Raw genomic sequence first — 56,686 nt, 5'->3', positions numbered from 1 at the left:
GGCGGCGTCGGCGAGGAGCTCGATGACCTCGTCCTCGATGAGCGTGGAGTCGACGTCGAGGACGGTCAGGAAGCGGGGCACGCGATCACCCTAGTGTCCGGCCGCCGGACGATCGGACGGCGCCGTCACCGTTCGTCACGAGGTGGACGAGGCGACGGCGCCGTGGGCGACGGGACCGGGGCTAGTGGTCGACTCGGACGCCCTTGCCGACCACCGTGATGCCCGAGGGGGTGACCGTGAAGCCCCGCGCTCGGTCAGCCTCGGCGTCGACGCCGACGGAGGCCCCCTCGGCGATGACGACGTCCTTGTCGAGGATGGCTCTGTTCACGGTCGCGTTCGGCCCGATGTGGGCCCGCTCGAAGACGATCGAGTCGACCACGCGCGAGCCGGAGTCGAGCGTGCACCACGGGCCGAGGACGCTGCGCTCGACGTGGGCGCCCGACAGGAGCGAACCGAGCGAGACGACGGAGTCGATGGTCGTGCCGAGGTTGCCCAGCCCGTCGCGGACGAACTTGGCCGGGGGAGAGTTGAGCTGCTGGCTGAAGATCGGCCAGTCGGTGTTGTAGAGGTTGAAGATCGGCAGCGCCGAGATCAGGTCGCGGTGCGCGTCGTAGAACGAGTCGATGGTGCCGACGTCCCGCCAGTAGTAGCGGTCGCGCTCGGTCGAGCCGGGAACCTCGTTGCGGTTCAGGTCGTAGACGGCAGCGTCCCCGCGGGAGACGAAGTCGGGGACGATGTCGCCGCCCATGTCGTGGTCCGAGTCGGCCTTCTCGCCGTCGCGGAGCACCGCGTCGATGAGCACGTCGGCGTCGAAGACGTAGTTGCCCATCGAGGCGAGGATCTCGTCGGGCGAGTCGGGCAGTCCCGTCGCGTCCTTCGGCTTCTCCAGGAACCGGCCGATGCGGGTCGGGTCGTCGGGGTCGACCTCGATCACGCCGAACTGGTCGGCCAGCGAGATGGGCTGACGGATGGCCGCGACGGTGACGCCGGCGCCCGAGGCGATGTGCGCCTCCACCATCTGCTCGAAGTCCATCCGGTAGACGTGGTCGGCGCCGACCACGACGACGATGTCGGGCTTCTCGTCGCGGAGCAGGTTGAGGCTCTGCAGGATCGCGTCGGCACTGCCGGCGAACCAGCGCTTGCCGAGGCGCTGCTGCGCGGGCACGGAGGCGACGTACGCGCCGAGCAGCCCCTCGATCGACCAGGTCTGCGAGACGTGGCGGTCGAGGCTGTGCGACTTGTACTGCGTCAGCACGACGATCTGACGCAGGCCCGAGTTGATGAGGTTCGAGAGCGCGAAGTCGATGAGGCGGTAGTTGCCGCCGAACGGGACGGCGGGCTTCGCCCGGTCGGCGGTCAGGGGCATGAGGCGCTTGCCCTCGCCCCCGGCCAGGACGATGCCGAAGATCTTCTTTGATGCCATGGGGCCAGAATGGCACGTTTCTCCGGCGCACGACTACGGTGATGCTCGTGCGAGTCGATGTCATCACGAAGGAATATCCGCCGAACGTCTACGGAGGCGCCGGCGTCCACGTCGTCGAGCTCGCGAAGGCGCTGAGGCAGTCGATCGAGGTGCAGGTCCGGGCCTTCGGCGATGTGGACCCCGAGCCCGACACGACCGGCTACCCGGACCTGGCCGAGCTCGCCCAGGTCAACGGTGCGCTCCGCACCCTCGGCACCGACGTCCGCATCGCCCAGGACGTCGCGGGCGCCGACATCGTGCACAGCCACACCTGGTACGCGAACGCGGCCGGCCAGCTCGCCCAGATGCTGCACGACGTGCCCCACGTCCTCACGGCGCACAGCCTCGAGCCGCTCCGCCCCTGGAAGGCCGAGCAGCTCGGCGGCGGCTACCGCGTCTCGAGCTGGATCGAGCGCCAGGCCTACGAGACGGCCGACGCCGTGATCGCCGTCAGCGAGGGGATGCGCCGCGACATCCTGCGCTCCTACCCCGGCATCGACGAGCAGAAGGTCAGCGTCGTCTACAACGGCATCGACCTCGACGCCTGGCAGCGTGTCGACGACGCCGACCTCGTGCGCGAGCTCGGGATCGACCCCGACCGCCCCTCGGTCGTCTTCGTCGGCCGCATCACCCGTCAGAAGGGCCTGCCGTACCTGCTGCGCGCGGCCAAGCTGCTGCCCGCGGACGTCCAGCTCGTGCTCTGCGCGGGCGCACCCGACACCCCTGAGATCATGGCCGAGGTGAGCGGCCTGGTCCGCGAGCTGCAGGAGGAGCGGACCGGCGTCGTCTGGATCGAGAAGATCCTGCCCCGTCACCAGCTCAGCGCCGTCCTCAGCGCCGCCACGACCTTCGTCTGCCCGTCCGTCTACGAGCCGCTCGGCATCGTCAACCTCGAGGCGATGGCCTGTGGCGTGCCCGTGGTCGGGTCGGACACCGGCGGGATCCCCGAGGTGGTGGCCGACGGCCTCACCGGCCGCATCGTCCCCCTCGAGCAGGCGCAGGACGGCACGGGGACCCCGCTCGACCCCGACCAGTTCGTCGCCGACCTCGCCCGCATCCTCACCGAGGTCGTCTCCGACCCGGCACTCGCCCGGTTGATGGGGCGGGCGGGCCGGATGCGCGCCGAGAGCGAGTTCTCCTGGACGCGGATCGCTGACCGCACCCTCCAGGTCTACGGCTCCCTGCGTCGATAGGCTGTCGAGCATGCCTACCGTCCTGCAGCTGACCGATGTCTCCCTCGTCCGCGGCGGCGTCCCCGTCGTCGACTCGCTGACCTGGACCGTCGACTCGGACGAGCGGTGGATCGTGCTGGGGCCGAACGGAGCCGGGAAGTCCTCCCTGCTCCAGGTGGCGGCGGCACAGACCCACCCGAGCTCAGGCACCGCCGAGGTGCTCGGCGGCGACCTCGGCTCCGTCGACCTCTTCGACCTCCGCCCGCGCATCGGCTTCGCCTCCACGACGATCGCCCGACGCATCCCGGCGAAGGAGAAGGTCGTCGACGTCGTCCTCACCGCCGCCTACTCGGTCACCGGCCGCTGGAACGAGGAGTACGAGGGCGTCGACGTGCGCCGTGCCCACCGCGTGCTCGACGAGTGGAGCCTCGACCACCTGTCGGAGCGCACCTTCGGCGAGCTGAGCGACGGCGAGCAGAAGCGCGTCCAGATCGCGCGGGCGGTCATGACCGACCCCGAGCTCCTGCTGCTCGACGAGCCGGCCGCGAGCCTCGACCTCGGAGCCCGAGAGGAGCTGCTGCGGATGCTCTCCGGCTACGCGCAGTCCGAGGGCGCCCCGGCCATCGTCATGGTCACCCACCACGTCGAGGAGATCCCGCGCGGCTTCACGCACGCCCTCCTCCTCGACCACGGCTCCGTCGTGGCCGCGGGCCCGATCGACGAGGTCGTGACGGCCGAGACCCTCGGTGCCACCTTCGGCGTCGAGCTCGAGGTCACCTCGGAGGACGGCCGCTACACGGCTCGCGCCGCGCACTGACGGGTCCACGCCGCCGGCCGGTCCGTTCCTCGGATCCGGGCCTCGCGTCTGGTATCGTTGACAGCTGGTCCGGCGCATCCGTGCGCAGCGCCTCCCGAACTTCACACCACCATCCACCGCTAGACCTAGGACTCTCATGAAGACCGACATCCACCCCGAGTACAAGCAGATCGTCTTCCGCGACCTCGCATCGGGCGCCACGTTCCTCACGCGCTCCACGACGACGAGCGACAAGACCATCGAGCTCGACGGGGAGACCTACCCGGTCATCGACGTCGAGATCTCGTCCGAGTCGCACCCGTTCTACACGGGCAAGCAGCGCATCCTCGACTCGGCCGGACGCGTCGAGAAGTTCAACTCGCGCTACAAGAACTTCGGCAAGTAGGCAGCATCTGTCAGGGCACAGCCCCTGGTCACCGTGAGAGGCGGTCCACTTCGGTGGGCCGCCTCTCGCCGTCTGCGCTGGCCGCCTCGGGAGGCGGCCAGGTCGTCTGACTGAGGACGCGGCGACCGCGCACGCCTGAGGCGGCGGGCAGGCCGTCCGGCTCAGGAGGCGGGCAGCGAGCGGTGCGGCCACTCGCCGGACGTCGTGAACGTCGGGTCTTTACGGCGCATGTACTCCTGGAACGACGCCGCCTGGGTCGAGCACCAGCCGACCTGCAGGTCGTGCAGGTCCGTGGTCGGCACGTCGAGCTGGTCGGGGTAGCGCTTGGCCATGGCCTGGGCGACCCGACCCGCGGCCACGGCGTCCGCACCGGCGTCGTGCGCGTCGTCGAGGACCACGCCGTAGACGCCGGCGGCGGCCTCGAGGGTGCGCTTGCCCTTGCGGAAGCGGTCGACGGCCTTGTCGATGACGAGCGGGTCGACGACGCAGCCGATCTCGCCGACCTCGCCTAGGGGCTCGATGCCGTGCCGACGCGCTTCGCGGTCGAGGAGGGTCAGGTCGTAGGGCGCGTTGTAGACGACGAGGGGCACGCCGCGGGCGAAGACGGCCCTGACCGCGGCGACGATCTCGGCCACGACCTCGGCGGCGGGCCGCCCCTCGGCCCGCGCGCGCTCGGTCGAGATGCCGTGCACGGCGCTGGCCTGCTCGGGGATCTCGACGCCGGGGTCGGCCAGCCACTCGCCGTGCGCGACCGTCGCGCCCGTCGCGTCGATGAGGCCGACGTGGGCCGTGACGATGCGGGCCGTCTCGACGTCGATCCCGGTCGTCTCCAGGTCGAACACGCCGAGAGCCTTCCACCACGCCGACGGCAGGTCACCCGCCGCAGCGGGGGAGTCGAGGACGGGAGTGGACGGCACGGTCTCGGCAGGGTCGGTCTGGCTCACCCTCAGAGCCTAGGAGGCGCCGCCGACAGCAGGCGCCGACGCGGCGGGGACGTCGCCGACGTGCAGCCAGAAGAACTGCTGCGTGCCGAGCGTGATCGTGACCTTGCCCTCGTCGTCGAACGACGGGAACTGCGCCCCGCCGAAGAGGTCGAAGAGCGTCCGGCCGGCCAGGTGCGGTGCCGTGACGGTGACGGCGGACGGGTTGTGCGCGAACGAGAACACGCAGAGGACGTCCTCGGCGGAGGCTCCGAACTGGGTGCCCTCGCCCTCGTACGACCGCACGAACGCGAGCACCGACTCCTGGTCCGTCTCGGCCACCTCGAGCGTGCCGAGCCCGAACACCGGGTGCGCCTTGCGGACGTGGATGACGTTCCGCACCCAGTGCAGCAGCGACCGCGACTGGGCCAGCTGGCTCTCGACGTTGACCAGGTTGTAGTTGAAGACGAGCGACTGCACGACGGGCAGGAACAGCTTGCCCGGGTCGGCCGTCGAGAAGCCGGCGTTGCGGTCGGGCGTCCACTGCATCGGCGTGCGCGACGAATCGCGGTCGGGCAGCCAGATGTTGTCGCCCATGCCGATCTCGTCGCCGTAGTACAGGAACGGGCTGCCGGGCAGCGCGAACAGCAGGGCGTGGACGAGCTCGAGCTCTGCCCGCGAGTTGTCGAGCAGGGGAGCGAGGCGGCGGCGGATACCGATGTTCGAGCGCATCCGCGGGTCGTAGGCGTACCAGCCGTACATCGCCTGGCGGTACTCCTCGCTCACCATCTCGAGCGTCAGCTCGTCGTGGTTGCGGAGGAAGACGGCCCACGCGGCGCCCGGCGGCACCTCGGTGGTCTCGGAGAGGATGCGCTTCAGCTCCGAGCCGTTCTGCGCCCGCAGCGAGTAGAAGATGCGGGGCATGACCGGGAAGTCGAAGGCCATGTGGCACTCGGGCTCTTCTTCGGTGCCGAAGAAGGCGGCCGTCTCGGCGGGCCACTGGTTCGCCTCGGCGATGAGCACGCGGCCGGGGAACTCGTCGTCGACCATGCGACGGAGCCGCTTGATGAACTCGTGGGTGGCGGGCTCGCCCTCGCCGTTGCCCTCCTCCGTCTCGAAGAGGTAGGGGATGGCGTCGAGCCGCAGGCCGTCGACGCCCAGGTCGAGCCAGTGCCGGACGACGTCGAAGACGGCCTCCTGCACGGCCGGGTTCTCGAAGTTGAGGTCGGGCTGGTGCGAGAAGAAACGGTGGAAGAAGAACTGTCTGCGCACCGGGTCGAAGGTCCAGTTCGACTCTTCCGTGTCGACGAAGATGACGCGAATGTTCGAGTACTCCTCGTCGGTGTCGCGCCAGACGTAGAAGTCGCCGTAGGGGCCGTCAGGGTCCTCACGGGACTGCTGGAACCACTCGTGCTGGTCCGACGTGTGGTTGAGCACCATGTCGATGACGATGCGCATGTTGCGCTCGTGCGACTTCGTCACGAGGTCGCGGAACTCGTCGAGGGTGCCGAACTCGGGCAGGATCGCCTTGTAGTCGGCGATGTCGTAGCCGCCGTCGCGGAGGGGCGACTGGAAGAACGGCGGGAGCCACAGGGCGTCGACCCCGAGCCACTGCAGGTAGTCGAGCCGCGAGAGCAGCCCCTGGAGGTCGCCGGCGCCGTCGCCGTTGCTGTCGACGAACGAGCGGACCATCACCTCGTAGAACACGGCACGTCGGTGCCATGCGGGATCGAGGGTCAGACCGGGCTGCTGGATGGGGGCAGTGAAGCTCACCCGGCCAACTCTAGGACGGCCGACGGCCGAGCGCGCGCGTTCCGCCAGGACCGCCTCCGTAGACTCGGCCCGTGATCGTCAGAGAGCCCCGTGTCCCGTCGCCGTACCGGCGCCTCCTCGAGTCCGTCGCGGTGCGCGAGGACGTCGTCCGCGTCGCCGGCAGCGACACCGCGTGGTGGACGTACGACACGCCGGGCGCCGACGACGACAGCCCGGTCGTGCTCGCGGTGCACGGCTTCCGCGGCGACCACCACGGCCTCGAGCCGGTCGTCGCGCAGCTCACGGGCGTCCGGGTGGTCATGCCCGACCTGCCGGGCTTCGGCGAGTCGACGCCGCTCGAGGGCGAGCACAGCGTCGCCGCCTACGCCGCCTGGCTGACCGCGTTCGCCGCCGCCGTCGGGCTCGACGAGTCGGTCGTGGTGCTCGGGCACTCGTTCGGGTCGATCGTCACCTCCGCCGCCCTCGCGGACGGGCTCCGCGCCTCCCGGCTCGTGCTCGTCAACCCGATCGCCGCGCCGGCGCTGTCCGGTCCGCGCGGCGTCGTGACCCGCCTCGCCGTCTTCTACTACTGGGCCGGGGCCGCGCTGCCCGAGGCCGCCGGGCTGACCGTGCTGCAGGCCGCTCCCGTGGTGCGCTTCACGAGCCTGGCCATGGTCAAGACGCGCGATCGGGGCCTGCGACGCTGGATCCACGACCAGCACGACTCCTACTTCTCGCGCTTCGCGGACCGGCGCGTCGTGCTCGACGCGTTCCGCGCCTCCGTGTCGAGCGACGTCAGCAGCTACGCGGCGCGCGTCGCCGTGCCGACGCTGCTGATCGCGGCCGACCGCGACGACATCACGGCGCTGCCCGCCCAGCACGAGCTGCGAGCGCTGTTCCCCGACGCGCGCCTCACCGTGATCGACGGCGTGGGCCACCTGATCCACTACGAGAAGCCGAAGGAGGCGGCCGCCGCGATCCAGGGGTTCGTCGCGTGAGGATCGCGGTCGACTGCCGCTACGTCCGCACCGGGCGGCACGACGGCATCAGCCGGTTCACCGCCGGGGTCGTCGGTGCCCTCGCCGAGCTCACCCGCGACGACGACGGGATCGAGCTGACGATGGTCGTCTCCGACCTGCGACAGCTCGACAAGCTGCCCGACCTGCCGCACCTGCTCGTCAGCGACCCGACGAGCCCGCGCGAGCCGCTCGTCGCGCTGCAGGTCGCGGCGGCCCGCCCCGACGTGGTGTGGTCGCCCATGCAGACGATGGGCTCGTGGGGGCGCCGTCACCGGCTCGTGCTGACCCTGCACGACCTCATCTACTACACGAACCGGACGCCGCCGCCCGAGTTCGCCCTGCCGCTGCGCCTGCTCTGGCGGCTCTACCACCTCGCCTGGTGGCCGCAGCGGCTGCTCCTCGACCGGGCCGACGCGGTCGTCACCGTCAGCCGGACGACCCGCGACGAGATGACCCGTCACCGCCTCACGCGGCGCCCCGTCACCGTCGTCTCGAACGCGGCCGACCCGGTCGCCGACGCACGCCCCCGCACGGCCCCCGAACACCGCGACCTGGTCTACATGGGGTCGTTCATGCCGTACAAGAACGTGGCCGCGCTCGCCAGGGCGCTGCCCCTGCTCGACGGGCATCGACTGCACCTGATGAGCCGCGTGTCGGAGCGGGAGCGCGCCTCCCTGACGGCCCTCGCCCCTGCGGGCTCGCTGGTGTTCCACGACGGCGCGAGCGACGAGGAGTACCGCGACGTGCTGCTGGGCGCCACCGCGGTGGTGACGGCGAGCCGGGCAGAGGGCTTCGGCATCCCGCTCGTCGAGGGCATGGCCCTCGGCACCCCGGCCGTCGTCAGCGACATCCCGATCTTCCGCGAGATCGGCGGCGACGCGGCCCTGTACTTCGACCCGGAGTCGCCCTCGTCGATCGCGGCGGCGGTGCGCAGGCTCGAGGGGGAGTGGGCGGCACGGTCGGCCGCGTCGGTGCGACAGGCTGCCCGCTTCAGCTGGGCGGCCTCGGCGGAGGTGCTGCTCGAGCTGCTGCGGGCGACCGGCCGTTCACCCCGCCGCCGGGGCAGGCGCAGCGTCCGCGGCTAGTCGGCGGCGGGGCGCTCGAGCGCGTTCTGCCAGTCGAAGGCGAAGGTGCCCGCGCGCTCGGACTCGACCTCGATCGGGTCGTCGAACTCACGGAGAACCAGGGCGCCGTCGAGCAGCTCGAACGAGTGGATCGAGCCGTTGCGGATGGGCGTCCCGAGGTGCAGGACGTCGTCGCCCGCGACGTGCGTCACCACGGCGCGGATGACGGCGCCGTGCGTCGCGACGACGACGCGGCCGGCAGCCCCACCGTCGTCGACGCCGCCGGCCGAGCGCGCGATCTCGACCAGGGCCGGCAGCACCCGGGCCAGGAGCTCACGACGGCCCTCGCGACCCGGGACGGGCGTGCCGGCGGGGAAGCGCAGTTCGACCTCGCTGCCGGTCAGGCCCTCGGCGTCGCCGTAGCGGCGCTCGGCGACGGCCGGGACGAGCTCCGGGGCGGGCAGCCCGAGACGGGCGGCGATGATCGAGCCGGTCTCGGCGGCGCGCGACAGGGGACTCGCGACGACCCGGTCGAACGACCGGCGGGCGAGCAGGTCTCCCGCCTCGGCGGCCTGGGCCCGGCCGAGGTCGTTCAGCGGGATGTCGGTCGCGCCCTGGATGCGGCGGGCGCGGTTCCAGTCGGTCTCGCCGTGGCGGACGAGGTAGAGCAGGGTCATCGTGCTCCTCCGGCAGGGTCTGTCGCCGCCGCGGTGCGAGCCGCCGGCACGAGGCGCTCGGCGAGGGCTGTCAGGGTCTCGGTCGTCCCGGCGTCGATCTTGACGGCAGCCCGCGAGTCGCCCTTGGTCTCGCCGCGGTTGACGATCACGACGGGGAGCCTGCGGCGCGTGGCCTGGTCGAGCAGCCGGATGCCGGAGTTGACGACGAGCGACGACCCCACGACCAGCAACGCCTCGGCGCCGACGACGAGCGACCGGGCCTCGGCGAAGCGCTCGACGGGCACGAACTCGCCGAAGAACACGACGTCCGGCTTCAGCATGCCGCCGCAGACGGTGCACGCGGGGACGACGAAGGCGTCGATGTCGTCGACCTCGACGTCGCCGTCCGGGGCGAGGCGGACGCTCTCGGGCTCGTCGATCCAGGGGTTGTCACCGGCGAGGCGGGCGGCGACGGTGTCGCGGGCGAACGACTGGCCGCAGGTGAGGCAGAGCACGCGGTCGACGGTGCCGTGCAGGTCGACCACGCGCCGAGACCCCGCGCGCTCGTGCAGCGCGTCGACGTTCTGGGTGACGACGCCGTTGACGACCCCGGCGCGCTCGAGCTCGGCGAGGGCCCGGTGCCCGCCGTTGGGCGCGGACGCCCGGAACGTCTTCCAACCGACGTGGCTCCCCGCCCAGTAGCGCTTGCGGTAGCGCTCGCTCGAGAGGAACTGCTGGAAGGTCATGGGGTTGCGCGGGGGCGCCCCGGCACCCCGGTAGTCGGGGATGCCGGAGTCGGTGCTGATGCCGGCGCCGGTGAGCACGGCGACGCGACGGCCGGCCAGGACCTCGACGGCGGCCTCGAGGGCGTCGCCGTCGGCGGCCGAGGAGGCGCGGGCCGACCCGGCGGGGCCGGCTGCGGCCGGCGGCGTGGCCGGGTCAGTCACGGTGGGGCCTCCTTCGGGGCGGTCGACCTCCGGATCGGGTCGACGTCAGCCTAAACGGCGGGGCCTGGCGATTCGTTCCCCGGACGTTAGCCTGGACCTCGTCCCTGCCCCCTCGTCCTCCCGCGTCGCCTCCCGCCTCGTCGCCGACCGGACGTCCTGCCCTGGAGCGCCGTGCGCATCACCCGCATCACCGACCTCGACCGCCCCGACCTCGCGGACTACGCCCGGCTGACCGACGTGGCGCTGCGCCGCGTCTCGGAGCCCGAGGGCGGGCTCTACATCGCCGAGTCGAGCAAGGTGATCGAGCGCGCGCTCCGAGCCGGGCACGTGCCCCGCTCGGTGCTGATGACCGAGCGCTGGCTGGCCGACGTGGAGCCCCTGGTAGCGCACCTCGACGGCGAGATCTTCGTCGGCGACGCGGCCCTGCTCGAGACGCTCACCGGCTACCACCTCCACCGGGGCGCCCTGGCGGCGATGCACCGTCCCGAGCTGCCCGGCGTCGAGTCGCTCCTCGAGGGCGCGCGACGCGTGGTCGTGCTGGAGGACATCGTCGACCACACGAACGTGGGCGCCATCTTCCGGGCGGTCGCCGGGCTCGGCGCGGACGCCGTGCTCGTCACTCCCCGGTGCGCCGACCCGCTGTACCGGCGCAGCGTGCGCGTCAGCATGGGCACCGTGCTCCAGGTGCCGTGGACGCGCCTCCCGGAGTGGCCCCGGGGCGCCGACCTGCTCCGCGACGCGGGCTTCGAGGTCGCGGCCCTCGCCCTCGCCGACGACGCCGTGCCCCTCGACGAGTACGCCGCCTCCGCCCCCGAGCGCGTCGCCCTGCTGCTCGGCACCGAGGGGGACGGCCTGAGCCGGGACGCCCTCCGCGCCGCCGACCGGGTGGTGACGATCCCGATGCTGCACGGCGTCGACAGCCTCAACGTCGCCGCCGCCTCCGCCGTGGCCCTGTGGGCGCTGCGGGTGCCGTCCGTGGCCGGCGAGGCGACGTCCGACGCCGGGGGAGCGTCGCCCTCGTGACGCGTCGCGCCGTCCTGGGACGTCGTCGGGCCGCCGTGGCCGCCGTCGTGGTGCTCGTGCTCGCCGTGGGCACGTACCTGCCCCTCACCCTGCTCGGCCCGCTGGCGCCTGCGGCGGCAGCCGCGTCGACCTGGGAGGCGCCGGCCCAGCCGGGCGCACAGCTCGCGTTCCCGGCGTACGGGGCCACGGCCGTCGAGGCCCTCGGCTTCGACGAGAGCCTGACGACGAGCGGCGACGCGCAGCCCCGGCCCATCGCGAGCATCAGCAAGGTGGTGACCGCCCTCGTCGTCCTCGACGCGAAGCCCCTGGACGGGGGCGACGGGCCGTCGATCACCCTCTCGGCCGCCGACGCCGCCCTCTACGACACGTACCGCGCCGTCGACGGGAAGGTCGTCCCCATGACGGCCGGCTCCGTCCTCACCGAACGGCAGCTGCTCGAGGTGACCCTGATCGAGTCGGCGAACAACTACGCGACCGCGCTGGCGCGCTGGGCATTCGGGTCGGACGTCGCCTTCGTCTCGGCGGCGGCCGCGTGGCTGGCCGAGAACGACCTCGCCGCGACGACCGTCGTCGAGCCGACGGGGCTCTCGCCGCAGAACACGAGCACGGCGACCGACCTCGTGGCCCTCGGCGCGCTCGCCCTCGCCGACCCCGACGTCGCGGCCATCGTCGGCACCGACGAGACGACGATCCCCGGCGTGGGCGTCATCGACAACTCGAACGAGCTGCTCGGCCTCGACGGCGTCAAGGGGATCAAGACCGGCACGCTCGACGAGGCCGGCGCCTGCCTGCTCTTCGCGGCCGACTTCACGGTGGCCGACCGGACCGTGACGGTGGTCGGCGTCATGCTGGGCGGCGTCGACCACGACGCGCTCGACGCCGACGTGCAGCGCCTGCTGCAGAGCGTGACGGGCAAGTTCCAGACCATCACGCTGACGAGCCGGGACGACGTCTGGGCCCGCTACGACCTGCCGTGGGGTGCGTCGGCCCAGGCGGTGGCGGCCGAGGACGCCGACCTGCTCGTCTGGGGCGACAAGACGGTCACCTCCGCCCTGCAGACCGACGAGGTCGGACCGGACGCCGCCGGGGACGAGGTGGGCACCGTCCGCTTCGACGTCGGCGGCGAGGAGGTCGACGTGCCGCTGGTGCTCGACGCGACGATCCCGGAGCCCGGCGCGTGGTGGCGGCTGACGCACCCGCAGGAGGTCCTCGGCGGACGCGGCTGACGCCTCCTCGTCGGGACCACGCGCCCGGCCGCGACCGCGCCCGCCGCTACGACGGCGGCTGCTCGTCGCGGTAGATGACCGTCACCGCGTCGGGCCGCTTCGCCTGGCGGCCGTCGCCTGAGGACTGGTGCCGGAGGCGGCGGACGACCCAGGGCACCAGGTACTCACGCGCCCAGCCCATGTCCTCCGAGCGCGCCTGGCGCCACGGACGGCGCTCGAGCGGCTCGGGCCGCCAGGGCTCGAGGTCGTTCTCGACGGCGAGGGCGCCGAGCACGGCCCGGGCGATCGTGTGGTGGCCGAGCGGGCTGAAGTGCAGCCGGTCGGGCGCCCACATGCGGGAGTCGGACAGCTGGCGGAGCGCCCACATGTCGGCGACCACGGCGTCGTGCTTCAGCGCGATCGCGTGGACGTGCTCGTTGTAGATGGCGACCTTGCCGCGGAGCCGCCCGAGGACCGGGGTCAGCCCGATGTCCGGGCCGGTGAAGACGACCACCGTCGCGCCCTGGGAGCCCAGCTTCTCGACGAGTGCGTCGAAGCCGGCGGCGACCTGGTCGGGGTCGGTCCCGGGGCGGATGATGTCGTTGCCGCCGGCCGAGACGGAGATCAGGTCGGGCCGGAGCGACAGGGCGGCGTCGGCCTGCTCGTCGGCGATCTGCGCCAGCAGGCGCCCCCGCACCGCCAGGTTGGCGTAGGCGAAGTCGTCCGCCGACGAGCCGAGGACCTCGGCGACGCGGTCGGCCCAGCCGCGGTGGCCGCCGGGAGCGCGCTCCTCCGGGTCGCCGATCCCCTCCGTGAACGAGTCGCCGATCGCGACGTAGCGGGACCAGGGGTGCAGCTGAGTCATGGCCTCCACGTTACCGCCGGGTGCCGACGTGGCTACCCTCGGGGCATGACCGACGGCGCCCGACCAGCCACCGCCTCCTCGTGGTCGCCCTCGGCGCTGCTGCCGGACGACCTGCTCGCGCGGTTCCGCGCCCGTGCCGGCGGTCACGACCGGGACGGCTCGTTCCCGCACGACGACGTCGCCGAGCTCCGCGAGCGGGGCTACCTGACCGTCTTCGTGCCCGAGGACGAAGGAGGCGCGGGCCTGGGACTCGAGCAGGTCGCGGCCCTGCAGTCCCGCCTTGCGGCCGCCGCCCCCGCCACGGCCCTCGCGGTCGGGATGCACCTCGTGTGGACGGGCTGCGCCGCCGTGCTGCGCGCCCGGGGCGACCGGTCGCTCGACCTCGTGCTCGCGGACGCCGCGGCGGGGGAGGTGTTCGCCTTCGGGGTGAGCGAGCCGGGGAACGACCTCGTCCTGTTCGACTCGGTCACCCGCGCCGAGCCGACGGTCGACGGCGGCTGGCGCTTCACCGGCACGAAGACGGCGACCTCGCTCTCGCCGGTCTGGACCCGGCTGGGCGTCTTCGGCCGTGACGACACGGACCCCGCGGCGCCGGTGCTCGTGCACGGGTTCGTGCACCGCGACCAGCCGGGCTGGACCTCGCTCGGCGACTGGGACACCATCGGCATGCGGGCGACCGAGAGCCACAGCACCCGACTCGACGGCGTCGAGGTGCCGGCCTCGCGCATCGTCCGGCAGCTGCCGGTCGGGCCGAGCGCCGACCCGCTCGTGTTCGGGATCTTCGCCGTCTTCGAGACCCTCGTCGCCGCCGTCTACCGCGGGATCGCCCGGCGGGCCGTAGAGCTCGCCGTCGAGTCCGCGTCCGGTCGGACCTCGCGCCGGACGGGCGAGTCGCTCGCCCTCGACCCGATCGTCCGCTGGCGGGTCGCCGACGCCCGCCTGGTGCTCGACGGCCTCGAGCCGCAGGTCGACTCGCTGGCCCGTGACGTCGACCGGCTCGTCGACCACGGCGCCGACTGGTCGCCGCTCCTCGTCGGTCTCAAGACCCGCGTGACCGAGGCGGCGCGGGCCGTCGTCGACCAGGCCGTGGCGGTCGCCGGAGGCGGGTCGTACCGGGCGTCGTCGGAGCTCGGGCGGCTGCAGCGCGACGTGCTCGCCGGGCGGTTCCACCCGTCGAGCACCGACTCGGCGCACGCGACGATCGCGGCGCGCCTGCTCGGGCCGGCGGAGGAGTAGCCGCGGCGCAGGCGCCCGCGGCCCGTGCCGGTCGGCGATGTCGGCGGTCCGTGTGAGGATCGCCGGGTGAGCAAACAGGACGGCAGCGGGCGACTCGTCACCGCGGACCCCACCGACGACGTGTCGGCGCCCATCCTGCACGTCGACATGGACGCGTTCTTCGCCTCGGTCGAGCTGCTCGACCGCCCCGACCTCGTCGGCAAGCCGGTCGTCATCGGCCACCGGTCCGACCGCTCGGTCGTCACGGCGGCGACCTACGAGGCGCGCAAGTTCGGCGTCAACTCGGCGATGCCGATGGCGATCGCGCTCCGGCGGTGCCCGCAGGCGATCGTGCTCGAGCCGCACGGCGAGAAGTACCGGCACTGGTCGTCGGTCGTGATGTCGATGTTCGACGACGTGACTCCGCTCGTCGAGCGCCTCGGCATCGACGAGGCGTTCCTCGACGTGTCCGGGGCGATCCGGCTGATGGGCCCGCCGTGGCGGATCGCGACCGAGCTGCGGCGCCGCGTGCACGCCGAGACGGGGCTGCGCTGCAGCATCGGGGCAGCGTCCACGAAGTTCGTCGCGAAGCTGGCCTCCAGCGTCTCCAAGCCCGACGGCCTGCTCGTCGTCCCGCACGACCGCACGATCGAGTTCCTCCACCCGCGGCCGATCAGCGCCCTCTGGGGCGTGGGCGGCAAGACGGAGGAGGTCCTCACGAACCTCGGGCTGCGCACGGTCGGCGACGTCGCCACGGCCTCGCTCGACACCCTCGTCCGCGCGGTCGGCCCGGCCGCGGGCGCGAAGCTGCACGACCTGGCCTGGGCACGCGACCCGCGCCGGGTGCACACGGAGACGGTCGAGAAGAGCGTCGGACATGAGATGACCTTCTCGACCGACGTCGTCGACCCCGACGTCATCCGACGCGAGCTGCTGCGGCTCAGCGACAAGGTCGGGGCACGGCTCCGCGCGGCGGGCCTCAGCGGCCGCACCGTGGTGCTCAAGCTGCGCACGACCGACTTCGTCACGATCACGCGGTCGCGCACCCTCGCGGACCCGACCGACCTCGGACGCCGCATCTACGACGAGGTGCGCTCGGTCTACGAGGCGACGGACAAGCAGCACGAGCGCATCCGGCTCGTCGGCGTGCGCGTGGAGCAGCTGGGCACGGGCGACGACGGCGGTCTCTCGCTCGGCCTGTGGGACGACGACGCCGAGTGGCGCGAGGCCGAGTCGACGATGGACGCCCTGCGGGCCCGCTTCGGGGCGGCCGCACCGACCCCGGCGTCGCTGCTGCACGGCGGCGGCGACGACTCCCGACGACGATCGCGACACGACCGCGGCCAGCCCGGCGACGGCCAGCTCGGTCGTCACCGACCGGGCGCCGACGGCAGGTAAGATCGGTCCAAGTGAGCACAGCGAACGAGCACGACCCGGCCGGGGGCGACCAGTCCGGCCCCGGCGTACCGGTCGGCGTCGACGACCAGCTCGACCTGGGCGAGGTCGGTGCCACGGCGGGCAACTCGGCTGCCGAGCACCTCTCGCCGGCGTTCCCCGAGCGAGCCGCCTGGGGCACGGCGAGCAAGCTGCGCGCCTGGCAGGCGGAGGCCCTCGAACAGTACTTCGCGACGTCCCCCCAGGACTTCCTGGCCGCGGCCACGCCGGGCGCCGGCAAGACGACGTTCGCGCTGCGGCTCGCCACCGAGCTGCTCTCGCGCGGCGAGGTCGACAGGGTCGTGGTCGTCGCCCCCACCGAGCACCTGAAGCGACAGTGGGCGGACGCGGCCGACCGCGTGAACCTGCGGCTCGACCCGATGTTCAAGAACGCCGACGTCTCGTTCGGCCGGCACTACCACGGGGTCGCCGTCACCTACGCCCAGGTCGGCATGAACCCGAAGGTGCACGCCGACCTGACGGCTGCCGGCCGCACGCTCGTCATCCTCGACGAGGTCCACCACGGCGGTGACGCGCTCAGCTGGGGCGACGGCATCCGCGAGGCCTACGGCCGGGCCGCCCGCCGGCTCTCGCTCACGGGGACGCCGTTCCGCTCGGACACGGCCCCGATCCCCTTCGTCACCTATGCCCCCGACGAGCAGGGCATCCGCACCTCCCGGTCCGACTACTCGTACGGGTACGGGCGCGCACTGGCCGACGGCGTCGTGCGTCCGGTGCTGTTCATGGCCTACGCCGGGCAGATGCGCTGGCGCACCCGCATGGGCGACGAGATGAGCGCGACCCTCGGCGAGGCGGTCACCAAGGACATCACGGCCCAGGCCTGGCGCACGGCCCTGTCGCCGCAGGGCGACTGGATCCCCGCCGTCCTGTCGGCGGCCGACACCCGCCTGACCGAGGTCCGTCGCGGGGTCCCCGACGCCGGGGGGCTCGTCATCGCCACCGACCACACGGCGGCCCGGCAGTACGCCGCCGTGCTGCAGAAGCTGACGGGGGAGCGACCGACGGTCGTCCTGTCGGACGAGAAGGCCGCCTCCGACCGGATCCAGGCCTTCTCGGACGGCGACAGCCGCTGGATGGTCGCGGTGCGGATGGTGTCCGAGGGCGTCGACGTGCCGCGCCTCGCCGTCGGCGTGTACGCCACCTCCGCCTCCACGCCCCTGTTCTTCGCGCAGGCCGTGGGGCGCTTCGTGCGCGCGAGGCGCCGGGGCGAGACCGCCTCGATCTTCCTCCCGAGCGTGCCCAGCCTGATGGCCCTCGCGGGGCAGCTCGAACTCGAGCGCGACCACGCGCTCGACCGGCCGGAGAACGCCGACGACGGCATATTCGCGCCGGAGGAGGACATGATGGCGGCCGCGAACCGCGAGGAGAAGGCGTCGAGCCTGCTCGACCAGCAGCCCTTCGAGGCGCTCGACTCGCAGGCGTCGTTCGACCGCGTCCTCTTCGACGGCGGCGAGTTCGGCACCGGCGGCGAGATCGGCAGCCTCGAGGAGCTCGACTTCATCGGCATCCCGGGTCTGCTCGAGCCCGACCAGGTGCGCGACCTGCTGCGTCAGCGCCAGGCCAAGCAGGCCACCCGGTCCCGAAAGACCGGCATGCCGACGGTGGCCGCCCCCGTCGCCGACGCGCGCCCGCTCTACCAGACGATCAAGGAACAGCGACAAGAGCTCAGCCGACTGGTGTCGATCTGGTCGAGGGTGTCGAACGAGCCGCACGGGATCATCCACGCCGACCTGCGGCGGGTCAGCGGCGGCCCCTCCGTTGCCCAGGCGAGCACTGAGCAGATCCAGAAGCGCATCGACGTGCTGCGGGGCCGGATCGGCAACCGCACCTAGGCGCCGCGCCTAGCCTGAGACAGGTGCAGACCTTCCTCCCGTACCCCGACTTCGTCGAGAGCGCCCGGGTGCTCGACCAGGCCAGGCTCGGCAAGCAGCGCGTCGAGGCCCTCCAGGTGCTCCGGGCCGTCACGCTTCCCGGCTACGGGTGGCAGTCCCACCCCGCGATCGCGATGTGGCGCGGCCACCGCACCGCGCTGACGGCCTACGCCCTCGCGATCACCGACGAGTGGATCGCCCAGGGACACGCCGACACGGTGCGGCCGCAGGTTCTCGAGTTCGCCCCCGCGCTCGACGACGCCGGGCTCGGCGACGACCCCGACCCCGACGCCGGGCACGCGTCGGCGTCGGCCCTGGTCGCCGCGGACCTGCCGAGTTGGCTCGGCGACGATGCCGTGCACCGCAGCCACCGGTCGAAGCTCGTGCAGAAGGAACCCGAGTGGTACCGCGGCAGGTTCCCGGACGTGCCGGACGACCTCGACTACGTCTGGCCGGGCGCCGATGCCGGGATGCTCCCGCCCACGGACGACGCGGCGCTCTCCGCGACCCGGCGTGCCTGGGTGGTGCGCCCCGGGGACGCACGGACCGGTGACGACTGGCGACGGGCGGGCGTCGTCACGATCTCCGAGTCGTCGCCCCGGGGCCGGACGACGGCCGCGTGGGCCGCGCAGCGCGAGGCCTTCGCCCAGCTCTCCGAGGGGGAGCTCGTGGCGGTGCCGGACGCCGAACAGGGACGGTTCTCGCTCGGCCGACTCGTCGGCGACGCCGTGTCGGCCCAGGACGACGACCGCGCGCCCGTGCTGCTCCGCCGGGTGGAGTGGGAGGACCAGGAGGTGCGGCGGCGGGACCTGCCCGACCCGGCCCTCGCGCAGGACACGCGCAGCCTGTTCCCCCTCGCACTCGCCTGACCGTCCGATCGGCCTCCAGAACTGACGGCCCGGCCGCCTGTCGGCCTGGCCACGGGGACCGGTGACCGTCGCGACGGTCCCGGTACGATCGGGACATGCTCGACCGTGCCTCCGATGACCGCTGGTTCGTCCGCCGGACGCCGGACGGCGCGGTCATGGCGGTCGTGGAGGCCTTCGGCACCGGCTGGCGGCTGCGTCGCTGGTCGTTCGTCGAGTCCGAGCAGGAGGCCCTCGGGGTCTACACGTCGGCTGAGCTCGCCGAGACCGCCTGGTGGCGCCATCTCGACCGGGGACGGGGTCAGCGCACGGCGAGCACCTCGGAGAACCGCAGGCGGCTCGGCGAGGACTGAGGGCGTGGGCACCTGTCGCGGTCGGTCGCCGTCACCGAGCGGGTGTCGGCGGGAGCCACGACGCCGTCGGACGTGCAGGTGAGGACCGCCCGGACGGCGTAGCGGCGAGCCTCGGAGAGACCGCTGAGCGCGTCTCGCCACGCCACGTCGGACGCCGAGTCGACCGCAGGCCCGGGACGCTCGAGCACGAAGACGACGGCGGAGACCCCGAACTCGCTCGCGACCTCGTCCAGGGCGTCGCCCCAGCGCTCGACCGCGAGACGGTCCGGACGCTCGGGGATGCCCTCGAGAGGCACCACCATGGGCAGCTGGACCTGGTCGGCGTCGAGGAACAGCGTCCAGAGCTGCCGACGCACGGCGACCGGCACCAGGCTCTCGACCCGGGCGAGCAGCTCGTCGTCGGTGACGACGGGCCGGTGCGGGTCGGCGGCGGGCGAGGACGGGGAGGCAGGGGTGACGGTCATGGGACCAGCGTCGTCTCCCGGCGCCCGCCTCTTGCGGTCGTCCACAGGCGGGCCCGGCGTCGCGTCCGCCGGACCGGCCTGGGGAGGGACCACCGCTGCCGCACCTGGGCACCCTGGGGCGGGCGACGCGTCAGCGGGCCCGCTCGGCGGTCGCCGCCTCCGGTGCCGGCGCTCCGCCGGACAGGGCCCGCAGCGCACGGCGCAGCACGGTGCTGGACGTGCTCATCGTGTACGGGAAGTACACGACCTCGACCCCGACCTCGGCGAACTCGCGCTCGAGCCGGAGGCCCTTCTCGGTGCCGCGCCAGTCGTCGCCCTTGAAGAAGACGTCGAACCGCAGCTCGCGCCAGACGTCGAGCTTGTCGGGCACCGTCTCGGCGTAGGCCGTGTCGACCACGTCGATGTGGTCGACGATCTCGAGCCGCTCCGCCAGGGGCACGACGGGCGTGATGCCCTTCGTCAGGGCGAGCATCTCGTCGGACACGACCCCGGCGATCAGGTGGTCGCAGTGCTGGCGCGCGTGCCGCAGCAGGTTGAGGTGCCCGATGTGGAACAGGTCGAAGGCGCCGGCGGCGTAGCCGACCCGACCGGCGCCTCCGGGGCGGGTGGTCAGGGGATCGAGCAGGTCGGTGGACGAGGTCACGGGGTCACGCTCCGGGGACGAGGGGCCGACTCGGCGAGCACGACCAGGGTGAAGAAGGCCACGAAGGCGCTGCTGGAGTCGACCAGCCCGCTCTCGACGACGCTCCTGATGACGATGAAGACGAAGGCGGGCAACACGGCGCCGAACCCGACGACGCGGAGGCTGGCGCGGCCGGCCGTGGCGAGGCCGACGACGACCCAGATCGCGAGCAGCCCCGCACCGACGACGCCGGCCTGCGCGAGCGCCGAGATCCAGCTGCTGTCGAGGACCTGCTCGGCCCAGTACTGACCGGCGACCGGGACCTGCTTGACGGTGAGGCCGGAGCCGATCCAGCGGGCCCAGGTGCCCGGGTCGGTCTGCAGCACCGTGTTCCAGGCGATGGTGCGCGAGTTGAGGGTCGCGATGCTCGCGGAGTCGCCCCCGCGCTCGATCACCCGGGCGAGGACGTCGGTGCTCGCGAGCAGCGCGACGGCGAGGGGCACGGCGACCGCGACGACGACCGCGACCGTGGGGCGGACACGGCGAGCCGCGACGACGGCCACGGCCACGGCCACGAGGACCGCGAGGAACGCGGCCCGCGAGCCCGTCGTGACGAAGAGGCCGGTCAGGACGACCAGCAGTGCGAGCGACCCGACGGTCGCCTCCTGGACCAGGAGGCGGTGGACCACGCCGATCAGCGGCAGGCCGAGCAGCAGCGCGATCTCGTTCGGGCTCAGGGCCGGCAGGGTCCCGGCGAGGCGCCCCCCGGCCAGGTAGATCTGCAGGCCCGAGAGCGCCGAGACGGCCCCGACGATGCCGAGGGCCAGCAGCAGCGACCGCACGACGACGCGCGGCTCGCTGCGGTGGACGACGGCGACGATCGTCGCCGCGACCATCAGCACGCGGACCACGAGCACGGTCGTCGACGTCGTCAGCCCGGCCGAGACGCCCCCGACGAAGGCGATCCCGAGGTAGGCGAGCAGGAACGCCACGGCGACGGGGCCCACGCGGTTCGCGAGGTGTCGGCCGTCGCGACCGGCGGGCGCGCCCGTGAGGGCGAGCACCAGCGCCACCGCGGCGAGGAACGCCTTGGCGGCGACGACCGGGTCGAGGCCGCCCTCGTAGATGACACCCGTGCGCCAGGGGACCACGGACGCCACGAGCACCGTCATGACGACCGCCGGACGGACCAGATGGCGCGCGGCCGGCAGGTCGTCGTGCAGCGCGGTCGCGCCTCGCCACGGCGTCGTGCGCGGCGAGGCCGCGGGCACGACGACGGGGCCGGAGGCGGTCCGCACGGGGGAGGACACGGTCACTCGCCGTCGGACGGACGCGCGTCGGAGCCGCCGGCGGCGGAGTCGCCGTCGCCGTCCACGGCGTCGTCCGGTCCACGGGCCGGTCCCGCAGGACGGCGAGGGACGATCCGGCCCTTGCCACGGGGCTTGCGCCCGGACTTCGAGGTCGGCGCCGCGGCGGGCGTCGTCGTCTCGTCGGTCGCGGCCTCTGCTTCGGCCTCGGCCTCGGCCTCGGCAGGCACAGTGGACTCGTCCGCGGGTGCGGCGGGAGCCACGACCGTCTCGGCGACCGGCGCCTCGGCGGCAGGGTCAGGCGTCGTGAACGGGTCGCGGACGAGGTCGGCGATGCTCGTCGAGCCCTCCGCCCGCGAGGGGGACCAGGCGGACGCCTCGGACGCCTCGGACGGCGAGGCCGTCCCGGACGGCACGACCGGAGCGGACGACACGGGCGCCGACGACCGCACGTGGGCGGCCGGCGCGTGGCCCGAGCCCGGGCGGTCGACACGGCGGAAGTCCTCGTCGCGCCAGGTGGCGCGCAGCAGCACGCGGCGCCAGCGGGGCACGCCCGCCAGCACGACGCCGATCGGCTCGACGTCGAGGCTCATCAGCTCCGCGGTCAGGCTGCGGAGCGACTCCAGGCGGGTCGCCCCGGCACGGACGACGAGCACCACCTCGTCCGACTCGGCCGTCACGGTCCGCAGGGCGAAGGGGTGCGAGTCCGAGGCCGACTGCACGACGGTCACGTCGTAGGTGCCGCGCAGGTCCGCGAAGAACCGCTCGACCCCCGACCGGACGAAGGACCGGGTGGAGGCGCCGACGACGTCGGGGACCGGCACGCGGTCGTAGCCGGCGAGGTCCGCCTCCGTCATCTCGGGGAGGGCGTCGTCGGGGACCGTCGAGGGCCGCGACACGGTGCGGGTGTCGAAGTCCGACTGCAGCAGGGCGCAGGTCGAGCCGAGCTCCACCACGGCCCGTGCGAGGCCGCCGTCGACGCCGGCCGCCTCCGACACCGTGTCGGTGCGGGCGAGCAGCAGCACGCGGGGCAGCTCGCCGCCGCGCAGGGCGCGGAGGTTCTGCACGGTCTCGCGGAGCGCCGTGCGGGTGGCCGCCGAGGCGCCGCGCCCGTCGGGGTCGTCCGAGCTGCGCACGACGGCCGGCAGCTGGCCGACCACCGGCAGGCCGGTCGCGCGACGGACGTCGTCGACCGTGCTGACGCGGGGGCGCGTCCGGGCGAGGACGATCGCGAGCGCGACCCCGATCCCGAGGCCGACCAGCAGGCCCAGCAGGCCGAGGACGACCGTGCTCGGACCCGTCGACGTCGTCGGCACCGGCGCCGGCGCGGTCAGGTCCAGGGAGATCGTCTGCCCGTCGGCACCGTCGGTGGACTCGATCTGGTCGACCGTGTCCGACAGGCGCCCCGCGACGGTGTCCGCGAGCTGGGCCGCGCCGGTGGCCGTGACGTCGGTGGCCGAGACGAGGAGCACCACCGTGTCGACGGGGTTCGTCACGGTCACGCGGTCGCCCAGGTCGGCGAGCGAGACGCCCTGGGCCTGGGCGACCGGCCCGAGCACCTGGGCGCTCGTGCCGAGCTGCGCGTACGACGAGACCTGGCGCAGGGCGAAGGCCGAGCGCTCGTCGAGGTTCGAGCCGGGTGCGTCGGCCCGGACGAAGACCGTGGCCTGGGCCGTGTAGGAGGCGGGGGCCAGCTGCGAGAGGCCGACCCCGGCGGCGAGGCCGAGGACGACGGCCACCACGACCACGACGAGGTGCTGGGCGACGTAGCGGAGGTAGTCCCCGAGGTCGAGGCGGTCGTCGACGACGACGGCGCGGGCGGTGCTGGTCATGAGGTCCTCATCGGATCGGTGCGGAGCTCGCGGAACCACTTGGGGAGGGCGAGCAGCAGGTAGGCGGCGTTGGCCGCGAAGAGCAGGAGGTAGGCCACGGTGAACGCGCCGGGCCAGGCGAGCAGGACGAAGACGAGGCACATGAGGCCGTAGTCGGTCGGGACGACCGCCAGCGAGTACAGGGCACCGGTCTGGCGGCGGACGAGCACGGGCGAGCCCGCGGCGACGGACTCGGCCCGGCGCAGCTGCTCGGTGAGGACGATCGCGAAGAAGGCGACCGTCGCGACGACCTGGTAGGCGAGCGGGAGCGCCAGGACCGCCTCCCGCCCCTCGGGTTCGCGGACCCACGACGCGAAGACCGCGAGGTGCAGCACCGCGATCTTCGTCGCGTCGATCACGTGGTCGAGCCACTCGCCGGCCGGGCTGCCGCCGCCGCGGAGACGGGCGAGCTGCCCGTCGGCCGAGTCGAGGGCGTAGCCGACGACGAGCAGCAGGGGCACGAGCACGGCGGGCAGCCAGCCGGCCGGCACCGTGGCCAGGACGGCGATGCCGGCGAAGGTGGCGAGGGCGCTGACCGCCGTCACCTGGTTCGGCGTCGCCCGCAGCACGTGCGCGGCGGCGGCGGCCCACCGGCCGAGGCGGCGGTTCACGAACCGCGAGTAGGCAGGTGCGCCGCTCGAGGACTTCTGCGCCGACGCCAGCGCGGCCAGTGCTGCACGGAACTCGTGCGGCACGGGCGTGCGCGACGGGGCCGAGGAGGCGGTGGTCGCCTCGGGACGCAGCGGCGTCCCCTCGAGCCGCGTCACGAGGCCACCGCCAGGTCCTGGCCGTGCTCGCGGTGCAGCTCACGAGAGACGACCGCACCGATGCGTCGGCGCATCTTCTCGGGCGTGTAGCGCTCCTGGTAGGCCGCCTGGGCACGACGGCCCGCGGCGGCGAGGGTGTCGACGTCGAGTCCGGCGAACAGGTCGGCGAGGGCGTCGACGTCGCGACGGTCGAAGAGCCAGCCCGTCTCGCCGTCGACGACGACCTCCTCCGGGCCCCCGCTGCGGCTGGCGACGACCGGACGGCCCTCGCTGAACGCCTCGAGGGCGACGAGGCCGAAGCCCTCGAGGGTGTCGGTGGGCAGCACGATCGCGTCCGCGTCGCGGACGTAGGGGGTGGCGTCCTCGACCTGGCCGACGACCGTCACGGTCTCGGGCCGGGACACGATGGCCTGCACCAGGGCCGGGACGTCGACGCCGGCCCCGACGGCGGGCGGGCCGCCGAGGACGACGAGCTGACCGGGGCAGCCCGCCGCGTTCCAGGCGGTCAGCAGGGTGCTGTGGCCCTTGTGGGAGTTCCAGCGGCTGGCCATCAGGTAGTGGGGGAGGCGGTGCTCCGGTGCCGCGACCAGGTCGGGCGACCGCCGCGGGACGCCGTTGTGCACGACGACGGCCCGGTCGTCGCCGTCCAGGCCGGAGCTGCCGAGGACCGAGCGGGACACGGCCACGAGGGCTGTGCAGGCACGGGCCAGGGGCCGGAGGCCCTTGCGGTCCGTGTCGCCCCACGGCTCCTGCAGGTGGCCGACGACGTGCTGCACGCCGGCCAGGCGCGCGAGGGGGGCGACGACGAGGCAGGCGCTCGTCGCGCAGTAGACGAGGTCGAAGTGCCGACCGGCGAGCCGCGCCGCGGTCCGGGCGGCGTCCCGCGCGAGGCGGGCGATGCCGACCGGGCCGAGGTGCGACCGTCGGAGGATCGGCAGCGCCGTGCGCTCGACGCGGGCGCCGAGCTCACGGAGCTGCGGCCCCAACGGGCCCACGGCCACGTCGGACGGGAGCCACACGGTCACGTCGAGGTCGTCGCGGGCGGCGAGCTCGCCGACGACCTCGAGCACGATGCGGTCCGAGCCGTACAGCTCGTCGGACGAGTGCACGACGAGGACCCTGCTGCGACGACCGCCCGGGAGGCGCGGGGGCGCCTCCGGGAGGTCGGCCGCGTCGAGCAGCCACTGCTCGGCCCGCCGGGCCCCGGGTGCAGCGTCCGCGTCGGCGGGCGCTGCCCCGGGCGCCCCCGCGCCCCGGCCGGTCGTTCTGGTGGTGTCGAGGGTCATGGGTCAGTTGCCTGCCTTCGTGATGGTCAGGTCGTCCCACGAGGAGACGACGGGTGCGTTGGTGGCGGAGGCCGACAGGTAGGAGTGGAAGCCCACCCGTCCCGCGGCCTGGAGGCCCGCCGTGGAGTCGGTCGCGGTCTTGGCCCACGCCGTCGGCTCGGTGCCGCCGGCGGCCCAGACCTTCGCCCGGACGGTCGTCGGCGACGTGCCGGTGACCTCGAGGGCGACGGCGATCTTCTGTCCGGCGACGTAGGTGAGGCCGGGCACGACGCTCTCGGTGCCGAGGACCGTCTGCGTGCCGTCCGCCGCCTGGCGGAACAGCGCGACGGCGACGGCGCCGTTGGCGCGGAACGTGACCTTGGCGCGGTAGTCGCCCTGGCCCGTCACGCCCCGGCCGATGACGGACGCGTAGACGCCCGCCCCGGTCGGCACCTTGTCGAGGGCCACGGTGACGCGGGTGGCCGCGTCGGTGGCCTGCACACCGTTCAGGTAGATCTGCGGCCCCGACCCGGCGGCCGCCATCTTGATCAGCCCGGCGCCCTGCGCGGTCGAGAACGACGAGACCGCGTTGGGGGTCGACCACGCGCCTCCGGTGTCCGCCGAGCCCCAGCCGCCCGTCGTCTGGCGCTCGAAGGCGTCGGCGGCGTAGGCGGTGGTGGCGGGCGGGGTCACGACCGGGGGAGTGACGACCACGGGGGCGGTGACGGTCACCGGCACCGTGGTGCTGGCCGTCGCCCCGTCGTCGTCGGTCACCGTGAGCACGACCTGGTACGTGCCCGCAGCCGCGTAGGCGTGCTGCACGGTCGCGCCGGTACCGACCTGGCCGTCCCCGAAGTCCCACGCCCAGGAGGCGACGGTCCCGTCGGTGTCGGACGAGGCGCTGCCGTCGAGCGAGGCGGCCAGGTCGACCGAGGTGCTCGTGGCCGACGCCGTGGGGGCGACGTTCGCCGGGGCCGGCGGCGGGGTGACGACCCCGGTGCCGGCGTCGTGGTGAGCCACCACCTGGGCTGCGGTCAGGGCCGTCGGGTAGACCGACACCTCGTCGATCGACCCGGCCACGTAGGAGCTCGAGGAGCCCCACGTGACGTCGCCGCCGACGTGCCAGCGACCGTTGTAGCCCTGCGCGCCGGTCTGCGGGTTGGTGCCCACGGCCACGCCGTCGACGTACAGGACCATGCCCGCGCTCGACTGGGTGGCGACGACCTGGTGCCAGGCACCGTCGTTGTAGGCGCGGTCGCTGGTGATCGTGTTCGCCTGGCCGGTCCAGGTGCCGAACACGAGGCGCCCGTCGTCCTGCAGGTAGACGTGGCGGTCGTAGTTGCCCGAGAGCCCCTGCGCGGAGTCGCCGTAGCCGATCAACTTGCCGCCGGACGTGGACGTCGTCGAGAACCAGAGCTCGGTGCTGTAGGTGCTGGGCGCCTGCGCGTCCTGCACCTGGACGACCTGGCCCTGCTGTCCGTCGAAGCCGAAGGCCGAGCCGGTGCTGCCGAGGGCGCCGGCGACGCCCTTGGTCACGCCGCCCGTGATCAGGCCGGGCGCGGGCGAGGCCGTCGTCGAACGGGCGGTGCTGCCCGAGCCGGTGTCGTCGAGGCGCCAGTACAGCGACGGCTCGTCGGTGGTCACGGCCTTGCCGTAGGCGTCGGTCGGCGCGGCAGGGACGGACGAGGTGCGACCGGACGCGACCCAGTGGCCGTCCACCTGCGCGGCGCTGAGGACGGTCGGGTAGACCGCCACGTCCGCGACGTCGCCCGTGAACCAGTCGCTGCCGGCGTTCGGCCAGCCGCCGTTCGAGTCGCCGCCCACGCGCCAGAAGCCCTTGTAGGCCTGGGCGCTGGTCACGTCGCCTCGCGAGGCGACCTTGACGCCGTCGATCGACAGGCTCATGCCCGACGAGCCGAGGCTCGCCGTGGCGAGGTGCCACGTCCCGTCGTTGAGACCGGGCGAGCTCGCGACCGTCGCCGTGCCTCCGGGGTAGACCCCGAACGTGACGCGTCCCTCGCCGTCCATGTAGACGTGCCGGTCGTAGCTCGACGAGTTGCCCGTCTGGCGGTCGCCGAAGCCGACGATCTTGCCGCCGGACGTGCTCGTGGTGCGGAACCACGACTCGACCGTGAAGGTCTGGGGTCCGTCGACCGGCGAGTTCGCCGAGGCCGTCGATCCCTGCTGCCCCTGGAACGAGGCGGCCGTCGTGCTGACCGGGCCGGTCGTGCCGCGCTGGACGGCGTCGGTCGCGGTGGCGTCCGAGAACCCGACGTGGTCGTAGACGGCCGTGCCGGAGGGCTCGCCGAACGTCCACAGGCTGGTGGCGCCGTCGGCAGCCACCGCCTTCTCGTACGGGTCGCCCGCCGACGAGGACACCGTGACGGCGTCGGAACGCGAGCCGGTGAAGGTGTTGCCCGCGGCGTCCGTCACCGACACGCGGTACGTGTGGCTGCTGCCGGGGGCGAGGCCGGCGTCGACGAAGCCGAGGGTCGGGAGGCGCCAGAAGCGCGAGTCCGCCACCTGGGTCGCGACGGGGGTCGTGCCCGAGTCACGGAACAGGCTGTAGGTCAGGCTGCCGTCGTCGTAGTCCCAGGTCGTGGGGAACGACACGCGGACGCTGCCCGACGCGAGCGAGAGGCCCGTGGGCTTCATCGGCGCGTACTGGGGAGCGACCTTGTTCGGCGCGGTGTCGCGCGTGGCGAACGTGGCGAGGCCCTGCTGCGCCTTGCCGTTCACCTGCGTGAACTCTCCGCCCATGACGAGGTACTTGGCGGTGCTCGACGAGGCGCCGAGCGACCAGCCGCCCTGGTACTGCTTCGTGTACGAGCCGGAGTTGACGAGCGGGTACCACGGCAGCTGGGTCGGGGTGGCCTGGCCGGAGTAGATGCTGCCGACGCTCGGACCTCCCTGGTCGGTGCCGGTCGCGACGGTCGTGTTGGCGGTCGCGCGCTTCCAGACGGACGGCGACTGCTCGGCGAAGGCGCCGACCGAGGTGCAGTCGTGCGAGTGCGAGACCGCGTAGGCGACCTGCCCGATGACGGCCGTGCCGTAGCTCGCGCCGTAGCAGTTGTCGAGCCAGACGAGGGCGCCGGTGTCGAAGCGAGCCGCGAAGCGCCCGTCGAACCAGTGGCCGCCCTCGCCGTTGCCCGTCGCGTAGATGACGCCGTCCACGACCGTCATGTCGGTCACCCAGGAGCGGTTGGATCCCTGCTGCGCCGAGACGGGCTTGGCCTCGAAGGGCTGGATCGCGCCGACCGAGCCGTCCACCGCGCCGATGCCGACGATCGGCTGGCCGCCGATGGTCTGGAACCGACCGCCGATGACGACGCGGCTGTCGTCGGGGGCCGCCACGACGGCCTGGGTGATGTTGTCCGTTCCGGGGTTCCACGCCGTGAGCGTGCCGGTCGCGGTCGTGAAGGCGGCCGCGTTGGCGCGGGCCTTCGAGCTCGCTGTGCCGAACGAGCCGACGACGTAGACGGTCGTGGCGGTCGGGGCGATGCCCCACACGGAGCCGGAGATGGAGGCCGAGAACGACGTCTTCAGGGCACCCGTCGAGACGGTGAAGGCCGCGATCTTGCTCTTGGCGACGCCGCCCACGGTCGAGAAGTCGCCGCCGACGTAGAGGGTCGCACCGTCGGGCGAGACCTCGACGGAACGGCCCTGCGCGCTGAGGTTCGGGTTCCAGGGCAGGATCGCGCCCGTGCGGACGTCGAACGCCATGGCGTTGTTGCGGGTGACCGAGTTCTGCCCCTCGGCGCTGCCCGAGGGCCGGGCGGCCGTGAAGGCGCCGACCGCGTAGGCCGTGGTGCCGACGACCGCCGTGCTCCAGACGACGCCGTTGATCTGCGGCGTCGGGAGGACGTCGGAGCTGACGGTGGCCGTGCTCGCGGCGGCGGCGCTGCCTGCCGGGGAGCTGCTGGTGTAGGCACCGGTGACGGTCATGCCGGGCGCGGCAGCCGTCGCCGCCGAGGCGGCCGTGGGCGCCCAGGCGAGGCCCCCGGCCACGAGGGCCGTCAGGGCGAGGACGCCGACGGCCGAGCGGGCCGTTCGACGAGGGGTGGGGGTCATGGTCGTGTCTCTCCGGTCAGGGTCTCGGGCGAGCAGTCTGCTCGTCCGCGGTCGGGTGCGGGTCGGGTCGTGAGGGCGAGGGGGCGGTCGATGGGGTCGGACGTAGGGGGAGGAGGTTCGAGGTCGTCGGGACGGGGGCGGCCCGGCACGGCGGCCGCGTCGCCGAGGCTGGTCACCACGCGCCGCACGAGCAGCCCGCCGAGCACGCTGCCGGCGCACAGCGCGAACGGCACCGCGGCCGGGGGAGCGCCGACGCCGAGGACGGCGACGGCGGCTGCGAGGGAGAAGAACGAGTCGGCGACGCGCACGGCGAGCACGCGGGCCTGACCGCCCCGGACGGCCGCGAGCGACCCGTACGGGGTGACGGCCGCGACGCTCACCGCGTACGCGGCCCACCCGGCGACCGCGAGGGTGTCGAGCGGCCGGCCCGCGACCAGCTCGCCTGCGACGGGCGCCAGCAGCACCGCGACGGCACCGACGGCGAGGGCGCCGACGAGGAGCCGCAGCACCGCCCGGTCGGCCCGATGCACGAGCGTCCGGGTCGGCACGGCGTGGGCCACGGCGAAGGTCGCGAACAGGTAGGTCGACAGGCCGCCGACGAGCAGCAGGACGGGCGCCACGAACACGCGGGCCGCTTCGAGGTCGCCCGTCGCGACCGTCCCGACGAACAGGACGACGAGGAGGCGCGTCACGGTCAGCAGGGACGGTCGCACGACGGCCTGGGCTGCGCGGAGCGACCCGTAGGCGGCGACGATCCGCACCCCGCTGTGGCCGGTCGCCCAGCTCGGCGAGGCCGTCGCCGCCCGGCGGGGGCCAGCGAGCGCGAGCGCGGTCACGAGGGCGACGGACTGCCCTGCGCCGAGCGCGGCGAGCGGCAGCAGCAGTCCCGTGGTGCCGCCGACGGCGAGCAGGCCGGCCGTGCCGAGCAGCGCGCCGAGGCCGGTGAGGTCGACGACGACGAGTCGCCAGAAGCGCAGCTGCGCCATCAGGAGGCGTCGCGCGACCTCCTCGGCGGCGAAGGCACCTGCGGCGAGGGCGAAGAGGGCGGCCTGGGCCGGCTCGAGCACGCCGGAGGCGCCGATCACGACGCCCGCGACCGCCGGGGCGGCGAGGCACCAGACGGCAGCCCAGGCCAGGAGCCCGCGGCGGACGTCCGCGGAGCCACGGTCGAGCACGGTCAGCGAGTCGCCGACGAAGCCGCTGGCGAGGGCGGCGAAGACGACGACGACGCCGTACAGCACGGCGTACACGCCCCAGTCCGACGGCGCGAGCAGGCGCACCGCGACGATCTGCCCCGCGAGGCCGAGCAGCGCCTGCGTGCCCTGGCCGCCCAGCGCGCCGAGCACGTCCGACCGGCGGCGCGGCCGAGGCCGTGCCGCCGGGGCCGCGCCCTCCCGGCGCACCCCGTCGTGCGTCGAGACGGTCATCGGGGGAGGCTCCCCGTGAAGGTGGCCGGCGCGTGGACGCCGTCCAGGTCGAGGTAGAGCGTGGCCTGGTCGCGGCGGTCTGCCGGGACGACGAAGGCGTACCGGGCGGTGACGTCGGCGCCCGCGGCGACGACGCTGTCGAGGTCGGCCACGTCGACGTCGTCGTAGAGCGGTGCGGAGGGGACCGCGTCGCTGCCCGCGCGCAGGCTCGGGACGACCGACGTGAGGTCGACGTCCGCGTCGGTGCCGTTGTGCACCGTGACGGCGAAGACCACGTAGGGGGCCCCTGTGACCACGCCGGCGCCGGTCGCGGTCACCGTGCCCTGGTCGACCGCCTCCGTGGTGACGGTCAGGCCGTCCGGGTAGTCGACGGAGTCGGCGAACGGGACCACGTCGGCCTGCACGCGGTCGTCGGGCGCCGCGGCACCGTCGCGCTCGACGGCCGGGGCACCGGTCTCGGTCGTGACGTACGCAGGGGCGTCGATCCCTCCTCCGCTGGCCGTCGCCTCGTTCGACCCGGTCGTGACGACGACGGCCACCACGACGGCTGCGGCCAGCACGACCACGCCGGCTCCGGACAGGAGCAGGGTGCGGCGGCGCATCAGTAGGCCCCGTCGTGACGGAGGAGCACGCGGACCGTGCGCCACATGATCACGAGGTCGGCGGTGAGCGACCAGTTCTCGACGTAGTACAGGTCGAGGCGGACGCTGTCCTCCCAGCTGAGGTCGCTGCGGCCGTTGATCTGCCACATGCCGGTCAGGCCGGGCTTGATGTAGAGCCGGCGGTGCACGTGTCGCTCGTAGTCGGCGACCTCGCGGGGGAGGGGCGGCCGGGGGCCGACGACGCTCATGTCGCCGCGGACGATGTTCCAGAGCTGGGGCAGCTCGTCGAGCGACCACTTCCGCAGCAGGCGTCCGACGCGGGTCACACGGGGGTCGTGGCGCATCTTGAACAGCGGGCCCGCGCCCTCGTCCGCCGTGCCGAGCGAGCCGAGCAGCTGCTCGGCGTCGACGACCATCGACCGGAACTTCAGCATCTCGAAGGTGCGGCCGTCGCGGCCCACGCGGCGCTGTCGGAACAGCACCGGCCCGGCGCTGTCGAGCCGGACGACGAGGGCGAGGACCAGGAGGAGCGGCGCGAGCACCACGAGGGCGCCCCCGGCCAGGACGAGGTCGGACACCCGCTTCATCGCGTGGCGCGGCCCGTCGAACTCGGGCAGCTCGACGTGCATCAGGGGAAGTCCCTCGACGGGACGGAAGTGGATGCGGGGGCCCGCGACGTTGGTCAGCCGGGACGCGAGGACGAGCTCGGTGGCACGGCCCTCGAGGGACCAGCCGAGGTCGCGGAGCCAGTCGCGGCCCCGGCCCGCGTCGCCGGCGACGATCACGCTCTCGGCGCTGAGGCGCCAGACGGCACGCGGCACGTCGTCGAGGCCAGCGACGACGGGGACGACGCGGTCGCCGACGACGACGCCGGAGCCGTCACGGTCGCCGTCGGTCAGAGCTGCCCCGACGACGTCGTAGACGGCGCCGCTCGTCGCGTCGATGCGGTCGACGACGTAGGCGACGTCCTCCCGGCTGCCGACCACGACGGCGCGGGAGAGGAAGTGGCCGGCGCCGCGCTGGGCCTCCAGCCACCGGCGCATGCCCCACCGGCCGAGCACGAGGCCCGCGCCGCCCGCGGGCAGCGCGACGAGGAAGTACTCCTGGCCGCCGACGTGCCCGGCGACCGAGAACCCGACGGCGACGACGACGAAGGCGAGGACGCTGGCGCTGCCCACGCGCTTGTACTCGAGGACGCCGCTGCCGACGACGGCGAGGTCGCGGCTGCGGTAGAGGGCCAGGGCGGCGGTCCAGACGACCGCCACGACGAGAGGGAGCCAGAGCGCCTCGAGGACGCCGTCCACGACCGCCGAGGTCGAGCCGGCGCCCTGGTCCACCAGGTCGTCGAGCACGTCGACGACCGCGGCGGCGACCACGCTGGCGGCGACGACCGCCGTGTCGAGGACCCGGAGGCGGCGGCGGTAGCGCAGCGCCCACCGGGCGCCGGTGAGCGTCTCGGCGGCGGGCTCGGCGAGGGGGGCCGACGTCCGCGCGGGATGCGCCGACACGGCCGCAGGCTCGGTGGTGACGACGGAGGCAGGGGCGTCGGCCGAGGGCGCGAGCAGGTCGACGGGCTCGGCCGATCCGTCGAGGACGGGACGCACGGACGCGGAGGAGGAGGACCCGGCGGGGCGGCCGGAGGGCAGGAGGGTACGGAGGGACGACGGGCTGCTGGGCATGGGGGACTCGTGCTCGGGTAGGCGACGAATGACACCGGCGCCGATTCGGGCGGCGACGGGCAACGGAACAGCCGTCCGGTCGGGATTCGGGTCCGTCCGGACGACGGGGGTCGACGGCTCGTCTGCGGGCGGCCGCGGGTACGGCAGCAGGCGACGGACGTCGCTGGGCGCCGCCGACGACGGGTGATCGTCGGCAGGGCCCGTTCGGGTGGGTGGAGCGGTTCGGGTGGAGCAGTTCGGGTGTGGCTCTCCGGGGCGGTGGGTGCCGCTGCCGGTGACTCGACTCTAAGGTGGGGGACCCCCCGGGAGGGGACCCCCCGTTCGGGGGTTCCCCTGCCCCCCGCACGTGGGACACCGCGACGCGTCACCCCGGGCGAGTCGCACCCGGGTCACCGCCCGCCGGGCGACCGGGAGGCGCTCTCCCCGCCGCCCGCCGTGAGGCGCCCCGGCGTGGCGACCTCGCGTGACGACGAGCTATCACCTGGTCAAAGGCACATTCGGACTCAGTTCAGAGCCCATCGGCGCAAGTGCCGATCGACGACCGAACGACGACAGCTGTCGTTCAGACCGGGTGACGCACCCCCTCGTCCCGCACACGGGGGACGGCGAACGGCAGGTGTCGCCACCTGCCGTTCACCCTGCGTCTAGCCCGTGTTAATCACCCCGCGGGCGATGCCTCACGGGCGTGTCACGAAGCCCTTCTCGACCATCCAGTCGAAGGCGACGTCGGCGGGCTCCTCGCCCTCCACGTCGACGCGGCGGTTCAGGGTGCGGAGCTCGTCGTCCGTGAGCGCCGGCGAGATCTGCTCGTAGACCGCGGCGAGCTGAGGGTAGGTCGCCAGCACGTCGTCGGTCAGCACCGGGGCGACGTTGTAGGCGGGGAAGAACCCCTGGTCGTCCTCCAGCACGGTCAGGTCGAGGGAGTCGATGCGCCCGTCGGTCGTGAAGACCTCGCCGAAGTTGCACCGGCCGCGGTCGGTGGCCTCGTAGACGGTGCCCGTGTCGAGGATGCTCACGTTGCTCGTCGGCACCCCGTCCGCCGCGCCGAGCTCGAGGCCGTAGCGCTCGAGCATGGGGGCGAAGCCGTCCGCCCGCGAGTTGAACTCCGCCTCGACGCAGAACGTCCGCTGGTCGACGGGGAGGGCCGCGATCTGCGACAGCGTGGCGACGTCGCCCAGCTCGGCCACCGCCTCCGACCGGACCGCCATCGCGTAGGTGTTGTTGAGCGGTGCGGGCTCGAGCCAGACGAGGCCGTTGGCCTCGTCGGCGTCGCGCACGGCCTCGTACTGCTCCTGCTTGTCGGGGATGCCCGCCGCCTCTCCGAGGTAGGTGAGCCAGGCGGTGCCCGTGTACTCGTAGGTCATGTCGGCGCCGCCGTCCAGCATGAGCTGGCGGACGGCGACGCTGCCCGGCACGTTGGTCATGTCGGTGACCTCGAAGCCGGCGGCCTGGGCGGCGAGCACGGCGATCTTGCCGAGGATCAGCTGCTCCGTGAAGTTCTTGGCCGTGACCGTGATCGCGGCGTCGTCCGGGAGGTCGTCGATCGCCTCGATCGATCCGGGCGCCACGGCGGGCACGAAGGCGGTCGCGGGCTGCAGCCCGCAGCCCGTCAGGAGGGCCGCGGACGAGGCGGCGACCACTCCCAGCAGGGAGGCGCGGCGCAGCGCCCGCAGGCGGGGACGTCGGTCGTCGGTGGGGGTCATCGGAGGCCCTTCGGTCGGGCGACGTGCTCGACCACGCGGCCGAGCCAGTCGATGAGCAGCGCGAGGAGGGCGACGAGCAGGGCGCCCGAGACGAGCACCTTCGGCAGGAACAGGTTGACGCCGGTCGTGATGAGCAGCCCCAGACCGCCGGCGCCGATGAACGTCGCCAGGGCCGCCGAGCCCACGAGCAGCACGAGGGCGGTGCGGATGCCGGAGAGCATGACGGGCACGGCGAGCGGCAGCTCCACGCGGAACAGGACCGAGGCGGCGGACATCCCCATGCCCCGACCGGCCTCGACGAGGCGAGCGTCGACGCTCTGCAGGCCGACCATGGTGTTGCGCAGCACGGGCAGCGCCGCGTAGAGCACGAGGGCGATCACGGCGGTCCAGAACGAGAAGCCGAGCCACAGGGCCAGCAGCACGATCAGGCCGACGGCGGGGGCCGCCTGCCCGAAGTTCGCGAGCACGAGGACCGGCCCGGCTGCGCGCCGGAACGGGCGGCGGGTGAGGAGGACACCCAGGGGCACGGCCAGGACGAGCACGATGGCGGCCGACGCGAAGGTGAGCGCCAGGTGCTCGCCCGTGTAGGTGACCAGCGCGGACGGGTTGAGGGTCGTGCGCTCGGCGGTCGTCAGGTCGGCGGTCGAGAGCCAGACGCAGAACGCGGCGAACACCACGGCGACGGCGGCCGGCTGGACGACGAGGCCGAGCCACGACGGCCGGGCGCGCCGGGGGCGGCCGGCGGAGGAGGAGGCGGCGGGCACGTCCGCGACGGCGGTCACGGACGGTCCCCGGCCGGGCCCGCACCGTCGGCGACGCGGTCGCCCTCGGCCTCGGCGCCCTCGGCAGGGTCGCCCTCGGCGGCGAGCGGCGCGTCCCGCGGCTGCCCGACGACGGGCAAGGGGCCCGTGTTCGTGCCGACCGGGGCGCCCTCGAGCGCCACGGCCGCGGCCTTGCGTGCCCGCGTGATGGCCTCCATGACGACCTCGACCGTGATGACGCCGACGAAGGCGTCACGTCGACCGGTGACGAGCGCGGCGCCGGCGCTCGAGACGAGCATCGTGTCGAGGGCGTCGTTGAGGGTGGCGCCGCTGCCGATCACGGGCAGCTGGGGATCCGTCCCGTCGGGGATGACGTCGAGGCGCGAGAGCTGCCGCAGCGACGGCCAGCGGACGGGGCGGCCGCGGTCGTCGATGACGACGGCGTGCTCGTGCCCCGCGGCCTCGACGCGGGCGGCCACCTCGCGGCCGGACTCACCGGCCTTGGCGACCACCGCCTCCGCCAGGTCGACGTCGCGCACCCGGGTGAGCGTCAGCTGCTTGAGCCCCGCACCGGAGCCGATGAAGTTCTCGACGAACTCGTTCGCCGGCTCGGCGAGGATGCGCTCCGGGGTGTCGTACTGCACGATGTGCGCGCCCTCGGAGAACACCACGATCCAGTCGCCGAGCTTGACGGCCTCGTCGAAGTCGTGCGTGACGATGACGATCGTCTTCTGCAGCTCGTGCTGGATGTTGATCAGCTCGTCCTGCAGGCGCTGGCGCGTGATGGGGTCGACGGCGCCGAACGGCTCGTCCATGAGCAGCACGGGCGGGTCGGCGGCGAGGGCCCGAGCCACGCCGACGCGCTGCTGCTGGCCGCCCGACAGCTCCCGGGGGAAGCGGTCGCGGTAGGTCGCCGGGTCGAGCGAGACGAGCTCGAGCAGCTCGTCGACACGCGCCGTGATGCGGTCCTTGGACCAGCCGAGCATCTTGGGGACGATCGCGATGTTGGCCGCCACCGTCATGTGCGGGAACAACCCACCGGCCTGGATCACGTAGCCGATGCGGCGGCGCAGCTCGTCGCCGTCGATGTCGGTGACGTCGTCGTCGCCGAGCACGACCCGGCCCTCGGTGGGCTCGATCAGGCGGTTGATCATCTTGAGGGTGGTGGTCTTGCCGCAGCCGGAGGGGCCCACCAGCATGACGATCTTGCCCGCGGGGATCTCGAGGGTGATGCCGTCGACGGCGGGGGCGGCCTGTCCCGGGTAGCGCTTCGTGACCTGGTCGAGCAGGATGCTTCGGCCCGACGCCTCCGTCGCGGACGAGGAGGCGGTGGGGGAGTCAGTTCTGGACACGGATGCCTCTCGAGATGGTCAGGCGGCCGAGGCCGACGAGCAGGAGGTCGAGCACGAGGGCGAGGACGACGACGCCGACCACCCCGGTGACCACGGAGGCGAGCGCGTTCGCGCCGCCGGCTCGGGACAGGCCCGAGAAGATGAAGCCGCCGAGGCCGGGCCCCAGCGAGTAGGCGGCGACGGCGGCGATGCCCATCACCATCTGCGCGCTGACCCGCACGCCGGTGAGGATGACCGGCCAGGCCAGCGGCAGCTGGACCTGCACGAGGGTGCGGAGGCTCCCCATCCCGATGCCCCGCGCGGACTCGACCAGAGCCGGGTCGACCTGGGTCAGGCCCACCACGGCGTTCCGCAGCACGGGCAGGGTCGCGAAGAAGGTGACGACGACGACCGCGGGCACGACCCCGAAGCCGAGCGGCACGATGAGGAGACCGACGACGGCGAAGGAGGGGAGGGTCAGGCCGATGGCCGAGACGCCGTTCGCCACCGCGGTGAGGGCGGGCACCCGATACACGAGCGCGGCCAGGACGACAGCGATCACCACCGCGAGCACGAGGCACTGGACCACCAAGGAGAAGTGCTGCCACGAGGCGAACCAGATCTGGTCCCACCGCCCCGTCACGTAGTCCCACGCCATCTGATCCCCGTTCCTCGTCACTCGCTCATCGACCCGTCCGCACGAACGCCCGGCCTGGACCGGGCGTTCGGCGTCCACCATAACGAGGACACGCCGGGTCCTGTCCAGGCGACAGGTGTCGTTCGGGTCGCTCGGGCACGCTCGTCGTTACCTGCGCGCGGGCACGGAATCCCCGGTCAGGCGGCGGGTGGGCCCCCGATGAGCAGCGGAGTGTAACGATCGTGAGCAGAACGCAGGAGGCGCGGTGCAGGACCTGCCTGCACCGCGCCTCCTGCGGACTCCCCGTCAGGCCGAGGCCACCCTCGCGGAGGCCTTGTGGCGGGCTCCGTGGTGCTCGTCCGGCAGCCGGTCGCCGCGGCCGAAGAGCTTCTGGCGGAGGGTGCCCGGCTCGTACTCGGTCGGGTACACGCCGCGAGCCTGGAGCACCGGGACGACGTGCTCGACGATGTCCTCGAAGGTGCCGGGGGTGATGGCGTAGGCGAGGTTGAACCCGTCGACGTCCGTCTCGGCGACCCACTCCTGCAGCTGGTCGGCGATCTGCTCGCCCGACCCGACGATGCGGGGGCCGAGCCCGCCGATGCCCGCCGCCTCGGCGATGTCGCGGATCGTCCACTCCTTGCCGGTGTCGCCGGCCTGCGCCTGGAAGTTGGCCAGCGCCGACTGGATCGCGTTGCTCTCCACGTCGCCCACCGGGTCGTCGAGCGAGTACGTCGACAGGTCGACGCCCATCCAGCCCGACATCAGGGTCAGCGCGCCCTCGTGCGACGCGTAGCGCTGGTACTCCGCGTGCTTCGCCTCGGCGGCCTCGGGCGTCGCGTCGGTGATGATCGTCAGCAGCGTGTAGATGCGGGCGGAGTACCGGTCGCGGCCCGCCTCCTCGAGGGCGTCGCGCAGCTTCGTGACGGTCGCGGCCAGGCGCTCCTTCGTGGGGGCGGCGACGAAGATCGACTCGGCGTTGCCGGCGGCGAAGCGGATGCCGCGCGGCGAGGCACCCGCCTGGTAGATCACCGGCGTCCGCTGCGGGCTCGGCTCGGAGACGTGGATGCCGGGCACCTTGTACCAGGTGCCCTCGTGCCCGATCTCGTGCACCTTCGTCGGGTCGGTGAAGACCCCGGTCTCGCGGTCCCGGACGACGGCGTCGTCCTCCCACGAGCCCTCCCACAGCTTGTAGAGGACCTCGAGGTACTCGTCGGCCTGGTCGTAGCGGTCGTCGTGGTCGAGCTGGTCGTCGGCGCCCATGTTGCGGGCGGCGCTGGGCAGGTAGCCGGTGACGACGTTCCAGCCCACGCGGCCGTCGGTGAGGTGGTCGAGCGTCGACATGCGCCGCGCGAACGGCACGGGGTGCTCGTAGGCGGTGCCGGCCGTGATGCCGAAGCCGAGGTGCTCGGTCGCCGCCGCCATGGCCGAGACGAGCAGGATCGGGTCGCCCACCGGCGTCTGCGTGCCGTTGCGGAGCGCGGCGTCGTGGTTGCCGCCGTACACGTCGTAGGTGCCGAGGACGTCCGCGATGAAGAGGCCGTCGAAGCGACCGGCCTCGAGGAGGCGTGCGAGGGAGGTCCAGTAGCTCAGCTTCGTGTAGTCGGGCGAGCGGTCGTCGGGGTGCCGCCAGAGACCGGGGGACTGGTGCCCCACGCAGTTCATGTCGAAGGCGTTGAACCGGATGCGTCGAGTCATCGGGCCATCGTCGTCGTGCACCGTCGCGGCCGCCACGGGCCTGCAACACGGCGTCACACGCGACGCCTAGTCTTGGTCGGTGACCCGCCCTGCCCCGACCCGCCGAGACTCGCCCCGCCCTCCTCGTGCACGGCTCGGACGGGACGTCGTCGTCCTGGGCGTCATCGCCTTCTTCGTCATGGTCGGCTTCGGGGTCGTCGTGCCCGTGCTGCCCGTCTACGCGGCGAGCTTCGGCGTCGGCTACGTCGCCGTCGGCGCGGTCCTCTCGGCCTTCGCCTTGATGCGCCTCGTGGCGAGCCCGTTCGTCGGCCGGATGATCGACGTCGCGGGCGAGCGCGTCGTCCTGTCGGTGGGCATCGGCATCGTGGCCGTGTCGAGCGGCCTCGCAGGCCTCGCGCACGACTACGTGCAGCTGCTGCTGCTCCGCGGGGTCGGCGGCATCGGCTCCGCGATGTTCACGATCTCGGCGATGACGCTGCTGCTCGCCTCGACGACCCCCGACCGCCGCGCCCGGTCGATCGGCTTCTACCAGGGCGGGTTCCTCGTCGGGGGCATGGCCGGGCCGGCGCTCGGCGGCCTCCTCGCGACGGTCTCGCTCACTGCGCCCTTCTTCTTCTACGCAGGCACACTCGCGGTCGCGGGCGTCGTCGGCATCCTGCTGCTCAGCCCCCCGCGTCGAGGCGACGCGGCGGCCGCCGCCGCGGCCGCCGAGCCCGCGCGCCCTCTCGCCGACGTGCTCCGCGACGTGCGGTTCCGGGCGGCGTGCGTGGCGAGCTTCGCGCAGGGCTGGTCGTCCCTCGGGGTCCGCAGCGCGCTGGTGCCGGTGCTGGTCGTCGAGGTGCTGCTCCAGCCCACCTCGTGGACGGGCGTCCTCTTCGCCGTCGCCGCCGTGGCGCAGACGCTCGCGCTCGCGCCGGCGTCCCGCTTCGTCGACACCGTGGGTCGGCGACCCGCCGTGATCGGCTCGTTCGCGGTGGCCGCTGTCTCGCTCGCTGCCGTCCCCTTGGCCCCCGGACTCGTGACCCTCGGCGCGCTGCTGGCCGTCTACGGCGTCGCGACGGCGTTCATGGGCACGGCTCCGGCAGCCCTCGTCGGCGACGCAGCGGGGGCGCGGGGCGGTCGCCCGGTGGCGATCTTCTCGATGTGCTCGGACGTCGGGGCGATCGCCGGCCCCCTCGTCGCGGGGCTGCTCGTCGACGTCGCCTCGTTCGAGGTGGCCTTCGGCACGGCGGCGGCGCTGCTCGCGGTCAGTGCGATCGTCGCGATCCGGCTGCCGCGCGGCATCCCCGTGCCGCAGCCCTAGCGGGAGCCCGCGGTAGATCAGCTGGCTGGCTCGTCAGCTCCGGCCGCCGAGCCCGAACACCGTCGACCGGCTCACCTCGGGGAGTGACCGGTGGGCAGCGAGCGCATCGCCGAGCCGTAGCTCGGCGCAGGCCACCTCGTGCCCGATCTCGCGCAGTGCGAACGGCTTGGGCTGTCCGACCCGATCTGTGTCGCGGACGCAGTCCAGAAGCGCGTTCTCGTTTCACGGTCGCCTACCGGGGCAGTCAGAAACGACCGGTTTCGGGCAACCTGGTTTGCGGTGAGCGCTGCTTCGCTGCCTCAGATCAGCGATGAGGCCGACCATCACAAGTGACCGTGGTGTCGTGGTCTCCGTCTCGCGCCTCATCGAGGAAGCTCGGCGAGGCGACAACGGCCGGCACGATCGACACCTCGACCGATGTGGCCTCCTCGATAGTCTCCTGATCTGCGCAGATTGCTACGACGTCCCATTCGGGACTCCCGAAAGCGATCTGGGTGTAGGTCGGGTCTGTCCCGACGAGCACAGACACGTCCTGAACAACGACCGTCGTGTCGGGGCGGAGTCTCGTCGTCACCGAGTCGAACGTGAGGCCGACGTAGCTGGTCAGGGGTACGCCAGTGGGAGTTCGTGTCGGCTCTCGGCTTGCCGTAGTCGAGCAACCGCTGGTGACCGCGAGGAGCGCGATGACCAACGGTGCCAGGGTGGTTCGGAACACGTCAGTGCTGACTTTCTGTCTGGATGATCGTGCAGTAGACGTCGTTGTCCCTCGGCTTGGAGGCCTACGAGGTCTCAATCGTCGGGTACGTCCAGCCACAATTCTGCGCCATGTGGGTAGGTCTGTGGCTGCGATCATCTGCTGCCTTCACGGCGATGCCCACGAGCCGGTCGTTCATCGGGACACTTTCTCGAGCCCATCTCGGCCGGCTGAGGCCAAGTGGCGACTGGCCTGCGGATTCGCGTATGCCTGTCCCGCAAAAATGCCCGGTGACGGGGGTCTAAACGCTACAGTCGTCGAATGCTCATCGGATACGCCCGTGTCTCGACCTCTGGACAAGATCTCGCAGCACAACGTGACGGTCTCGCAGCACTCGGTGTTGATGATCAACACGTGCATGTTGACCACGGCTTGTCGGGCACGACTCGAGCCCGGCCGGGCCTCCGGGAGGCGCTGGCTGCGTGCCGTGCCGGTGACGTCCTGGTCGTGACGAAGCTCGACCGTCTCGCCCGGTCGCTGCGGGACGCGACCGACATTGCGGACGAGCTGACGAAGAAGGGCGTGGCCCTGAACCTCGGGGGAGCGGTCTACGACCCCACCGACCCCGTTGGCCGGCTGCTCTTCAACGTCCTGGGCATGGTGGCCGAGTTCGAGGCCGACCTCATCCGTGCCCGAACGCGTGAGGGCATGGCGATCGCCAAGGCCGAAGGCAAGCTCCGCGGCCGCAAGCCGAAGCTGACTGCCTCGCAGGAGAAGCACCTCGTGCAGCTGCACTGCACCGGTGCCCACACGACGAGCGAGATCGCTGAGCTCTTCGGTGTCGCCCGCTCAATCGTTTACCGCGCCATCCAGCGAGCGGAGCAGGCGTAGATACGGTCAGGGAGCCGGCTCGACGCCGCAAGAGTGGCAAAGGTGCCTGAACTCAGGGGCATTCTTGGGTGCGCGTTGAGGCCTTACTGTCGTCAATATAAAGACAGGGAGAACGATGCTCTACCTTGAGATAGACCCGCCCGCCGGCCTATTTGCACCTCGACGCCTACGAGACGATGAGCGTCAGCTGGTTTTTACGCATGTGGGCACTTTTGACAGAGCTACCGTCGATGCTTTCGAGTTGCAGTGGGGCGAACTTCATATTCCATTCACGGCGCGATACGAGCGACGGAGTCGAGCCGATGGCACCACTTTCCTTGTCTACCGGGAGCTCCAGAACGATGGCATGGCGGCCAGCGCTCCGGGCTTCTCTGGTGTCTCGGCCACGCTCGGAGGGGACGATCGAGTGTCTGCCACGCGACTGGCGACGGAATGCGTCCTGGCCTTTGGTCAGGCGTACGACGGTCTCGAAGCGCCAGCCGGCGCCTACGCAGTGGAGACGTCCGACGGGTTGTTCTCGCTGACGGACTTCGGCTACTGAACTCATGACGAACTGCCGACCACCTAGCGCGGAAGCGCTCTCATCACCTCGGAGCTGACCCCGCCCGGCAAGCGATCGGGCACGGGGCTGGGGTTCGCTAGTCAGGCCAGAGCGGCGATGACGCCGGCTACGAGGATTCCGGTCCCGAGTCCGATCGCCATAGCCAAGGCCAGGAATGGGCGACTCGCTACTCGGACCCCGCCTCGTTTCCTGAGGCTCAGTGCGTAGGCGAAGCCTGCCACGACGATGAGAGCGCCGACTATGGTCATGACGAGCGGAACGGTCTCCATGCTCGAACCGTAGTGCAGCTCTGAGACCGGGTGGGCTATGCGTCCTCACGGCCGCCCGGTTGGGGATCGCCCACCGGAATCAGTCGCTCCGCCTAGCGTGGCCATATGCGGATGCTTATTCTCGGTGGTAGCGGGCTTCTGGGCGGTGAGATCTTGTCCCAGGCACGGGCTCAGGATATCGACGCGATCGGCACTTCCACGCAGTCCACTAGTCCGATAAGTGGAGGCCATTGGCTACAACTCGACCTCCGCGACCGGCAGGCAACTATCGAACTGGTCCGAGCCGCTCGCGCCGACGTCGTGATGAACGTCGCTTATCGACAGTCCGATTGGGCCACGACGGCGGATGGTGCGGCCAACGCGGCGATCGCGACGACCTCGGCGGGCGCGCACCTCGTGTTCGTCTCGAGCGACGCCGTTTTCTCCGGGGCCGATTCACCGTATTCCGAGCGGGCCTTGCCAGACCCGCGCACTCCCTACGGCGCCGCCAAGGCAGCGGCAGAGACGGCGGTGCGTGCGATTGCCCCCGCCGCCACGATCGCGCGTACGTCGCTGATCATCAGCAGCAAGGGCGCGTCCGTGCATGAACGGCTTGCACACTCGGCTGCGCGGGGGGACGTGCACCTCTTCACTGACGATGTTCGCTGCCCCGTTCACGTCGCCGACCTCGCGGGAGCGCTCCTTGAACTGGCCGGCACAAGACGGGATGGCATGCATCACCTCGCCGGTCCAGAAGCCATGAGCCGGTACGACATGGGCCGTTTGATCGCACACCGAGACGGTCTCGATATCACTCGCATCCGAGCCGCGCAGCGTGCACTCCTACCCACGCCAGGGCCGCTGGACGTCCGTCTCGACTCTCAGGCGACGCAACGGGGGATCAATACGAGACTTCGAGGTGCTTCCTCATTCCTCGCGACATCGGGCTAAGTGCGCAGACTTTTTAGGTGTCCCGGTAGCCGATCGGTCACTGGACGAATCGAGAATGCCTGAGGTGCTGGACGAGGCTGGCTGCATCATTCGTCATGGCAGCGAAGATCCGGTAGAGGGTCTCAGATCGATCAACTGGCCCCACTGCCCAGCAGTGTTTCCCGAGGCCGTAGGCGATTCCGGCCTCGATGTGCGCCGCTGCGCCTGCGGGGAGGACCAGCACGAAGTGGTCTGCCCCGCGGAGTGCGGCCAGGTCTTGGTCGAAGAGCTTCTGAATGCCCGGCGCATAAAGGTCCGCGTCGTCCGCGCCTCCCGCAAGGGCGAATTTGGCGGCGTCTTCGTCGTACTCGGCTCGGACGAAGCTGTATGACGACGCCCCTAGCTGGTCGAGTGCCTCAACGACGTCGATGATGGCTGCCCGGTTTCGCCAACTACCTGCGACGAAGAAGTCACTCACGAGCCCACGGTACTGGTGCGCTCACTCACGATGGGTCTGTCCGATAGACGATCCGCCACCGAGAGCGATTCCGGACCGACCTATCGAGACGATCTGGGCCCGGCAACTAAGAGGGAGTGGTTGCCGCCAACGAGCGTCCGCTAACCGACCGTCTAACGGGCGTCTCGTTCGGGAGGTGCTCAGGTGTCTAGCCGAGCCAACGCGACCGTGGATCCCTGCAAGCGGATTTCTACACTCGCGATCTTCAGGCTGGGAATAGCCGTCGACGCAGACAGATCTGCGGCACGCGAGCCGGCTGCGTCCCACGTCGCGACGGTAAGCGTGGTGTTGTCCGTTTGCGTGACCACGAGCTCGTATCCGGAGTCGTCTGGCGCGTCCGCGCCGTAGTCGCAGTTCCAATCGAGCCTCGTGCCCCAAGATTTCTCCTCGATCTGCAGACCGGCAGTCAGGGTGGTGGAGTCAGTTCCGGGGTCCATTGGCTGGAACGTCATCTGGGCCGTCGCTGGGCCGACGTCGTTCCTTGCGCCTACGGCGAGCCCCCCGAAGACGGCGCCAGCAACAGCAGCGGCAACAGCGAGAGCCATGACTCCTCGGCGGCGGCGTTGACTCTTGCGGAAGCGGTGGGCCATCAGCGACAAGGCTTCTGATGGCGCCTGAGTGTCGTCCATACCCAGAGGTGACTGAATGGCAAGGGCCTCTTCCGGCGAGATCTGGCTCAGGATGCCTGGGAGACCCGCAAGTTCCGTCACCGCTTCACGGCAGTTGGCGCAGGTACTGAGGTGCTGCTCGTATTCGCGACGTTCATCGGTGGGGAGCGCTCCGAGGACGTAGGACGCGTCCCAGTCTTGGTAACGGTCCTCGTTAGCGTGGAGATCGCGATGCTCAGTCATCGTGTGACGCCCCTTTCTTGGAGGGCTAGCCTCAGCCCGCGTAACCCGTAGTGGAGCCGCGATTTCGCGGTTCCTTCTGGGATGCCAAGCCGTCTCGAAATTTCAGGAATGCTCTGACCAGCGAAGTATGCATAGACGACGATTTGACGGTGGTGGTCGGAGAGCGACGCCAGCGCGTCCGCAACCATGATGCTGTCCAGGACCGCATCAGTGCGATCAAGAGCAGCGCCCTCTACCTCGCCAGGGGCTGCCACTTCTCGTCGACTCCGGGCAGATCGTGCGTCGTCGATGACGAGGCGCCGAGCGACGGTGAACAGCCACGCTTGAGCAGCATCCTTGTCGAGCTCCAGCACCTTAGGACGCTGCCATGCTCTCAGCATCGTCTCTTGAACGATGTCCTCGGTCAGCGCCGCGTTCAGAGTGAGGCTGTGTGTGTAACGGCGAAGCGCCCCGCCGTGGCACTCGAACAATGTCGACAAAAGCTCGTCACTGGCTCGGGTCATAACCTTCACCGCCTCGCGCCAGTGAAGTCCGGCTAATGCCTGATCCAGGACCGCCACTTGTCGTGCCTGTATCGAGCGCACCGAGAAACGCCGATGCGCACCAGTGATCGAACCTCATGCCATCGACCAGGCCAGGACATGGGTTCACCGTCTGAGCGGAAGCAGTCCATGTATTCGCACCCGCTGTCTCTGCTTTGATGTCGATGAGCACTGCCTTGTGGCTCCTTTGCTCGGGTGGGGTTGTGGAGCTGCGAGGGCCTGCAACGCGGAGAGTTCTGTCCGGCAGGCACGCGCGCGATCAGGAGGCTGGGGTCGCTGCGCCCTCAGTGGCTGCTTCCATGTTGATCGTGCCGTCCGGCTGGAGGACGTACCAGGCATCCTTCACGCCCTGTCCGTTGACCTGTCCCGGTTCGGTGTCCTTCGCGAACCGGTACACCGGCCAGCCGTCAACGGTCAGCTGGGTTGTCCCGTCCGTGCGGGTGAGGGAACCGATCTTGCCCGTGATGCCGTCTGGGGAGGACGTGTCGGAGGCTTCCACTGCCGGCCAGGTCATGGCGCATTCGTCGTAGCAGTTGCTGGTGCCCGAGTCCTGCTTGTCCATCTTGAACGTGTAGATCGTGTACCCGGCGTCGTCGGTGATGATCTCGCCCAAGGGAGACGTTGCGGTGCCGAGGACTGCCGCTGCCGCGGTGGTCTCGGCAGGGGCCGGCTCGGTGGAGTCGGTCGTCGTGGATGATTCGGCAGATGTGGCGCACCCGGAGAGAGCGGCCGCGGCCAAAACGGCCGTCGTGAGGGTGATGGTCATTCGCTTGTGCATGATTCCTCCTGCTGGTACGCCGGCCCAGGTAGCCCGCTTACTACGAACACGATGCAGCTCATCCAGAAGTTCATCCGGGGCCGAAAAAGATTGGCGGTCGCAGGCAGCCGTCCTCACTCCCGGCGAAACGGGTGGCAGACGCGAGTGACAACCCTGCACCGAGGGCACCGCTGTCACACATCATCACTCTGGGCCACTGTTCGCAGCTACGGCGTACACGTCCTGCTGGACGACGTGACCCTTCATATTCACGGCGTCATCTGGTCCCGAAACATCCTCCGGGACCGGATTACGGCGATCTCAGACGTCGGCCGGGTCGAGTACAAGGACGCCCGCGGCTACGGCATGACGGTCCAGATGATGTGGCTGATGCGTGCAGTCGACGATGACGAGCGCTTCGTTCTCGTTCGTCTGCAACGCCCCTGGCGCGAGGCGATCGCGAAGCTGCGCGACTGGGCTGACGTCAAGGGTGCTCCCAAAAGCTGTTCCGATAAGCCATCCTGCACCGGGAACTCAGCCCGCCCCGCACGCCTTGAACGCTGAAGACTTGTCCCGGGTACGCCTGGTGAGGTGTCGTCACGGTGGTGAATTGGGTCCCTTGCACCCGTACTCATCTCCGAAAGCTTCATACACGCGCTCCCGCGCCTCTGTTGTGCCCCACTCCTCGACGGTCTTGCAGTCGTCGGATTTGCGCGTAGCGAAGACGCCGTAAATGCCCACCCCTACGTATGTGTACACCGGCCCGACGACCCCGCCGGGCTGATCGAGGCCGGCACCAATTTCGTCAGGCAGATCGAAAACAACGCCATCGGGGAAGACAAGGCGTGATCCTCCAGGGGCACAGGAAGCTTCCTCGTTCAGGGTCTCAACTGCCACGTCGTCAAAGGTTGTGCAGTCAGGTATTTGCGCCTCTGCGGCACTGAGCGTGAGGACCCCCTGATGACTACAGGCTGCAAGGGGCATCACGCCCGCGATCAGAGCCAACGCCACGACGCGTCTATTCCTCATGGCCACACCCTAGAAGACTGATCGGTCCCACCTGACGCTCATCACTGCGTCAAGGATGGGCTGGCAGCGTCCGATAGGCGATCCGTCAGCGGGGCCCTGTGTTTTCGGTGCTGCTCGTCCGCTCCGGCGTATCCATGTGGAGGTTTCGGCGAGGCTTACGCCGGGGAGGGGTCGCGCTGCCATGCACGCGCACCGGCCCCCAGAAGTTGAGGACGCTGTCGATGATCGTGCCGACGGCAGCTGCGATCTTGAAAAACAGGACGGCGTACCAGTTCTTCTGTGACGGGCGCGGTGCAGACATGGTGTTCCTCTCGACGCTGAGCCACGCAGGTTATGCGGCGCAAATGTGCGTACACGCAACGTGTTCGATGGACCCCGTCGAGTAGCCGATCTGCCACCGGGCCGGGACCTGCTTTATTTGCGGCGAGACGTTTTTCTCGAGAAGAAGGCGACGAGCCAAGCAAAGAGACAGATCGCGGCGAGGGCTATGACGATGACACCGACGATGACCGCGATGTGCCATCCCGTGAGGTTTCCCAGCATTGTTCCAAGCTATCGACCTCGTGGCGAACCGCAAGCGGAGATCGCAGCCAGTGACTTCCCTTCGGAATGCCTGGTAGCCGATCGCTGATCGGACCCAATCTGACCGCTGGCTGCGGCTGCGGTCCTGGTGGGGACGGGGCCCCGAGGTGCTCTGTCGCGAAGGTGTCGGGTCCCTGTCGGGTCGGTGTCGTAGACCTCGGCGCCGGCCGTTCTTAGTGTGAGGTTCATGAACGAGACACGGATCGTCGATCTCCGGACCCAGATGGGTTGGACCCAGGAACGCCTCGCAGACGAGAGCGGCGTGACCGTCCGCACCATCCAAAGGCTCGAGGCGGGCAACGACGGGAGCCTCGACACGCTGTCACGAGTGGCGAAGGCGTTCGGCGTCCCGGTCCGGGAGCTCTTCGTCACCGTTGCTGAAGATGACTACGGCCGCTCGGTCACCGCCCTCGACGACCGGACGAGTCGCCAGCAGGAACGGCGGGGCCGTGTCGAGGAGGGCTTCCGAGCCCTGTACTACGGGGTGGGCGTGCTCTTCACGATCGGCGTCGTCGTCGCAGTCGCCACCGACGTCGTGCCGAACGCCGCCATCTCCTCGATTCCCGCGTACTGGGTCGCCGGGTGGCTGTTGTCGATGTTCTTGTTCCTCGTCGTCCTCAGTCCTCGCCTGGACCGCGCCTATCCACTCTCCCGTGCCGCGACGGACGAGGTGGCGAGCAGGTAGACACAGCGTCAGATGCCGATCGTCGGACGGGCAGGAAGCGATGCGTCGGAGACGAGAATGGGTTCATGCCTGTGCGCCTGAGTGATTCCCAAGTGGTGGCTCTTCGGCAGAGATACAGGAACGGAACGACTCAAGTGGAGTTGGCTGCGCAGTTTGGCGTCAGTCAGAGCACGGTCTCGAGCCTTGTCGTGGGGCGCGCTCGTGTCGATGCGGGAGGTCCGATCACCCATCGTCCTAGCCAGAAAATGACTGACGAGGACGTCACCGAACTGCGGCGCCGGGCGGCTGAGGGAACTTCCGTTGGCGCCTTGGCAACACGGTTCGGTGTGACGCCCCCACCGTGACGCGCCTGCTCAGGGTGTCCGGATCACGCCTCGACAGCGGTCAGGCCGTCTAACCATCTGCGGAAGACCGCTCCTACTGCGGCGGGGGCGACGACCCTGATCGGTGATCCGCTGCGGGCGGCGAAGGTGAATACTGCGCTGCCGTCTCTCGCGACGGTCGTCCAGTGGTCGGACGGGTGGACGTCGTGGACGGCGGCCGTTGAGGTGGCTGTCCCGTGTCGGTGGACCCGGAAGAACGCCGTGAAGTCGCACACCTCGAACGACTCGCCGAGGTAGGACCACTTCATACAGTTCCGCATCTTCACGGGAAGAATCTAGAGGCCGCTGCCGGAGGGCTCAACTGGATGGGCCTCCATGAGGTGTGGGTCTCGGGTGGGGGAGGGCCTGACGGGGAACCTGAGTAGGGTCAGGAACCCCGCCATCGGCAGCGAGGTCTTGGCGGCCCCCGCAATGTCGCCGCGTCGCGCTGCTCCTCGCCGGCGCCGGCCTGATTGCCGGCCACGTCGCTGGTCTTCGCACCAAGAAGGTTTAGGCGTCCCCTAGGCGTCGGAGTGGAAGACGCACTCGGTCGAGCACCGCTCTGACCGGTCAGGACACTCGGCTAGGTCGTGCTCGGCACGAGCAAGGCGTGACCGGAGCCGGTCGAGCCGGGCCTGCTTCTCCTCGATCTGACGCACCTGCTCTGCCAAGAGCGGGCGCAGCGCCTCCCGGACGTCGGTACAGGACGTCGACTCCATGGTGCTGAAGTGTGACCCGATCTGGTCGAGGGGCAGCCCGAGTTCCTTGCTAGCTTCGATCAGGTCGAGCCGGCTGAGAACGTCCGGGGTGTAGTCCCGGTACCCGTTCGAGGTTCTAGCAGGGGTCAACAGCCCGATGGATTCGTAGTACCGGAGCGCCGTGGCGGAGACGCCGCTGCGCTTGCTGACCTCGGAAATTTGCACACCGCGACCCTAGAGCCGCCGCTGCCGCTTGACCTTCAAGCGGCTCGAACCTCTACGGTCGCTGACGTGCCTACCTCCTCCACATCGGTCCTGCCGTGAACGCGGCCGTTTCCTGGCTCGAACACCGGCAGATCGGCCTCTACCTGGTGGCGATCGCAGCTGCCGGTGTTCTCGGCGTCACCGTGCCGGGGGCGCACCACTTAGAGGGAGCGATCGAGCCCGTGCTCGCGCTGCTGTTGTTCGCGACGTTCCTCGGTGTGCCGTTCGCCGCGATCGGGAGGTCTCTCCGTGACGGGCGGTTCCTCGTCGCGGTCGGGGTGCTGAACTTCGTCGTCGTCCCGGTCATCGCGTACGGGCTGTCCCGGTTCGTCGCAGACGAGCCGGCGCTGCTGTTCGGGGTGCTGCTGGTGCTGCTGACCCCGTGCATCGACTACGTGATCGTGTTCGCCGGCCTTGCCGGCGGCGCATCAGAACGGCTCCTCGCCGCCGCACCGCTGCTGATGCTGGCGCAGATCCTTCTCCTGCCGCTGTACCTGCTGCTGTTCATCGGCCCCGAGGGCGTAGCCGTGGTCGAGGTCGGCCCCTTCGCCCGAGCATTCCTCCTCCTGATCGTCGTCCCGCTCACCGCAGCCGCACTCGTGCAGGCACTCGCCCGGCGACACCGAGCCGGTGCCGTCATCGAGCAGACGATGCTGAGCCTGATGGTGCCGCTGATGATGGCGACCCTGTTCACCGTCGTGGCCTCGCAAGCCGGCGCCGTCGGAGACGCCCTGGGTCAGCTACTCGTGCTGGTGCCGATCTACGCCGGGTTCCTCGTCGTCATGGCAGCGCTCGGCATCGGGGCCGGCCGCATCTTCCGACTCGACGCGCCAGCCACCCGAGCCCTCGTGTTCAGCGGTGCGACCAGGAACTCCCTCGTGGTCTTGCCGCTCGCGCTGGCCCTGCCGGCGTCGCTGTCACTTGCTCCGGTCGTTGTCGTGACCCAGACACTCGTCGAACTCATCGGCATGGTGATCTTCGTCCGGCTCGTCCCTCGTCTTGTCCCGAGCCAGCACGGCCAGATCAAACCTGAGGACGCCAAACCGGTGTCTCGCTAGACGATCCATCACCGGCCCCACTGCGTCACGACGGGCGGTGACCAGGGTGACTGGCCGTGAATGCCGGCCCGCCGCCTGACTCGACGTCGTCCGGCTTACTGGCCAGAAGGACGGGGAGCGCTGTGCCAGCGGCGGGGGTGCCGCGGGGCCGGTGTCGCGAGGCTGGACAGCATGAACGAACCGACCCCCCTGCCCCTCGAGGTGCGCGGACTCCGCAAGGCCCACCGCGGCCGCCCCCGCGTCTCCGACGTCTCCTTCTCCGTCCGTCCCGGCCGTGTCGTGGGCCTGCTCGGCCCGAACGGCGCCGGCAAGACCACGACCATCCGTCTCCTGCTCGGCCTCGTCTCTCGGGACGGAGGCGACGCTCTCGTCCTCGGCGCCCCCTACCGCGAGCTGGTGCACCCGGCCCAGCAAGTCGGCGTCGTCCTCGACGCCGGCGGCCTGCACCCCGCCCGGACCGGCCGACAGCACCTTTCCATTGCCGCCCTGCGGGCTGGGGTTGGCGCCGGCCGTGTCGCCGCAGTCCTCGCCGAGGTCGGGATGAGCCAGGACGCTGACCGCCGTGCCGGCACGTATTCACTCGGCATGCGCCAACGGATCGCGATCGCTGCGGCCCTGCTCGGCGAGCCGCGCCTCCTCGTCCTCGACGAGCCCGCCAACGGCCTCGATCCCGCGGGCATGCACTGGCTCCGTCAGAGGCTCCGCGCCTTCGCGGCGGACGGGGGCGCCGTGCTGGTGTCGTCGCACCTGCTGTCCGACATCCAGGAGATCGCCGACGACGTCGTCGTCATCACCGAGGGCCGTGTCGTGGCCGAGACCACCATGGCCGCAGTCCTCGCCGACCGCACCGGGACCCTCGAGGGCTACTACCTCGAGGTCACCGGCACCGAAGGGGTGGTGCGCTGATGTTCCGCGCAGAGATCCTCGGGCTCGTCACCACGACGGCAACCAAGGTCGCCGCCGCCGTCGCGCTGCTGGGCCTCGTCCTCACCCAGCTCGTGTTCGTCGTCCTCCTCCCCGCCCTCGCGTCGGGCCAGGTGGGACCCGGAGCGGAGGCCCTCGGCGACGATCTTCCCGTCGTCGACCTGTCCGCCGCGGCGATACAGCTCGACGCTCTCTCTCCCCTCGGGACAACGCTCGGCGGCGGGTCGATCGGCCTGGCCCTCGTCGCGATCGTTCTGCTCGGGGTCCTCGCCGGGACGAGCGACGACCGTCACGGCGGCATCGTCGGCGCCGTCCTCGCGAGCCCTCGTCGCAGCCGCGTCGTCGTGGCGAAGGCCGCCGCCGTCGGCGTCGGCGCCGCGGTCGTCGGGCTCGTGCTGGCGATCGTCAGCCTGCTCACCCTGATCGGCTCCCTCGTGCTGACCGCGACGCCCTTCACGGCAGCCACCGGCGCCGTCGTCGCGACGTCGGCACGGGGGGTTCTCGCCGTCACCTGCCTCGCGGTCGTCGGCCTCGCCGTCGGCATCCTCTGCCGGTCCCAGCTCGCGGGGGTGCTCGTCATGATCGGCGCCCTCGTCGCCGAACCGATCGTCGCCGCCGTCGCCCAGCTCGTCGGCGAGGGAGCGGCGGCCTCGTGGACGCAGTTCCTGCCCGTCGCCCTCGCGCAGTCCGTCATCCACGGAGGCGCGGGCACGGTCAGCGGAGGGGTCGCGATCGCTGCGCTCCTGGCGCTCACGGCCGCGGCGATGGCCACGGCGTCCATCGCGCTCTCCCGTCGCGATGTCTGAGCGGGAGGGGCGACCCCGCAGCCGCACGAAGGTCGTCGTCGTCATCGCTGTGGTGCTGCTCGCCGGTGCGGTCGTCTCCGGCATCTGGTCCCGTGTGTCCGGCCCGACCGGGGAGCCGGCATGGATCGGCGTGATCGAGACGATGACAGGCCCGTGATGTTCCTCGCGAGCAGGGCGCGATGACCTCCGCCGCCCGTCCCGACGCCGACCCCACCGGGGGTCGGCGTCGGTCGTGGTTGACTCGCCCCATGGATCCGCAGGCGCGTCGCACACCCGCGTCGCGCCTCCGGTCGGCTTTCCCGTCGTTGCTGGTCGCGGCCGTCGCGCTCGGGTACGTCGCGCTCGACCTCGGTGGCGAGCAGATCCCCGCGACGGTGCCCGGCGACGTGCCGCCCCTGGTGCACGCGGCCCTCGTGCTCGTGCAGTCGATCGCGCTGCTGGCGCGGCGGCATCGGCCCCTCGTCGTGCTCGCAGTCGTCGTCGCCGCCGATCTCGTCGTCCTCGCCACCACGGCGGGCGAGCTCGGCATCGGCGCCCTGGGTGTCATCGTCGCTGCGTACACGCTCGCCCGCCGCGTCGACCGCACCGCCCGGCTCGTCGCGCTCGTGGCCGCGGCGGCCGCGACCGCCCTGGTCGGGGCGGCGGCGATGGTCGTCGGCCCGGTGGGTTCGCCGGCCGGGGTCGTGCTCGCGACCGCGGCTGCCCGCGTCGTCGTGCTGTACCTGCTTCCGGCGGTGGTCGCCGAGCAGGTCCGTGGCCGTGAGCGCCTCCGGGAGGCGCTCGACGCCCAGGAGCGCTCGGTGGAGCGGGAGCGGCGGGAGGATGCCGACCGCGCCGTGCGGTCGGAGCGTGCCGCTCTCGCCCGCGAGCTGCACGACATCGCCGGCCACCACCTGTCCGGGATCATCGTCGGGGCGCAGGCGGCCACGGCCCTGGTCGCCAGCGACCCCGAGCGGGCGCGGGAGATGCTCCGCACCGTGCAGGACGACGCCCGCATCACGCTCGGCGACCTGCGCCGCACCGTCGGCCTGCTGCGCGACGACGAGCCCGAGGCGTCGGGGCGGCCCGTCGCGGTGCCCACCATGGCCGGGATCGAGGGGCTCGCGGAGGCGGCACGCGAGCGGGGCCAGGACGTCACGACGATCGTCGAGGGCGAACCTCGGTCGCTCGGCCCCCTGGCCGAGGCGACCGCCTACCGGATGGTGCAGGAGTCCCTCGCCAACGCCGCCCGGCACGCCCCGGGAGCGCCCTGCCGCGTCGCCGTGACCTGGACGGACGACCAGGTCGAGGTGTCGGTGCGGAACGAGGCCGCCGATCCGGCCCTGGTCGCCCCGGGCGCGAGCACGAGCACGAGCACGGGCACCGGCTACGGCCTCGCCGGCATGGCCGAGCGCGCCGAGCTCGTCGGCGCCCGGCTGACGACGGGCCCCGACCGGCACCACGGCGGCTGGACGAACCGACTCGTCCTCGTCGGCGACACGGGGCGCGCCTCGTGATCCGTGTCGTGGTCGCCGACGACCAGATGGTCGTCCGGGCCGGGCTGTCCGTCGTGCTGGGCGCAGTCGACGACCTCGAGGTGGTCGGCCAGGCCGTCGACGGGGCCGAGGCTGTCAGCCTCGCCCGCGCCTTGCGCCCCGACGTGGTGTGCATGGACATCCGCATGCCCGGCACCGACGGCATCACCGCCACCCGGCAGATCACTGCCGACCCGACCATCGACGCAGGCGTGCTCGTGCTCACGACCTTCGACGTCGATGCCGACGTGTTCGCCGCGCTCGAGGCGGGTGCAGCCGGGTTCCTCCTCAAGGGCACGGACGAGGCCACCTTGGTGAGCGCCGTCAGGTCGGTCGCGGCCGGGGAGGGCACGCTTGACCAGAGGCTCACACGCCGCGTGCTCCGAGAGTTCGGCGCGCGCCGCGCCGGCGCCGGGGGACGGGCGACGCGTGAGAACGCGGAGGGCGCCCGGCTCACCGCTCGTGAGCTCGACGTGCTGCAGCTTCTCGCGCAGGGGTCGTCGAACGCCGAGATCGCGCAGAGCCTGTTCGTCGAGCTGACGACCGTGAAGTACCACCTCGCCGGGCTCCTCCAGAAGACCGGTTCCCGCGACCGGCTGCAGGCAGTCCTCTGGGGCATCAGAGCCGGCCTCGTGCAGGTCGGCTGACCGGCGACCCTGATCGTAAGAGTTCGCACCACTACGAGATCGATGTCGTGACGATCTGGGAACCAGTGACCCTCCGGTGAACGATCGCGTGCCGGGAACGCGGCTCTTCATTCCGTGAGTCCCACCGACTGACGGCTGAGGGTGGGGCCGGCGTCAGATACCCCTCTGGGGTGGCCCCACCGCGGGGTGCGGACCCGGATCTGCACCCCGGAAGACGACGACGTCCTGACCATCGGTCCCTGCGTCAGCCGATGACGGGGCGGTCCTCCGGGTAGTCGTACAGCAGGGTGCGGCGGCGGACGGCGAGGGCCGAGGCGAGGCCGATGGGCCCGACCCGGCCGGCGAACATGAGGGCGGCGAGGACGTACTTGCCGAAGGGGTCGAGCTCGGCGCTCAGCCCCACGCTCAGGCCGCAGGTGGCGAAGGCGGAGATCACCTCGAACAGGATGCGGTCGAGGGGTTCATCGCTGACGGTCATGATCAGCGCGGTCGCCGCGAGCACCAGGGTCGCACCGAGGAAGATGACGCTGATCGCGACGCGGAGAGCCGCTTCGGGGACGGTGCGGCGGAAGACCCGGACGTTCTTGTCGCCCTTGCCCTCGGCGGCGATCGCGAGGAACAGCAGCGCGATCGTCGTCACCTTGATGCCGCCGGCGGTGGAGGCGGAACCGCCGCCGACGAACATGAGGGCGTCGGTGGCGAGGAGGGTGATGGGGTGGGAGGCGCCGGTGTCGACGAGCGCGAAGCCGCCGCTGCGCATCATGGTCGACGCGAAGAGCCCGTGGACCAGCTTCTCGCCCGCCGGGAGGTCGCCGATGGTCGCGGTGTTGCCCCACTCGAGGAGTGTCCACACCACGGCTCCGACGATCAGAAGCCCGAGGGTGACCGTGACGGTCAGCTTCGTGTGGAGGTTCCAGCGTCGGAGGTGGGTCTTGTGGACCATGAGGACCATGAAGACGGGGAAGCCCAGGCTGCCGACGAACACCCCGACCATGAGCGGGACGATGATGAATGGGTCGGTGGCGAACTGTTCGAGGCCCTCGGCGTGGGTGACGAAGCCGGCGTTGTTGAAGGCCGAGACGCCGTGCCACGTGCCCGAGGCGAACGATCCCTCCCGGACGATGAACGCGGGCACGAGGACGAGTGCGAGCGCCGCCTCCACGACGACAGTCGTGAGGACGACGATCTTGAGCAGCGACTGGACCTCGCCGAGCTTGCTGGTGCCGATGCCCTGCTGCGCCATGATCCGCCCGCGCACGCCGAGCTTGTGCGTGACGGCCCTCGACAGCAGGAGCGCGATGGTCACGATGCCGAGCCCGCCGACCTGGACCCCGGCGAGGATGACGATCTGCCCGAAGAACGACCAGTGCAGCGCCGTGTCGACGGTCACGAGCCCCGTGACGGTCATCGCGGACACCGCGGTGAAGACCGCGTCGTGCAGCGGTGTCCTCGTTCCGTCGGCCGTCGCTGCCGGCAACGCCAGCAGCCCGGAGAAGAGCAGGACGACAGCGAGGAAGATCCCGAGGGCCACGAGTGCCGGGGAGCGGCGCAGGACGCCCTGCGAGAAGGCAGC

54 protein-coding genes (2 of these 54 running past the window's edge) are annotated in these 56,686 nt (G+C 71.7%); 23 read left to right on the top strand and 31 right to left on the bottom strand.

Going from position 1 to position 56,686, the window contains the following annotated elements:
- Window positions 1-81: the 5' end (the start) of a phosphoserine phosphatase SerB gene (serB, locus tag EDF20_RS01540; protein ID WP_123545780.1), read on the bottom strand. Its footprint begins 558 nt before the window's first position; only the first 81 of its 639 coding nucleotides appear in the window; its start codon is at window positions 79-81; its stop codon lies beyond the left edge, outside the window.
- A gap of 100 nt (window positions 82-181) precedes the next feature.
- Entirely contained in the window at window positions 182-1,423 is a 1,242-nt protein-coding gene (locus EDF20_RS01535) for a glucose-1-phosphate adenylyltransferase (protein WP_123545778.1), read from the bottom strand.
- A gap of 47 nt (window positions 1,424-1,470) precedes the next feature.
- Between EDF20_RS01535 and glgA the strand changes: the two genes are divergently transcribed.
- The 3 genes from glgA (at window position 1,471) to EDF20_RS01520 (ending at window position 3,836) form a co-directional block, all read left to right on the top strand.
- On the top strand, window positions 1,471-2,655 hold the full coding sequence (gene glgA, locus EDF20_RS01530; RefSeq protein ID WP_133737516.1) for a glycogen synthase: 1,185 nt from the start codon (window positions 1,471-1,473) through the stop codon (window positions 2,653-2,655).
- Window positions 2,656-2,665: 10 nt separating this feature from the next.
- Complete coding sequence (locus EDF20_RS01525) at window positions 2,666-3,451, top strand: ABC transporter ATP-binding protein (protein ID WP_123545776.1); 786 nt, start codon at window positions 2,666-2,668, stop codon at window positions 3,449-3,451.
- Between the two features lie 136 nt (window positions 3,452-3,587).
- Entirely contained in the window at window positions 3,588-3,836 is a 249-nt protein-coding gene (locus EDF20_RS01520) for a type B 50S ribosomal protein L31 (RefSeq protein ID WP_043594989.1), read from the top strand.
- A gap of 161 nt (window positions 3,837-3,997) precedes the next feature.
- Here EDF20_RS01520 and EDF20_RS01515 read toward each other — a convergent pair whose 3' ends face one another.
- On the bottom strand, window positions 3,998-4,708 hold the full coding sequence (locus tag EDF20_RS01515) for a 3'-5' exonuclease (RefSeq protein ID WP_233569040.1): 711 nt from the start codon (window positions 4,706-4,708) through the stop codon (window positions 3,998-4,000).
- An 81-nt stretch (window positions 4,709-4,789) separates the two neighbouring features.
- Complete coding sequence (gene treS / locus EDF20_RS01510) at window positions 4,790-6,529, bottom strand: maltose alpha-D-glucosyltransferase (RefSeq protein ID WP_123545772.1); 1,740 nt, start codon at window positions 6,527-6,529, stop codon at window positions 4,790-4,792.
- A 71-nt stretch (window positions 6,530-6,600) separates the two neighbouring features.
- On the opposite strand from treS, the gene EDF20_RS01505 reads away from it, so the two are divergent.
- Together EDF20_RS01505 and EDF20_RS01500 are read left to right on the top strand one after the other, a co-directional pair.
- Window positions 6,601-7,506, top strand: a complete 906-nt coding sequence (locus EDF20_RS01505) for an alpha/beta hydrolase (protein ID WP_243833332.1) — start codon at window positions 6,601-6,603, stop codon at window positions 7,504-7,506.
- A complete protein-coding gene (locus tag EDF20_RS01500; protein WP_133737514.1) occupies window positions 7,503-8,612 on the top strand; it encodes a glycosyltransferase family 1 protein in 1,110 nt (369 codons plus the stop codon). Before EDF20_RS01505 ends, EDF20_RS01500 begins: the two co-directional genes overlap by 4 nt.
- Here the strand turns inward: EDF20_RS01500 and EDF20_RS01495 are convergent.
- Window positions 8,609-9,268 carry a histidine phosphatase family protein gene (locus EDF20_RS01495; RefSeq protein ID WP_133737513.1) on the bottom strand — a complete coding sequence of 220 codons (660 nt, stop codon included), beginning with the start codon at window positions 9,266-9,268 and terminating at the stop codon, window positions 8,609-8,611. The two genes, EDF20_RS01500 and EDF20_RS01495, sit on opposite strands and share 4 nt — an antisense overlap.
- Window positions 9,265-10,194, bottom strand: coding sequence for an NAD-dependent protein deacetylase (locus EDF20_RS01490; protein ID WP_133737512.1), 930 nt, complete (start codon window positions 10,192-10,194; stop codon window positions 9,265-9,267). Before EDF20_RS01490 ends, EDF20_RS01495 begins: the two co-directional genes overlap by 4 nt.
- 171 nt (window positions 10,195-10,365) lie before the next feature.
- Between EDF20_RS01490 and EDF20_RS01485 the strand changes: the two genes are divergently transcribed.
- Both EDF20_RS01485 and EDF20_RS01480 read left to right on the top strand, forming a co-directional pair.
- A complete protein-coding gene (locus EDF20_RS01485; RefSeq protein WP_133737511.1) occupies window positions 10,366-11,217 on the top strand; it encodes an RNA methyltransferase in 852 nt (283 codons plus the stop codon).
- Window positions 11,214-12,443 (top strand): D-alanyl-D-alanine carboxypeptidase, encoded by a 1,230-nt coding sequence (locus EDF20_RS01480; RefSeq protein ID WP_166644739.1) that lies wholly within the window; start codon window positions 11,214-11,216, stop codon window positions 12,441-12,443. The genes EDF20_RS01485 and EDF20_RS01480 overlap by 4 nt, the downstream gene beginning before the upstream one ends.
- A 46-nt stretch (window positions 12,444-12,489) precedes the next feature.
- Here the strand turns inward: EDF20_RS01480 and EDF20_RS01475 are convergent, their stop codons facing one another.
- On the bottom strand, window positions 12,490-13,287 hold the full coding sequence (locus EDF20_RS01475) for an SGNH/GDSL hydrolase family protein (RefSeq protein ID WP_123545760.1): 798 nt from the start codon (window positions 13,285-13,287) through the stop codon (window positions 12,490-12,492).
- 45 nt (window positions 13,288-13,332) lie between these two features.
- Here EDF20_RS01475 and EDF20_RS01470 point away from each other — a divergent pair, with 45 nt between their 5' ends.
- From EDF20_RS01470 to EDF20_RS01450, 5 genes are all read left to right on the top strand, one after another.
- Window positions 13,333-14,523 (top strand): acyl-CoA dehydrogenase family protein, encoded by a 1,191-nt coding sequence (locus EDF20_RS01470; protein WP_123545758.1) that lies wholly within the window; start codon window positions 13,333-13,335, stop codon window positions 14,521-14,523.
- A gap of 66 nt (window positions 14,524-14,589) precedes the next feature.
- Window positions 14,590-15,900 carry a DNA polymerase IV gene (dinB, locus tag EDF20_RS01465; RefSeq protein ID WP_133737509.1) on the top strand — a complete coding sequence of 437 codons (1,311 nt, stop codon included), beginning with the start codon at window positions 14,590-14,592 and terminating at the stop codon, window positions 15,898-15,900.
- A gap of 95 nt (window positions 15,901-15,995) precedes the next feature.
- Complete coding sequence (locus EDF20_RS01460) at window positions 15,996-17,789, top strand: DEAD/DEAH box helicase (protein ID WP_123547213.1); 1,794 nt, start codon at window positions 15,996-15,998, stop codon at window positions 17,787-17,789.
- A gap of 23 nt (window positions 17,790-17,812) precedes the next feature.
- Window positions 17,813-18,697: an MSMEG_6728 family protein gene (locus tag EDF20_RS15855; protein ID WP_199732299.1), complete on the top strand. Its 885-nt coding sequence runs from the start codon at window positions 17,813-17,815 to the stop codon at window positions 18,695-18,697.
- Window positions 18,698-18,792: 95 nt separating this feature from the next.
- The gene (locus EDF20_RS01450; protein ID WP_123545754.1) at window positions 18,793-19,047 is read left to right on the top strand and encodes a hypothetical protein; all 255 of its coding nucleotides are present in this window, start codon (window positions 18,793-18,795) and stop codon (window positions 19,045-19,047) included.
- On the opposite strand, the gene EDF20_RS01445 is transcribed toward EDF20_RS01450, so the two are convergent.
- From EDF20_RS01445 to EDF20_RS01375, 15 genes are all read right to left on the bottom strand, one after another.
- On the bottom strand, window positions 18,996-19,511 hold the full coding sequence (locus EDF20_RS01445) for a hypothetical protein (RefSeq protein ID WP_133737508.1): 516 nt from the start codon (window positions 19,509-19,511) through the stop codon (window positions 18,996-18,998). The genes EDF20_RS01450 and EDF20_RS01445 overlap by 52 nt on opposite strands.
- A 130-nt stretch (window positions 19,512-19,641) precedes the next feature.
- Entirely contained in the window at window positions 19,642-20,154 is a 513-nt protein-coding gene (locus EDF20_RS01440) for an adenylyltransferase/cytidyltransferase family protein (RefSeq protein WP_233568936.1), read from the bottom strand.
- A complete protein-coding gene (locus tag EDF20_RS01435) occupies window positions 20,151-21,449 on the bottom strand; it encodes a hypothetical protein (RefSeq protein WP_133737507.1) in 1,299 nt (432 codons plus the stop codon). Before EDF20_RS01435 ends, EDF20_RS01440 begins: the two co-directional genes overlap by 4 nt.
- Entirely contained in the window at window positions 21,446-23,272 is a 1,827-nt protein-coding gene (locus tag EDF20_RS01430; protein ID WP_133737506.1) for a Wzz/FepE/Etk N-terminal domain-containing protein, read from the bottom strand. The genes EDF20_RS01435 and EDF20_RS01430 overlap by 4 nt, the downstream gene beginning before the upstream one ends.
- On the bottom strand, window positions 23,269-24,078 hold the full coding sequence (locus EDF20_RS01425; RefSeq protein ID WP_243833331.1) for a CDP-alcohol phosphatidyltransferase family protein: 810 nt from the start codon (window positions 24,076-24,078) through the stop codon (window positions 23,269-23,271). The genes EDF20_RS01430 and EDF20_RS01425 overlap by 4 nt, the downstream gene beginning before the upstream one ends.
- Complete coding sequence (locus EDF20_RS01420; protein WP_133737505.1) at window positions 24,075-25,364, bottom strand: glycosyltransferase family 4 protein; 1,290 nt, start codon at window positions 25,362-25,364, stop codon at window positions 24,075-24,077. The genes EDF20_RS01425 and EDF20_RS01420 overlap by 4 nt, the downstream gene beginning before the upstream one ends.
- A gap of 3 nt (window positions 25,365-25,367) precedes the next feature.
- A complete protein-coding gene (locus tag EDF20_RS01415) occupies window positions 25,368-29,414 on the bottom strand; it encodes a LamG-like jellyroll fold domain-containing protein (protein ID WP_133737504.1) in 4,047 nt (1,348 codons plus the stop codon).
- Window positions 29,411-30,841 carry a hypothetical protein gene (locus EDF20_RS01410; RefSeq protein WP_133737503.1) on the bottom strand — a complete coding sequence of 477 codons (1,431 nt, stop codon included), beginning with the start codon at window positions 30,839-30,841 and terminating at the stop codon, window positions 29,411-29,413. The genes EDF20_RS01415 and EDF20_RS01410 overlap by 4 nt, the downstream gene beginning before the upstream one ends.
- A complete protein-coding gene (locus EDF20_RS01405) occupies window positions 30,838-31,443 on the bottom strand; it encodes a hypothetical protein (protein ID WP_123545740.1) in 606 nt (201 codons plus the stop codon). The genes EDF20_RS01410 and EDF20_RS01405 overlap by 4 nt, the downstream gene beginning before the upstream one ends.
- Entirely contained in the window at window positions 31,443-33,122 is a 1,680-nt protein-coding gene (locus EDF20_RS01400; RefSeq protein WP_133737502.1) for a sugar transferase, read from the bottom strand. The genes EDF20_RS01405 and EDF20_RS01400 overlap by 1 nt, the downstream gene beginning before the upstream one ends.
- A 677-nt stretch (window positions 33,123-33,799) precedes the next feature.
- Entirely contained in the window at window positions 33,800-34,825 is a 1,026-nt protein-coding gene (locus EDF20_RS01395) for a glycine betaine ABC transporter substrate-binding protein (protein ID WP_123545738.1), read from the bottom strand.
- Window positions 34,822-35,499, bottom strand: coding sequence for an ABC transporter permease (locus EDF20_RS01390; protein ID WP_199732368.1), 678 nt, complete (start codon window positions 35,497-35,499; stop codon window positions 34,822-34,824). The genes EDF20_RS01395 and EDF20_RS01390 overlap by 4 nt, the downstream gene beginning before the upstream one ends.
- A gap of 104 nt (window positions 35,500-35,603) precedes the next feature.
- The gene (locus tag EDF20_RS01385) at window positions 35,604-36,938 is read right to left on the bottom strand and encodes an ABC transporter ATP-binding protein (RefSeq protein ID WP_133737501.1); all 1,335 of its coding nucleotides are present in this window, start codon (window positions 36,936-36,938) and stop codon (window positions 35,604-35,606) included.
- Window positions 36,925-37,575 (bottom strand): ABC transporter permease subunit, encoded by a 651-nt coding sequence (locus EDF20_RS01380; RefSeq protein ID WP_123545732.1) that lies wholly within the window; start codon window positions 37,573-37,575, stop codon window positions 36,925-36,927. The genes EDF20_RS01385 and EDF20_RS01380 overlap by 14 nt, the downstream gene beginning before the upstream one ends.
- Window positions 37,576-37,860: 285 nt before the next feature.
- On the bottom strand, window positions 37,861-39,249 hold the full coding sequence (locus EDF20_RS01375) for an LLM class flavin-dependent oxidoreductase (protein WP_133737500.1): 1,389 nt from the start codon (window positions 39,247-39,249) through the stop codon (window positions 37,861-37,863).
- A gap of 79 nt (window positions 39,250-39,328) precedes the next feature.
- On the opposite strand from EDF20_RS01375, the gene EDF20_RS01370 reads away from it, so the two are divergent.
- Window positions 39,329-40,552: an MFS transporter gene (locus EDF20_RS01370; RefSeq protein ID WP_243833330.1), complete on the top strand. Its 1,224-nt coding sequence runs from the start codon at window positions 39,329-39,331 to the stop codon at window positions 40,550-40,552.
- A 304-nt stretch (window positions 40,553-40,856) separates the two neighbouring features.
- On the opposite strand, the gene EDF20_RS01365 is transcribed toward EDF20_RS01370, so the two are convergent.
- Window positions 40,857-41,267: a hypothetical protein gene (locus EDF20_RS01365; RefSeq protein ID WP_133737499.1), complete on the bottom strand. Its 411-nt coding sequence runs from the start codon at window positions 41,265-41,267 to the stop codon at window positions 40,857-40,859.
- Between the two features lie 300 nt (window positions 41,268-41,567).
- Between EDF20_RS01365 and EDF20_RS01360 the strand changes: the two genes are divergently transcribed.
- Window positions 41,568-42,137: a recombinase family protein gene (locus EDF20_RS01360; protein ID WP_133737498.1), complete on the top strand. Its 570-nt coding sequence runs from the start codon at window positions 41,568-41,570 to the stop codon at window positions 42,135-42,137.
- 942 nt (window positions 42,138-43,079) lie between these two features.
- The gene (locus EDF20_RS01350; RefSeq protein WP_208292566.1) at window positions 43,080-43,898 is read left to right on the top strand and encodes a sugar nucleotide-binding protein; all 819 of its coding nucleotides are present in this window, start codon (window positions 43,080-43,082) and stop codon (window positions 43,896-43,898) included.
- A 37-nt stretch (window positions 43,899-43,935) separates the two neighbouring features.
- Here the strand turns inward: EDF20_RS01350 and EDF20_RS01345 are convergent, their stop codons facing one another.
- The 4 genes from EDF20_RS01345 to EDF20_RS01330 form a co-directional block, all read right to left on the bottom strand.
- Window positions 43,936-44,355: a hypothetical protein gene (locus tag EDF20_RS01345; protein ID WP_133737495.1), complete on the bottom strand. Its 420-nt coding sequence runs from the start codon at window positions 44,353-44,355 to the stop codon at window positions 43,936-43,938.
- Window positions 44,356-44,534: 179 nt separating this feature from the next.
- Window positions 44,535-45,245: a zf-HC2 domain-containing protein gene (locus EDF20_RS01340; protein WP_133737494.1), complete on the bottom strand. Its 711-nt coding sequence runs from the start codon at window positions 45,243-45,245 to the stop codon at window positions 44,535-44,537.
- Window positions 45,242-45,805, bottom strand: coding sequence for a sigma-70 family RNA polymerase sigma factor (locus EDF20_RS01335; protein WP_243833329.1), 564 nt, complete (start codon window positions 45,803-45,805; stop codon window positions 45,242-45,244). The genes EDF20_RS01340 and EDF20_RS01335 overlap by 4 nt, the downstream gene beginning before the upstream one ends.
- Window positions 45,806-46,046: 241 nt before the next feature.
- Window positions 46,047-46,553, bottom strand: coding sequence for a hypothetical protein (locus tag EDF20_RS01330; protein WP_166644738.1), 507 nt, complete (start codon window positions 46,551-46,553; stop codon window positions 46,047-46,049).
- Between the two features lie 156 nt (window positions 46,554-46,709).
- Between EDF20_RS01330 and EDF20_RS01325 the strand changes: the two genes are divergently transcribed.
- Complete coding sequence (locus EDF20_RS01325; protein ID WP_133737492.1) at window positions 46,710-47,108, top strand: hypothetical protein; 399 nt, start codon at window positions 46,710-46,712, stop codon at window positions 47,106-47,108.
- Between the two features lie 33 nt (window positions 47,109-47,141).
- Here the strand turns inward: EDF20_RS01325 and EDF20_RS01320 are convergent, their stop codons facing one another.
- Window positions 47,142-47,573, bottom strand: coding sequence for a hypothetical protein (locus EDF20_RS01320; protein ID WP_133737491.1), 432 nt, complete (start codon window positions 47,571-47,573; stop codon window positions 47,142-47,144).
- A 769-nt stretch (window positions 47,574-48,342) separates the two neighbouring features.
- Here EDF20_RS01320 and EDF20_RS01315 point away from each other — a divergent pair.
- On the top strand, window positions 48,343-48,840 hold the full coding sequence (locus EDF20_RS01315) for a helix-turn-helix transcriptional regulator (RefSeq protein ID WP_133737490.1): 498 nt from the start codon (window positions 48,343-48,345) through the stop codon (window positions 48,838-48,840).
- 367 nt (window positions 48,841-49,207) lie between these two features.
- Here EDF20_RS01315 and EDF20_RS01310 read toward each other — a convergent pair whose 3' ends face one another.
- Both EDF20_RS01310 and EDF20_RS01305 read right to left on the bottom strand, forming a co-directional pair.
- Window positions 49,208-49,489, bottom strand: coding sequence for a hypothetical protein (locus tag EDF20_RS01310; protein ID WP_133737489.1), 282 nt, complete (start codon window positions 49,487-49,489; stop codon window positions 49,208-49,210).
- A gap of 234 nt (window positions 49,490-49,723) precedes the next feature.
- Entirely contained in the window at window positions 49,724-50,125 is a 402-nt protein-coding gene (locus EDF20_RS01305) for a MerR family transcriptional regulator (protein ID WP_133737488.1), read from the bottom strand.
- Between the two features lie 95 nt (window positions 50,126-50,220).
- Between EDF20_RS01305 and EDF20_RS01300 the strand changes: the two genes are divergently transcribed.
- From EDF20_RS01300 to EDF20_RS01280, 6 genes are all read left to right on the top strand, one after another.
- On the top strand, window positions 50,221-51,222 hold the full coding sequence (locus EDF20_RS01300; RefSeq protein WP_133737487.1) for a bile acid:sodium symporter: 1,002 nt from the start codon (window positions 50,221-50,223) through the stop codon (window positions 51,220-51,222).
- 171 nt (window positions 51,223-51,393) lie between these two features.
- Complete coding sequence (locus EDF20_RS01295; RefSeq protein ID WP_133737486.1) at window positions 51,394-52,128, top strand: ATP-binding cassette domain-containing protein; 735 nt, start codon at window positions 51,394-51,396, stop codon at window positions 52,126-52,128.
- Window positions 52,128-52,952: a hypothetical protein gene (locus EDF20_RS01290; RefSeq protein ID WP_133737485.1), complete on the top strand. Its 825-nt coding sequence runs from the start codon at window positions 52,128-52,130 to the stop codon at window positions 52,950-52,952. The genes EDF20_RS01295 and EDF20_RS01290 overlap by 1 nt, the downstream gene beginning before the upstream one ends.
- Window positions 52,945-53,109: a hypothetical protein gene (locus tag EDF20_RS15560; protein ID WP_166644737.1), complete on the top strand. Its 165-nt coding sequence runs from the start codon at window positions 52,945-52,947 to the stop codon at window positions 53,107-53,109. The genes EDF20_RS01290 and EDF20_RS15560 overlap by 8 nt, the downstream gene beginning before the upstream one ends.
- A gap of 91 nt (window positions 53,110-53,200) precedes the next feature.
- Entirely contained in the window at window positions 53,201-54,448 is a 1,248-nt protein-coding gene (locus EDF20_RS01285; protein ID WP_133737484.1) for a histidine kinase, read from the top strand.
- Window positions 54,445-55,113, top strand: coding sequence for a response regulator transcription factor (locus EDF20_RS01280; RefSeq protein WP_123545679.1), 669 nt, complete (start codon window positions 54,445-54,447; stop codon window positions 55,111-55,113). The genes EDF20_RS01285 and EDF20_RS01280 overlap by 4 nt, the downstream gene beginning before the upstream one ends.
- A gap of 244 nt (window positions 55,114-55,357) precedes the next feature.
- Here the strand turns inward: EDF20_RS01280 and EDF20_RS01275 are convergent, their stop codons facing one another.
- Window positions 55,358-56,686: the 3' portion of a potassium transporter TrkG gene (locus EDF20_RS01275; RefSeq protein WP_133737483.1), read on the bottom strand. 42 nt of this gene lie beyond the right edge of the window; only the last 1,329 of its 1,371 coding nucleotides appear in the window; the start codon falls outside the window, past its right edge; the stop codon is at window positions 55,358-55,360.

The sequence above is a fragment of the Frigoribacterium sp. PhB116 genome, assembly GCF_004364285.1.
Lineage (GTDB): Bacteria > Actinomycetota > Actinomycetes > Actinomycetales > Microbacteriaceae > Frigoribacterium.
The sequence above is the reverse complement of the archived record's forward strand: the minus strand, read 5'-3'. Positions and strand labels throughout refer to the sequence as shown.

Coding starts and splice junctions, on each gene's coding strand:
- EDF20_RS01535 (WP_123545778.1), bottom strand. CDS start 1,423: ATGGCATCAAAGAAGATCTTCGGCATCGTCCTGGCCGGGGGCGAGGGC.
- EDF20_RS01525 (WP_123545776.1), top strand. CDS start 2,666: ATGCCTACCGTCCTGCAGCTGACCGATGTCTCCCTCGTCCGCGGCGGC.
- EDF20_RS01520 (WP_043594989.1), top strand. CDS start 3,588: ATGAAGACCGACATCCACCCCGAGTACAAGCAGATCGTCTTCCGCGAC.
- EDF20_RS01495 (WP_133737513.1), bottom strand. CDS start 9,268: ATGACCCTGCTCTACCTCGTCCGCCACGGCGAGACCGACTGGAACCGC.
- EDF20_RS01475 (WP_123545760.1), bottom strand. CDS start 13,287: ATGACTCAGCTGCACCCCTGGTCCCGCTACGTCGCGATCGGCGACTCG.
- EDF20_RS01470 (WP_123545758.1), top strand. CDS start 13,333: ATGACCGACGGCGCCCGACCAGCCACCGCCTCCTCGTGGTCGCCCTCG.
- EDF20_RS01450 (WP_123545754.1), top strand. CDS start 18,793: ATGCTCGACCGTGCCTCCGATGACCGCTGGTTCGTCCGCCGGACGCCG.
- EDF20_RS01445 (WP_133737508.1), bottom strand. CDS start 19,511: ATGACCGTCACCCCTGCCTCCCCGTCCTCGCCCGCCGCCGACCCGCAC.
- EDF20_RS01430 (WP_133737506.1), bottom strand. CDS start 23,272: ATGACCAGCACCGCCCGCGCCGTCGTCGTCGACGACCGCCTCGACCTC.
- EDF20_RS01420 (WP_133737505.1), bottom strand. CDS start 25,364: ATGACCCTCGACACCACCAGAACGACCGGCCGGGGCGCGGGGGCGCCC.
- EDF20_RS01415 (WP_133737504.1), bottom strand. CDS start 29,414: ATGACCCCCACCCCTCGTCGAACGGCCCGCTCGGCCGTCGGCGTCCTC.
- EDF20_RS01410 (WP_133737503.1), bottom strand. CDS start 30,841: ATGACCGTCTCGACGCACGACGGGGTGCGCCGGGAGGGCGCGGCCCCG.
- EDF20_RS01405 (WP_123545740.1), bottom strand. CDS start 31,443: ATGCGCCGCCGCACCCTGCTCCTGTCCGGAGCCGGCGTGGTCGTGCTG.
- EDF20_RS01400 (WP_133737502.1), bottom strand. CDS start 33,122: ATGCCCAGCAGCCCGTCGTCCCTCCGTACCCTCCTGCCCTCCGGCCGC.
- EDF20_RS01395 (WP_123545738.1), bottom strand. CDS start 34,825: ATGACCCCCACCGACGACCGACGTCCCCGCCTGCGGGCGCTGCGCCGC.
- EDF20_RS01380 (WP_123545732.1), bottom strand. CDS start 37,575: ATGGCGTGGGACTACGTGACGGGGCGGTGGGACCAGATCTGGTTCGCC.
- EDF20_RS01375 (WP_133737500.1), bottom strand. CDS start 39,249: ATGACTCGACGCATCCGGTTCAACGCCTTCGACATGAACTGCGTGGGG.
- EDF20_RS01360 (WP_133737498.1), top strand. CDS start 41,568: ATGCTCATCGGATACGCCCGTGTCTCGACCTCTGGACAAGATCTCGCA.
- EDF20_RS01350 (WP_208292566.1), top strand. CDS start 43,080: ATGCTTATTCTCGGTGGTAGCGGGCTTCTGGGCGGTGAGATCTTGTCC.
- EDF20_RS01340 (WP_133737494.1), bottom strand. CDS start 45,245: ATGACTGAGCATCGCGATCTCCACGCTAACGAGGACCGTTACCAAGAC.
- EDF20_RS01330 (WP_166644738.1), bottom strand. CDS start 46,553: ATGACCATCACCCTCACGACGGCCGTTTTGGCCGCGGCCGCTCTCTCC.
- EDF20_RS01320 (WP_133737491.1), bottom strand. CDS start 47,573: ATGAGGAATAGACGCGTCGTGGCGTTGGCTCTGATCGCGGGCGTGATG.
- EDF20_RS01315 (WP_133737490.1), top strand. CDS start 48,343: ATGAACGAGACACGGATCGTCGATCTCCGGACCCAGATGGGTTGGACC.
- EDF20_RS01295 (WP_133737486.1), top strand. CDS start 51,394: ATGAACGAACCGACCCCCCTGCCCCTCGAGGTGCGCGGACTCCGCAAG.
- EDF20_RS01290 (WP_133737485.1), top strand. CDS start 52,128: ATGTTCCGCGCAGAGATCCTCGGGCTCGTCACCACGACGGCAACCAAG.
- EDF20_RS15560 (WP_166644737.1), top strand. CDS start 52,945: ATGTCTGAGCGGGAGGGGCGACCCCGCAGCCGCACGAAGGTCGTCGTC.
- EDF20_RS01285 (WP_133737484.1), top strand. CDS start 53,201: ATGGATCCGCAGGCGCGTCGCACACCCGCGTCGCGCCTCCGGTCGGCT.